The 57,671-nt window shown below is 67.3% G+C and carries 40 protein-coding genes, 2 tRNA genes and 1 pseudogene (1 of these 43 cut by a window edge); 21 read left to right on the forward strand and 22 right to left on the reverse strand.

Annotated elements, in window-relative coordinates; genetic code table 11:
- Nucleotides 1-88: 88 nt before the first annotated feature.
- The 5 genes from ACFCV3_RS01835 to ACFCV3_RS01855 all read right to left on the reverse strand — a co-directional run bounded on the left by ACFCV3_RS01835 (nucleotide 89) and on the right by ACFCV3_RS01855 (nucleotide 7,323).
- A complete protein-coding gene (locus ACFCV3_RS01835; protein WP_376025191.1) occupies nucleotides 89-622 on the reverse strand; it encodes a hypothetical protein in 534 nt (177 codons plus the stop codon).
- 1 nt (nucleotide 623) lies between these two features.
- Nucleotides 624-2,126 (reverse strand): Nramp family divalent metal transporter, encoded by a 1,503-nt coding sequence (locus ACFCV3_RS01840; protein WP_376025193.1) that lies wholly within the window; start codon nucleotides 2,124-2,126, stop codon nucleotides 624-626.
- Nucleotides 2,127-2,196: 70 nt separating this feature from the next.
- Nucleotides 2,197-4,341: an acetate--CoA ligase family protein gene (locus ACFCV3_RS01845; RefSeq protein WP_376025194.1), complete on the reverse strand. Its 2,145-nt coding sequence runs from the start codon at nucleotides 4,339-4,341 to the stop codon at nucleotides 2,197-2,199.
- Between the two features lie 33 nt (nucleotides 4,342-4,374).
- The gene (frc, locus tag ACFCV3_RS01850; protein ID WP_376025196.1) at nucleotides 4,375-5,601 is read right to left on the reverse strand and encodes a formyl-CoA transferase; all 1,227 of its coding nucleotides are present in this window, start codon (nucleotides 5,599-5,601) and stop codon (nucleotides 4,375-4,377) included.
- Nucleotides 5,602-5,613: 12 nt separating this feature from the next.
- Entirely contained in the window at nucleotides 5,614-7,323 is a 1,710-nt protein-coding gene (locus ACFCV3_RS01855; RefSeq protein WP_132401103.1) for a thiamine pyrophosphate-binding protein, read from the reverse strand.
- A gap of 121 nt (nucleotides 7,324-7,444) precedes the next feature.
- Between ACFCV3_RS01855 and ACFCV3_RS01860 the strand changes: the two genes are divergently transcribed.
- Nucleotides 7,445-7,729 carry a hypothetical protein gene (locus tag ACFCV3_RS01860; protein ID WP_132401100.1) on the forward strand — a complete coding sequence of 95 codons (285 nt, stop codon included), beginning with the start codon at nucleotides 7,445-7,447 and terminating at the stop codon, nucleotides 7,727-7,729.
- On the opposite strand, the gene ACFCV3_RS01865 is transcribed toward ACFCV3_RS01860, so the two are convergent.
- The gene (locus ACFCV3_RS01865) at nucleotides 7,690-8,211 is read right to left on the reverse strand and encodes a hypothetical protein (protein ID WP_376025198.1); all 522 of its coding nucleotides are present in this window, start codon (nucleotides 8,209-8,211) and stop codon (nucleotides 7,690-7,692) included. The two genes, ACFCV3_RS01860 and ACFCV3_RS01865, sit on opposite strands and share 40 nt — an antisense overlap.
- A gap of 38 nt (nucleotides 8,212-8,249) precedes the next feature.
- Nucleotides 8,250-9,620: an OFA family MFS transporter gene (locus tag ACFCV3_RS01870; RefSeq protein ID WP_376025200.1), complete on the reverse strand. Its 1,371-nt coding sequence runs from the start codon at nucleotides 9,618-9,620 to the stop codon at nucleotides 8,250-8,252.
- Nucleotides 9,621-9,776: 156 nt separating this feature from the next.
- Between ACFCV3_RS01870 and sucC the strand changes: the two genes are divergently transcribed.
- The 3 genes from sucC to ACFCV3_RS01885 are packed head-to-tail and all read left to right on the forward strand — an operon-like array spanning nucleotide 9,777 to nucleotide 12,707.
- The gene (gene sucC / locus ACFCV3_RS01875) at nucleotides 9,777-10,931 is read left to right on the forward strand and encodes an ADP-forming succinate--CoA ligase subunit beta (protein ID WP_376025201.1); all 1,155 of its coding nucleotides are present in this window, start codon (nucleotides 9,777-9,779) and stop codon (nucleotides 10,929-10,931) included.
- A gap of 13 nt (nucleotides 10,932-10,944) precedes the next feature.
- Nucleotides 10,945-11,826 carry a succinate--CoA ligase subunit alpha gene (gene sucD / locus ACFCV3_RS01880; RefSeq protein WP_376025203.1) on the forward strand — a complete coding sequence of 294 codons (882 nt, stop codon included), beginning with the start codon at nucleotides 10,945-10,947 and terminating at the stop codon, nucleotides 11,824-11,826.
- Entirely contained in the window at nucleotides 11,823-12,707 is an 885-nt protein-coding gene (locus ACFCV3_RS01885; RefSeq protein WP_376025205.1) for a 2-hydroxy-3-oxopropionate reductase, read from the forward strand. Before sucD ends, ACFCV3_RS01885 begins: the two co-directional genes overlap by 4 nt.
- On the opposite strand, the gene ACFCV3_RS01890 is transcribed toward ACFCV3_RS01885, so the two are convergent.
- The 5 genes from ACFCV3_RS01890 to ACFCV3_RS01910 all read right to left on the reverse strand — a co-directional run bounded on the left by ACFCV3_RS01890 (nucleotide 12,692) and on the right by ACFCV3_RS01910 (nucleotide 20,720).
- The gene (locus tag ACFCV3_RS01890; RefSeq protein ID WP_376025206.1) at nucleotides 12,692-15,883 is read right to left on the reverse strand and encodes a S8 family peptidase; all 3,192 of its coding nucleotides are present in this window, start codon (nucleotides 15,881-15,883) and stop codon (nucleotides 12,692-12,694) included. The two genes, ACFCV3_RS01885 and ACFCV3_RS01890, sit on opposite strands and share 16 nt — an antisense overlap.
- 61 nt (nucleotides 15,884-15,944) lie before the next feature.
- Nucleotides 15,945-16,922: a LacI family DNA-binding transcriptional regulator gene (locus tag ACFCV3_RS01895; RefSeq protein WP_376025207.1), complete on the reverse strand. Its 978-nt coding sequence runs from the start codon at nucleotides 16,920-16,922 to the stop codon at nucleotides 15,945-15,947.
- A 172-nt stretch (nucleotides 16,923-17,094) separates the two neighbouring features.
- A complete protein-coding gene (locus ACFCV3_RS01900; protein ID WP_376025209.1) occupies nucleotides 17,095-18,117 on the reverse strand; it encodes a 2-dehydropantoate 2-reductase in 1,023 nt (340 codons plus the stop codon).
- 5 nt (nucleotides 18,118-18,122) lie between these two features.
- A complete protein-coding gene (gene gcl, locus ACFCV3_RS01905; protein ID WP_376025211.1) occupies nucleotides 18,123-19,889 on the reverse strand; it encodes a glyoxylate carboligase in 1,767 nt (588 codons plus the stop codon).
- 39 nt (nucleotides 19,890-19,928) lie between these two features.
- Complete coding sequence (locus tag ACFCV3_RS01910) at nucleotides 19,929-20,720, reverse strand: hydroxypyruvate isomerase family protein (RefSeq protein WP_376025212.1); 792 nt, start codon at nucleotides 20,718-20,720, stop codon at nucleotides 19,929-19,931.
- A gap of 267 nt (nucleotides 20,721-20,987) precedes the next feature.
- Between ACFCV3_RS01910 and ACFCV3_RS01915 the strand changes: the two genes are divergently transcribed.
- Nucleotides 20,988-21,191 carry a cold-shock protein gene (locus ACFCV3_RS01915; RefSeq protein ID WP_132164162.1) on the forward strand — a complete coding sequence of 68 codons (204 nt, stop codon included), beginning with the start codon at nucleotides 20,988-20,990 and terminating at the stop codon, nucleotides 21,189-21,191.
- 58 nt (nucleotides 21,192-21,249) lie between these two features.
- On the opposite strand, the gene ACFCV3_RS01920 is transcribed toward ACFCV3_RS01915, so the two are convergent.
- Genes ACFCV3_RS01920 through ACFCV3_RS01930 form a run of 3 tightly spaced genes read right to left on the reverse strand, consistent with a single transcriptional unit; the run spans nucleotide 21,250 to nucleotide 25,370 of the window.
- The gene (locus ACFCV3_RS01920) at nucleotides 21,250-21,723 is read right to left on the reverse strand and encodes a GNAT family N-acetyltransferase (protein ID WP_376025214.1); all 474 of its coding nucleotides are present in this window, start codon (nucleotides 21,721-21,723) and stop codon (nucleotides 21,250-21,252) included.
- Nucleotides 21,720-22,133, reverse strand: a complete 414-nt coding sequence (locus tag ACFCV3_RS01925) for a peptidoglycan DD-metalloendopeptidase family protein (RefSeq protein WP_376025216.1) — start codon at nucleotides 22,131-22,133, stop codon at nucleotides 21,720-21,722. The genes ACFCV3_RS01920 and ACFCV3_RS01925 overlap by 4 nt, the downstream gene beginning before the upstream one ends.
- Nucleotides 22,134-22,166: 33 nt before the next feature.
- Nucleotides 22,167-25,370: a tetratricopeptide repeat protein gene (locus ACFCV3_RS01930; RefSeq protein WP_376025218.1), complete on the reverse strand. Its 3,204-nt coding sequence runs from the start codon at nucleotides 25,368-25,370 to the stop codon at nucleotides 22,167-22,169.
- Between the two features lie 182 nt (nucleotides 25,371-25,552).
- Between ACFCV3_RS01930 and orn the strand changes: the two genes are divergently transcribed.
- From orn to ACFCV3_RS01950, 4 genes are all read left to right on the forward strand, one after another.
- Nucleotides 25,553-26,149 carry an oligoribonuclease gene (gene orn / locus ACFCV3_RS01935; protein WP_376025219.1) on the forward strand — a complete coding sequence of 199 codons (597 nt, stop codon included), beginning with the start codon at nucleotides 25,553-25,555 and terminating at the stop codon, nucleotides 26,147-26,149.
- 68 nt (nucleotides 26,150-26,217) lie between these two features.
- Nucleotides 26,218-26,290 (forward strand) — tRNA-His (locus tag ACFCV3_RS01940).
- A 1,063-nt stretch (nucleotides 26,291-27,353) separates the two neighbouring features.
- Nucleotides 27,354-27,890, forward strand: coding sequence for a hypothetical protein (locus ACFCV3_RS01945; RefSeq protein WP_376025221.1), 537 nt, complete (start codon nucleotides 27,354-27,356; stop codon nucleotides 27,888-27,890).
- Nucleotides 27,891-27,937: 47 nt separating this feature from the next.
- Nucleotides 27,938-29,449, forward strand: coding sequence for a PQQ-binding-like beta-propeller repeat protein (locus ACFCV3_RS01950; protein WP_376025223.1), 1,512 nt, complete (start codon nucleotides 27,938-27,940; stop codon nucleotides 29,447-29,449).
- A gap of 67 nt (nucleotides 29,450-29,516) precedes the next feature.
- Here ACFCV3_RS01950 and ACFCV3_RS01955 read toward each other — a convergent pair whose 3' ends face one another.
- From ACFCV3_RS01955 to ACFCV3_RS01970, 4 genes are all read right to left on the reverse strand, one after another.
- On the reverse strand, nucleotides 29,517-31,448 hold the full coding sequence (locus ACFCV3_RS01955) for a PQQ-binding-like beta-propeller repeat protein (RefSeq protein ID WP_376025225.1): 1,932 nt from the start codon (nucleotides 31,446-31,448) through the stop codon (nucleotides 29,517-29,519).
- Between the two features lie 218 nt (nucleotides 31,449-31,666).
- A complete protein-coding gene (locus tag ACFCV3_RS01960) occupies nucleotides 31,667-32,296 on the reverse strand; it encodes a hypothetical protein (RefSeq protein ID WP_376025226.1) in 630 nt (209 codons plus the stop codon).
- 139 nt (nucleotides 32,297-32,435) lie between these two features.
- Nucleotides 32,436-33,920: a PQQ-binding-like beta-propeller repeat protein gene (locus ACFCV3_RS01965; RefSeq protein ID WP_376025228.1), complete on the reverse strand. Its 1,485-nt coding sequence runs from the start codon at nucleotides 33,918-33,920 to the stop codon at nucleotides 32,436-32,438.
- Entirely contained in the window at nucleotides 33,917-34,390 is a 474-nt protein-coding gene (locus tag ACFCV3_RS01970; RefSeq protein WP_376025230.1) for a hypothetical protein, read from the reverse strand. Before ACFCV3_RS01970 ends, ACFCV3_RS01965 begins: the two co-directional genes overlap by 4 nt.
- Before the next feature lie 1,598 nt (nucleotides 34,391-35,988).
- On the opposite strand from ACFCV3_RS01970, the gene ACFCV3_RS01975 reads away from it, so the two are divergent.
- Nucleotides 35,989-36,156: a hypothetical protein gene (locus ACFCV3_RS01975; RefSeq protein WP_376025231.1), complete on the forward strand. Its 168-nt coding sequence runs from the start codon at nucleotides 35,989-35,991 to the stop codon at nucleotides 36,154-36,156.
- Nucleotides 36,157-36,223: 67 nt separating this feature from the next.
- Here ACFCV3_RS01975 and ACFCV3_RS01980 read toward each other — a convergent pair whose 3' ends face one another.
- Entirely contained in the window at nucleotides 36,224-38,881 is a 2,658-nt protein-coding gene (locus tag ACFCV3_RS01980) for a tetratricopeptide repeat protein (RefSeq protein ID WP_376026460.1), read from the reverse strand.
- Between ACFCV3_RS01980 and ACFCV3_RS01985 the strand changes: the two are divergent.
- From ACFCV3_RS01985 to ACFCV3_RS02000, 4 genes and pseudogenes are all read left to right on the forward strand, one after another.
- Nucleotides 38,781-39,098: pseudogene (locus ACFCV3_RS01985) on the forward strand (helix-turn-helix domain-containing protein); the annotation flags it as partial. The gene ACFCV3_RS01980 and the pseudogene ACFCV3_RS01985 sit on opposite strands and share 101 nt — an antisense overlap.
- Nucleotides 39,099-39,333: 235 nt before the next feature.
- On the forward strand, nucleotides 39,334-39,498 hold the full coding sequence (locus ACFCV3_RS01990; protein WP_376026462.1) for a hypothetical protein: 165 nt from the start codon (nucleotides 39,334-39,336) through the stop codon (nucleotides 39,496-39,498).
- Nucleotides 39,499-39,895: 397 nt separating this feature from the next.
- Nucleotides 39,896-40,216 carry a hypothetical protein gene (locus tag ACFCV3_RS01995; protein WP_376025232.1) on the forward strand — a complete coding sequence of 107 codons (321 nt, stop codon included), beginning with the start codon at nucleotides 39,896-39,898 and terminating at the stop codon, nucleotides 40,214-40,216.
- A 35-nt stretch (nucleotides 40,217-40,251) separates the two neighbouring features.
- Nucleotides 40,252-40,590 (forward strand): hypothetical protein, encoded by a 339-nt coding sequence (locus tag ACFCV3_RS02000; protein ID WP_376025234.1) that lies wholly within the window; start codon nucleotides 40,252-40,254, stop codon nucleotides 40,588-40,590.
- Between the two features lie 160 nt (nucleotides 40,591-40,750).
- Here ACFCV3_RS02000 and ACFCV3_RS02005 read toward each other — a convergent pair whose 3' ends face one another.
- The gene (locus ACFCV3_RS02005; RefSeq protein ID WP_376025235.1) at nucleotides 40,751-47,011 is read right to left on the reverse strand and encodes an RHS repeat-associated core domain-containing protein; all 6,261 of its coding nucleotides are present in this window, start codon (nucleotides 47,009-47,011) and stop codon (nucleotides 40,751-40,753) included.
- Between the two features lie 183 nt (nucleotides 47,012-47,194).
- Here ACFCV3_RS02005 and ACFCV3_RS02010 point away from each other — a divergent pair, with 183 nt between their 5' ends.
- The 3 genes from ACFCV3_RS02010 to ACFCV3_RS02020 all read left to right on the forward strand — a co-directional run bounded on the left by ACFCV3_RS02010 (nucleotide 47,195) and on the right by ACFCV3_RS02020 (nucleotide 52,070).
- Nucleotides 47,195-50,629 carry an RICIN domain-containing protein gene (locus tag ACFCV3_RS02010; RefSeq protein WP_376025236.1) on the forward strand — a complete coding sequence of 1,145 codons (3,435 nt, stop codon included), beginning with the start codon at nucleotides 47,195-47,197 and terminating at the stop codon, nucleotides 50,627-50,629.
- Nucleotides 50,630-50,815: 186 nt separating this feature from the next.
- Complete coding sequence (locus ACFCV3_RS02015) at nucleotides 50,816-51,304, forward strand: SigE family RNA polymerase sigma factor (protein ID WP_376025238.1); 489 nt, start codon at nucleotides 50,816-50,818, stop codon at nucleotides 51,302-51,304.
- 10 nt (nucleotides 51,305-51,314) lie between these two features.
- A complete protein-coding gene (locus ACFCV3_RS02020; RefSeq protein ID WP_376025239.1) occupies nucleotides 51,315-52,070 on the forward strand; it encodes a hypothetical protein in 756 nt (251 codons plus the stop codon).
- Nucleotide 52,071: 1 nt separating this feature from the next.
- On the opposite strand, the gene ACFCV3_RS02025 is transcribed toward ACFCV3_RS02020, so the two are convergent.
- Entirely contained in the window at nucleotides 52,072-53,784 is a 1,713-nt protein-coding gene (locus ACFCV3_RS02025) for an aminotransferase class V-fold PLP-dependent enzyme (RefSeq protein WP_376025240.1), read from the reverse strand.
- A gap of 15 nt (nucleotides 53,785-53,799) precedes the next feature.
- Here ACFCV3_RS02025 and tenA point away from each other — a divergent pair, with 15 nt between their 5' ends.
- The 4 genes from tenA to ACFCV3_RS02045 form a co-directional block, all read left to right on the forward strand.
- Complete coding sequence (gene tenA / locus ACFCV3_RS02030; RefSeq protein WP_376025242.1) at nucleotides 53,800-54,459, forward strand: thiaminase II; 660 nt, start codon at nucleotides 53,800-53,802, stop codon at nucleotides 54,457-54,459.
- 3 nt (nucleotides 54,460-54,462) lie between these two features.
- Nucleotides 54,463-56,007 carry a phytoene desaturase family protein gene (locus ACFCV3_RS02035; RefSeq protein ID WP_376025244.1) on the forward strand — a complete coding sequence of 515 codons (1,545 nt, stop codon included), beginning with the start codon at nucleotides 54,463-54,465 and terminating at the stop codon, nucleotides 56,005-56,007.
- Between the two features lie 70 nt (nucleotides 56,008-56,077).
- Nucleotides 56,078-56,150 (forward strand) — tRNA-Lys (locus ACFCV3_RS02040).
- Nucleotides 56,151-56,381: 231 nt separating this feature from the next.
- Nucleotides 56,382-57,671 carry the 5' portion of a tyrosine-type recombinase/integrase gene (locus ACFCV3_RS02045; RefSeq protein ID WP_376025246.1) on the forward strand. The gene runs 285 nt beyond the window's last position, so 1,290 of the gene's 1,575 nt are visible here — the first part of the coding sequence; it begins with the start codon at nucleotides 56,382-56,384; the stop codon falls past the right edge of the window.

The raw sequence follows: 57,671 nt of genomic DNA on the forward strand, positions 1-57,671 counted from the left end.
CCCCGCGGTCGCCGACCCCACTGCTTACCCCGGCTATCGCCCGCGGGTGCGGGTGGTTGGGGGGGGCCCTCGGCAGGGGATGCGTCGGTCAGGCGACGCGCTTCTTGCGGCCTCGGCCGGTGGCGGCTTTGCGGGCCTCCATGGCGTTGGCGAGGTGGACGTACTGCTCGACGGTACGGCGGGCGTAGCGGTTGCGCTCGAGGATGTGTGGCCACCAGTGGCGGCCGATCTGCTCGTGCATCCAGAGGAAGCCGATCGCGAAGCCCATGCTGAGCAGTGCACGGAACGCCAGGAACTTCCAGGGTTCGGCGGGCAGGCCGGGTGAGCCGGCTACCACCCATTCGGTGGCGATCGCGTGCACCAGGAGTGAGAGCGGGAACGCGATCACCCAGTAGACCGCGGCCGGCGCGAACACGCCGGCCGGGACTTTGCCGGAGGCAACGAGTACGGCGTACCCGATGCCGAAGGCCATCAGTGGCAGGCCCAGGCCGAGGCCGGTGACGAGCGCCCAGCCGAAGGGCTGTCCGACGATCGCGCCGAGGATGCCGGCGACCAGCCCGGCCGCGGCACCCACCGCCGCGGCCGGCATCGAGAACTCTGCGAGTTCCTTCAGGTCGGTCATGTCAGCCCACTGCCACGCCGAAGCGGAACAGGCAGTAGAACAACATGCCCAGGTAGAACACCGCACCGAAACCGATGATCAGGTTCCGCACCGGGCCGGGCCTGATCGGTTTGGGCAGCAACTTGTTGTTCACCAGGAGCAACACGATGCAGTAGGCGCCCATCGCGAACGTGGACAGGAAGGCCAGCGTATCCAGGATCCCGGCCGGGCCGTCGGCCGGACCGAACAGCAGGATCAGGATGCCGAAGACGATCACGCCCCACAGGAAGCCGGCGTAGATCCGCGACATCGAGAACTTCTTGGCGCCCGGGATGAAGTAGTACGTCATGTCGGCCTGACCACGGGAGAACGAGTCGAACAGACCCAGGGTCGCGTTCAGCCCGATCAGTGCGATGAAGGCGAAGAACAACGAGCCCAGGATCGGCGAACCCGCGGAAGCGAACGCGTCCGACATCGCCTGGAGTGCCGCGGACCGCGAGTCGTCCTGCCGGATGATGTTCGAGAGATCCGGGTTCGTCCGGGCCGCCGACATGGCCAGCACGGTGAACGAGATCGTCACCAGCATCGTGATCCCCCAGAAGAGCAGCAGCGCGTCGAACGTCACCCACTTGCGCCAGCCCTTCCACTTCTCCATCTCGGCCGGGTCCTCGGTGTCGAACATGAAGCCCCGCGACGGCATCGCCTCGGCCTCGCCGGACGACCGCAGTCCGCGGATCTTCGGGATGTGCGCACCCATACCCGCGCCGCTGTCCCGCAGCTGCAGCGTGTACCACATCTGCTGCATACCGGACGGACCGGCGAACGCGATGGATCCGACCACCACCGGGAACCAGGCCTGCGTCAGTGCCTCGTCGGGGAAGTAGCCGAAGGCGAACATGCCGGACAGGGTCCGGGCGAGGTCGTCCCAGCTACCGACGAGCGCTGCGATCACCGACGTACCGACGACCAGGAAGCCGATCAGCAGGCCGAGCAGTTTCTCGAGGAAGTTGTAGATCACCGAGAGCATGCTGAACAGGACGCCGACGAACACCAGAGCCACGCACGCCGACACCTGCCAAGGTATTCCGCTCACTTCCTCGAACGCCGCGGCGCCGGCCGACAGGTGACCGGGCCACATGTAGATCAGGATCGCCGCGACGTAGAAGAACCACATCAACGGTTTGAAGATCCGGGCCGCGCCGAAGAAGATGCTCTCCCCGGTCGCCATCGCGTACCGGGCCATCTCCAGCAGGACGAACGCCTGCAGCGTGACACCGATCATGAACAACCACCGGATGTCCGGCCCGAACACCAGGACGAGCCGGGGCCACATGTACGACTCCCCCATCCCCACGCCCAGTGCGACCAGGAACACGGTCGGGCCGAGGATGTGCAGGGAGGGTGGTGCGTCCGGAAGCTTCCGGATCGGCATCGGTTCGAGCCGGCCCGCTTTCCAGACTCTCTCGGTGACGCCCGCCGCGACGGGCTCGTCTGGTACTTCTGAGGTCTTGCTTGTGACGTCCAAGGCGGACTCCTTAGATCGACGCCAGGCCACTGCTGACAGATTGCCCCCGCTGAGCAACCCCTCCCTTGCTCTACGAACCGAGTGGTCCCGCGTTGCGGGCCCAGCGGTACTTGGCGCCGAGCACCTGGACAGGTGTCTCGGTGGTGTACGGATAGGCGACCACGCCGTGCTCGAACAGGTACCGGCTGGCTTCCTCGACCTCGACGTCACCCGACAGCGAAGCGACGACGGGCTTGTCGATGCCCTTGGCGCGGTACTCCTCGACCACCTCGGCGACCAGCTGCGCGAACACCATCGGCGGTGTCACGATCGTGTGCCAGTAACCCAGGATCAGCGCATGGATCCGCTCGTCTTCCAGCCCGAGCGCGATCGTGTTCCGGTACGTCGCCGGCGGCTCACCACCGGTGATGTCGATCGGGTTGCCGGCGGCACCGAACGGCGGGATGAACTTCTTGAACGCCGCGTCCAGGTCGTCGGGAATCGTCATCAGCTGCAGGCCGTTGTCGACACAGGCGTCCGAAAGCAGGACACCGGAGCCCCCCGCGCCGGTGATGATGACGACGTTCTCACCCTTCGGAGTCGGCAGCAGCGGGATCCCGCGGGCGTACTGGAGCATCTCGTTCAGCCCCGGGGCCCGGACCACACCGCTCTGCCGCAGGATGTCGTCGTACACCTTGTCGTTACCCGCCAGCGCTCCGGTATGCGAGCTGGCCGCCTTGGCGCCCATGGCGGTGCGGCCGGCCTTCAGCACGACGACCGGCTTCTTCTTCGACACCCGGGCCGCCGTCTCGGCGAACGCCCGGCCGTCCTTCAGATCCTCCAGATGCATGGCAATTAACTTCGTGTTGTCGTCGTTCTCGAAGAACGTCAGGAGGTCATCCTCGTCGATGTCGGCCTTGTTGCCTACCCCAACAATCGCGGAGACACCCATCCGGCTGGACCGGCTGAAGCCCAGGATCGCCATCCCGATCCCGCCGGACTGTGACGACAACGCGACACTGCCCTGGACGTCGTACGGTGTGCAGAAGGTCGCGCAGAGCTTCTCCGGCAGGTAGTAGTAGCCGTAGATGTTCGGCCCAAGAATCCGGACGTTGTGCTTACGGGCGATCGCCACGATCTCGTCCTGGAGTTCCTGCTCACCGGTCTCGGCGAAGCCGGACGGGATCAGGATCGCCCCGGCCACGCCCTTCTCCCCGCACTGCTCGAGCGCTCCACCGACGAACTTGGCCGGTACGGCGAACACCGCCACGTCCACGTCACCCGGTACGTCGAGGATGCTGGGGAAGGCCTTGCGCCCGAGCACCTCGCCACCCTTGGGGTTGATCGGGTAGATGTCCCCCGCGTACCCGCCGTTGACCAGGTTCTTCATCACCGAGTTGCCGATCTTGCCGTCCTCGTTGGACGCCCCGATCACGGCCACCGCGCGCGGTTTCATGATCCGCGTCATCGCCGTCAGGATCTGCTCCTGGCTGTACCGCTCGACCGGCTTACCGGCCTCGGCGTCGACGATGATCCGGAAGTCCACCGCGGTGGCCCCGTCCGGCCCGGCCAGCACCGGGTTCAGGTCCACCTCGGCGAACTGCGGGAAGTCGGTGACCAGGTCGGACAGCCGCTTGACCAGCTCGCCCAGTGCGTCCTTGTCCACCGGCTTGGCACCGCGAACACCTTCGAGCATCTCGTGCGCGTTGATCCCGTCGATCATCTCCCGCGCCTCGGTGTCGTTCAGCGGCGCGAGCCGGAAGGTGACGTCCTTCAGCACCTCGACCAGGACACCGCCGAGACCGAAGGCGACGATCTTCCCGAAGGTCTGATCCGTCACCGCCCCGACGATGACCTCCTGCACGTCACCGCCGGTGACCAGCATCTTCTGCACCTGGACACCGCTGATCTGCGCATCCGCCTTGTAGGCCTTGGCATTCGCGATGATCTTCTCGTACGCCGCCTGCGCCGCCTCGGGACTGTCGACGCCGACCACCACGCCGCCGGCATCGGTCTTGTGCAGGATGTCCGGTGAGGAGATCTTGAGAACGACCGGGAACCCGATCTCGGCCGCGAGACCGGCGGCTCCCTCGGCAGTCGTAGCCAGCCCCTCACCCGGAGTCGGGATCCCGTACGCGTCCGCGACCAGCTTGGCCTCGGGCGCGCTCAGCGAGGTGCGGCCGTCCGCCAGAGCCTGGTCGAGGATGGTCTGGACTGCTGCCTTGTCATAGGTCATGCCATGCACTCCAATTCACAGGAAGGGGTTGCGTCAGACGACGCCGGCGGCCTTGAGTTCGGACAGTTCCGCGGTGTCGATACCGAGCGACCCGTAGACGGCCGAGTTGTGCTCACCGAGACCGGGTGAGGTCTCGATGTCGACCGGGGAGTCGGACAGCTTGATCGGGCAGCCGACGGTCTTGAAGCTGCCGCGTTGCGGGTGCTCGACCTCGACGACGGCGCCGAGCTCGGCCAGCGTCTCGTCCTCGATCAGTTCGCGGGTGGACATGATCGGCCCGCACGGCACGTTCAGGGCGTTGAGCTTGTCCATCACCTCGAACTTGGTGTGCTGCTCGGTCCACTGCTCGATCAGCGCGAACATCTTGTCCAGCTTGTCGAGGCGGGAAGCGGGCGTGGCCCAGTCCGGGTCCTCGGCCAGCTCGGGCTTGCCGATCAGGTTCGCGATCGGGGCCCAGCCGGGCGGCTGGACGATCACGTAGATGTAGTCGTTCGGCCCACCGGGCGCCGTCCGGACCGCCCAGCCGGGCTGGCCGCCGCCGGAGGCGTTCCCCGACCGCGGCACCTCGGTGCCGAAGTTGTCGTTCGGGTACTCCTTCAGCGGACCGTGCGCGAGCCGCTGCTGGTCGCGCAGCTTGACCCGGGTCAGGTTCAGCACGGCTTCCTGCATCGCCACCGAGACCCGCTGGCCCTTGCCGGTGTGCGTGCGCTGGTAGAGCGCGGCGAGGATGCCGGCGACCAGGTGGATCCCGGTCCCGGAGTCACCGATCTGAGCACCGGTGGCGGTCGGCGGACCTTCCTCGAAGCCCGTCGTACTCATCGCGCCGCCCATCGCCTGGGCGACCACCTCGTAGGCCTTGAAGTTCTCGTACCGGCCGGGGCCGAAGCCCTTGATCGAGGCGAAGACCAGCTCGGGGTTGATCTCCTGCAGGCGCTCCCAGGTGAAGCCCATCCGGTCGATCGCGCCGGGGGCGAAGTTCTCCACCAGGACGTCGGAGTTCTTCACCAGATCGACGAAGATCTCCTTGCCCCGCTCGGACTTCATGTTCAGCGTGATGCTGCGCTTGTTGCAGTTCAGCATCGTGAAGTAGAGGCTGTCGACGTCCGGTACGTCGCGCAGCTGCTGGCGGGTGATGTCACCGGTCGGCGCCTCGAGCTTGATCACATCGGCGCCGAGCCAGGCGAGAATCTGGGTGCAGGAAGGTCCGGACTGCACATGCGTCATGTCGAGTACGCGGACACCATCGAGGGCCTTAGACATGGCGGGGTCCTCTCACTTGTACATGGTCTGGTTCATGGTTCCGGGGGCGTACGCGTCCGGGTCGACCCAGACGTTGATCAGCGACGGCAGGCCGGACTCGCGGGCGCGCTGCATGGCCGGCCCGATGTCCTTGGGGTCGCGGACCTCCTCGCCGTACCCGCCGAGGCTGCGCGCGAACTCGTCGTACTTGACGTCGCCGAGGGTGTTGCCGACCCGGCCGCGGTCGTGGCCGTACTTGGCCTCCTGGCCGTACCGGATCTGGTTCATCGACGAGTTGTTGCCGATGACACCGACGAACGGGAGGTTGAAGCGGACCAGCGTCTCGAAGTCCCAGCCGGTCATCGAGAAGGCACCGTCACCGAAGAGCGCGACGACCTCCTTGTCCGGCCGCGCGTACTTCGCGGCGAGCACGAACGGGACGCCGACGCCGAGGGTGCCGAGCGGGCCCGGGTCCATCCAGTGCCCCGGCGACTTCGGCTGCACGACACCACCGGAGAAGGTGACGATGTCGCCGCCGTCGCCGATGTAGATCGAGTCCTCGGTGAGGAACTCGTTGATCTCGTGCGCGAGCCGCAGCGGGTGGATCGGGTTCGCGTCGGACAGCTGGCGGGGCAGCCGCTTCTGGTACGCCGCCTCCTCCTCCGCGCGCAGTTCCTTGAACCAGGCCTGGCGATCCGTCTTCCGTACCCGGCCCGTCGAGGCCTGCGTGACCGCGGCCAGGATCGCGCCCGGGTCGCCGACCAGACCGAGGTCGACGTCGCGGTTCTTGCCGACGGTCCGGTAGTCCATGTCGATCTGGACGACGGTCGCCGACTTCGGCAGCCGCCGGCCGTAGCCCATCCGGAAGTCGAACGGCGTGCCGACGATGATGATCAGGTCGGCGTTGTTGAACCCGTACCGCCGGGACAGGTGGAAGTGGTGCGGGTCGCCGGGGGCGAGCGTGCCGCGGGCGGCGCCGTTCATGAACGCCGGTACGTCGAGCGCCCGGACGAAGTCGGTGGCCGCGTCACTGCCGCGCGAGGTCCACACCTGACCACCGAGCAGTACGACGGGCTTCTCGGCGTGCGCGATGAGATCCGCGAGCGCCTCGATGGCGGCCGGGTCGCCGACGCTCTTGGTGGACGCGCGGTAGTGACCGGCCTCGGGGACCGTCGCGGACTCGATCGGGACCGAACCGTCCAGGATGTCCCGCGGGATCTCCAGGAACGACGGGCCGAGCGCGCCGTTGTAGCACTCGCGGAACGCCATCGAGACCATGTCGGCAGCACGTGCGGTGTGCGGCACGGTCGCGGCGAACTTGGTGATCGGCGTCATCATGTCGACGTGCGGCAGGTCCTGCAGGGACCCCATCTTGTGCTGGTTCAGCGCGCCCTGGCCGCCGATCAGCAGCATCGGGCTCTCCGCGCGGAACGCGTTCGCGACACCGGTCACGGCGTTCGTCGTACCGGGGCCGGCGGTGACGACCGCGCAGCCGGGCTTGCCGGTGATCCGCGCGTAGCCGTCGGCCGCGTGCGCGGCGACCTGCTCGTGCCGGACGTCGACGACCGCGATGCCCTCGTCGACGCAGCCGTCGTAGATGTCGATGATGTGGCCGCCACAGAGGGTGAAGATCACCTCGACCCCCTCGGCCTTCAGGGCCTTGGCGACCAGGTGACCGCCTGAGATCGTCTCCGGCTCCTTCACCTGCGCGACGGACTGGTTCTCCGACACTGTCTGCGCCATCTGCAGTCATCTCCTCGGAAAGAGCCGGGATTCGGCTTTTGGGGTCAATGTAGATTGCATACCGTATGTGGTAGTCGTAGTCTTATCCCACGCCACGGTGGTTGTCCAGAGGGAGGCTCGGATGACAATTCACGAGGAGCTGCACCGGACCCGTTCGGCGCTGCTGGCACTCGAGAAGTCCCTTATGTCCTTGAGGAATCACCTGGGTGAGCATCTCGACGTCCTCCGGCTGCTGGACGACCTGGAACGCTGTACGTCGGACCTGCGCCGGCTCGAGGACCAGGTGCACGTACCGGTCCGTGGCGAGCTGATGGTGATCCCCGACGACGACCGCGACCATGGGTTGTGGGGCGCCGGGGATGTCGATCACGAAGGTGTCGGAGCTCCGGGGCGTAGGGCTCCATGAGCCGCAAGGCACTGCTTCAGTAGCTGCCGGAGTCGTCGATCGCGGTCACTGTTCGCCTGGCGAGCGGTGACCGCGATCGCTTCTGCGACTTGTTCGGCGGCGACGAAGGTGCGGTAGAACGGCTCACTCCAGCCGAACCGGCCGAGCAGCGGCAGCCACCAGCGGGCCGCTCCTTCCGGCTCGGCCCGCCCGGTCAGTAGATGCAGCGCCGTCTGATGCGCGTTGTGCAGGCGTTGAGCCTCGTCCTGCGTCATGTCACCGCCGGCCAGCGCGGTCGACACACAGAGTGCGACCACCCGCGCCGACACCTCCAGCCCCGGCCGAGCGGTTTCGATGAACTTCGGCGCCAGCGGCAGCAGCTCTCGCCGTCCCGCCGAGCTGGAGTGGTCATGGACCGCCCGGGCCGCCGCACTCAGAGTCGGATGCACGCAAGACGGCCGATCCGTCCACGGCTCCCGGGCGAGCTTGGACACCAGCTCCATCACACAGGGGTCAGGCCGCACAACGCGCCCGTACTCACTCACTCGTTCGACCCGGCGACCGGCGTACCCAGTTGGGGCCGGACCGGTAGTGCAGGTCGCCCAGGCTGCTTCAGCAACCGCACACTCAGTGCAGCCAGTACGCCGAGCAGTCCCGCGCCGAGGAACAGTGGCCGATACCCGACCACCGCCATCACCGAAGCGGCCACGCCGACTCCGATGAGCCCGCCGACGGCCTTGGCGGAGTACAGGATCGCCTGGTTCTGGACCAGGCTGTTCTCGCCGAAGAACTCCAGCACGAGGTTGGCCATGATCGCGTAGAACGCGCCACCACCGAGGCCGGCGAACATGGCGCAGACGACGAACGCCCAGCCCACACCTGCCTCACCAGCGACAACCAGACCGACGTGGGTGAAGCTCTCGACCATCAGTACGGCGGCCAGTACGCGTCGCCGGCCAAATCGGTCGGAGAGTGTGCCGGCGAGTGAACGACCGAGACCGTTGACTGCGGCAAGCAATCCGGCCGCGAAGCCTGCGACCGCAACGCCGAGCCCAGTCGACACTGCGAAGCTCACGACGAAAGCGATGCCGAACAACGACAGTGCGGCACTGATCGCGAGCATGAGCCACATCAGCGGCAGCGCACCGGTCCGCATCGCTTCGGCCGGACGGTAGTGCCGCACGGCCGGTGCGTTGTGCGGGATGCTGCGGTTGAGCTTGCGGTCGATCGCCCAGGCCTGCGCGTCGATGGCAGCGGGCCACCAGTGTCGTGGCGGATCCTTCAGCAACCCACCGCCGATGGCAGTAGCCAGCACCGCGACGACCGCGGTCAGGTCGAAGACGAGCCTCCGGCTGCCGGCACTGTCGGCCAGCGTCAGCAACACAATGCTCGGTACGGCGCCGATCGCGAACCCGCCGGTGACGAAGCCGATCGTGGACGTCCGCCGGTCCGGGAACCAGCGGGCCGAGGTCGTGATGCACGCGGCGTACACGATACCGGCGCCGGTACCGCCGAGCAGGGCGTAGCCGATCACCACGACTGCATAGCTGTCCGCGTGCGCGAGAGTCGCGAGGCCGATGGCGGACAGCAGGCCGCCCAGAACCACGAGCTGGGTCGGGCTGGCCCGCCGTACTCGCTGGACCCAGGCGGCTGGAATGGCGACCAGGGCCTGGCAGGCGACGAAGATCGCGAGCAGCCACAGGGTTTGGACCGCACCCCAGCCACGGTCGGACTCGAGCCCGAGCGCCGCCGTACCGAACGAGTACTGCAACGGGCTGATGGCGATCATGCAGGCCCACGCGGCCCACAGCTGCCAGCGCCGCGAGTGCCCGGTCAGATCCCGGGCGTCCTCACCGACCCGGTACCTCCGGCCGTACACGTCACGCACGTCCCGGGCAGTCACGTGATTCATGTCGCGCCTCCTGACTACTGCATACCGTATGAGATCTGTGGTACCTCTCCTGGCTGTCCGTTGTCCAGACCTCACGCGTTGCAGCTGGCTCTTGTGACCGGATTGCATACCGCATACAGTCGGCACACGACCGTTCGGATCGGAAGGACTGCCCCTGTGGACCTGATGGAGTACCAAGCCAAAGAGCTGTTCGCACGGCACGGCGTCCCGGTGACGCTCGGCCGCGTGATCGAGGATCCGGCCGACGCGGCCGCAGCCGCCGCGGAACTCGGTGGCCGGGTCGTGGTGAAGGCCCAGGTGAAGACCGGCGGCCGCGGCAAGGCCGGTGGGGTCAAGCTCGCCGCCTCCCCCGACGAGGCCGTCGCCCGGGCCGGCGAGATCCTCGGGATGGAGATCAAGGGCCACACCGTGCACCGGGTGCTGCTCGCGCCGGCCGCCGCGATCGCCGAGGAGTACTACTTCTCCTTCCTGGTCGACCGGGCCAACCGCTCGTACCTCTGTATCGCCAGTACCGAAGGTGGTGTGGAGATCGAGGAGGTCGCGCACACGAACCCGGCCGCGATCGCTCAGATTGCGATTGACCCGGCAGTGGGCGTCGACGAGGCGAAGGCGGCCGAGATCGTGGCTGCGGCTGGGTTCCCGGCCGGCGCGGAGGACGTCGTACGGCGGCTGTGGGACGTGTTCATCGCCGAGGACGCCACGTTGGTCGAGGTGAACCCGTTGGTGAAGCTGGCCGACGGATCGCTGGAGGCACTGGACGGGAAGGTGACGCTCGACGACAGCGCGGCGTACCGGCATCCGGATCATGCCGCCTTCGAGGACCACGCCTCGGCGGATCCCCTCGAGGCGGCCGCGCACGACAAGGGCCTGAACTACGTCAAGCTCGACGGCTCGGTCGGCATCATCGGGAACGGCGCCGGCCTGGTCATGTCGACCCTGGACGTGGTCGCGTACGCGGGTTCGCAGTACGGCGTGAAACCCGCGAACTTCCTGGACATCGGCGGCGGCGCCTCGGCCGAGGTGATGGCGAACGGGCTCGGGATCATCCTGAGCGATGCGCAGGTGCGCAGCGTGTTCGTGAACGTCTTCGGCGGGATCACCGCCTGCGACGCGGTCTCGAACGGGATCGTGCAGGCACTCGAACTGCTCGGTGCTGCTGCTGACAAGCCACTGGTGGTCCGGCTCGACGGGAACAACGTCGCCGAGGGCCGCAAGATCCTTGCCCAGGCCAACCATCCGCTGGTGACCGTGGTGGACACGATGGACGGCGCCGCGGCCCGGGCCGCCGAGCTCGCCGCCGCTGCGAACTGAAGGGACTTATCTGATGGCAATCTTCCTGACGGAGAAGAGCCGGGTCATCATCCAAGGGATGACCGGCGCCGAGGGGCAGAAGCACACCAGCCGGATGCTTGCTGCCGGCACCGAAATCGTCGGTGGCGTCACGCCGGGCAAGGGCGGCCAGTCGGTCGACTTCGCGAAGCGGTCGATCCCGGTCTACGGGTCCTGCGCGGACGCAGTCGCGGCGACTGGTGCGGACGTGTCGGTGGTATTCGTTCCGCCGAAGTTCACCAAGGGTGCAGTGATCGAGGCGGTGGACGCGGGGATCCCGTTGGTGGTGGTGATCACCGAGGGCGTGCCGGTCCACGACACGGCCGCGTTCTTCGCGCATGCCACCGCCGCCGGGGTACGCGTGATCGGGCCGAACTGCCCGGGGATCATCAGTCCGGGACAGGCGAACGCAGGCATCATCCCGGCCGACATCGCCGGGCCCGGACGGATCGGGCTGGTCTCGAAGTCGGGGACCCTGACCTACCAGATGATGTACGAGCTGCGGGACTTCGGCTTCTCCACCGCCATCGGTATCGGCGGTGATCCGATCATCGGCACCACCCACATCGACGCCCTGCAAGCGTTCCAGGACGACCCGGACACCGACGCGATCGTGATGATCGGCGAGATCGGCGGCGACGCCGAGGAGCGGGCGGCGGCGTACATCGCAGCCCACGTCACGAAGCCGGTGGTCGGCTACGTCGCCGGCTTCACCGCACCAGAAGGCAAGACGATGGGCCACGCGGGTGCGATCGTCTCCGGCTCATCCGGTACGGCGGCCGCCAAACAGGAGGCTTTGGAGGCAGCAGGTGTTCGCGTCGGCAAGACCCCGACCGAGACCGCTGAACTACTCCGCTCAGTGCTGGTCGCCGTATGACCGCCATCGGCTTCATCGGACTCGGGATCATGGGCTCGCACATGGCGGCGAACCTGATCAGCGCGGGACATGCGGTGACCGGGTACGACGTCGTAGCGGCGTCGGTGGATCGGCTGGCGCAGGCCGGCGGTAAGCCGGCCGCCGACATCGCCTCGGCCGTCGCCGGGGCCGAGGTCGTGATCACGATGCTGCCGGATTCACCGCAGGTCGCCGAGGTCGTGCTCGGCCCGGGCGGCGTGCTGTCGGCGATCGAGCCCGGCGTACTGCTGATCGACATGAGCTCGATCGCGCCGGAGACATCGATCGCGGTGGCCGCGGCCGGTGCCGAGCGCGGCGTCCATGTCCTGGATGCACCGGTCAGCGGCGGCGAGCAAGGAGCCATCAAGGCATCCCTGTCCATCATGGTCGGCGGTTCGGCCGAGGACTTCGAAGCTGCTCGCCCGATCTTCGAATCCCTCGGCCGCACCATCGTCCACGTCGGCCCGCACGGTTCAGGTCAGACGGTGAAGGCCGCCAACCAGCTCATGGTCGCCGGCATCATCTCGCTGGTCTCCGAAGCCATCGTCCTGCTCGAAGCCTCGGGCGTAGACAGCACCCGAGGCCTCGAAGTCCTCGCCGGCGGCCTGGCCGGCAATCGCATCCTCGATCTCAAGGCCGGCTCCATGCTCGCCCGCGAGTTCACGCCGGGCTTCCGGATCGACCTTCACCACAAGGACATGGGCATCGCTCTGGCCTCGGCCCGAGCCGCCGGCGTAGCCCTGCCCGTCACCGGCATCGTCGCCCAGCTCGTGGCGGCGACCCGGGCCCAGGGACACGGCTCCCTGGACCACTCGGCCATTCTCAGCACCATCGAGTCGCTCTCCGCTCAGCCGAGCGGATAGGCGTCGATCACCGTCTGCTCGATCGTGTTGCCGTCGGCATCGATCAGCGAAGACCGCAGCGAGATCCTCGCGGCGCCGTCCGGCGTCGCGAAGGTCGCCTGATACGCGCCTCCGCCGGTAGCGGCGACCGAGGCGGGGTGCCAGGTCGTGCCACCGTCGCCGGACACCTGGATCGCCAGCTTCTTGACCCCGAGCACGGTCGCACCCGGCTGAGCGTCGATCACGAGCGGGACCACGCTCACCGGCTTCCGCTGCACCACGTTGTGGCTGTTGACCTTCGGCCGGTACCGAACGCCGAGAAGCGGCAGCGTGGCCGGCTCGGCTGTCCCGGCCGAGCGGAACGTCCAGACCAGATCCGTCCGCGTGCTGAAGCTCGCGGAGGACGGCCGGGTGTGCGACGACTCGAACCGGTACGACGCTTTGTCCGCGGGCAGCCCGGACACATCGACGTACCCGAAGCGCGGTGTCTCCGCGATCTTGACGCCGTCCCGGAAAAGGACGCTGGTGGCCGACGCCGTCTCGCTCCGCCCGCGGTTGCCATCGGCATCACCAGTCGGTCCGATATTCACCCGCAGCCGGCCCTGGAACCGCTGCGCGAGACTCGGCAAAGGCACGAACGGTGCCGCGTTGTACCGCTCCGAGTACGACGCACCGGCCCGGTAGGTCTTCCGCCCGGATCCGACTCCCGCGATGACCCCGAACTGCTCCGGATCAATGACGGAGGTGGACCATGACAGCCCCGGTTCCAGAAATGCTCTCGTCCGGACGGGAGCGTCGAACGGCACTCCCGGGATGACGAATCCGGTACCGTCCGGCTTCCCGGGGGACAGTAGGCGCTCGACCGGCCGGTCGGACGTCGCATTGACAGTGTGATCGACGACCGCCAGCTCGGTGTTCCGCACCGTGCGATCGAGACCGGTCGGGAAGACGCCGGGCGTAAGGTCCACGAGGCCGTACAGGTACGGCGTGTTCCGGAACCCGCCGTCCGGAGCCGGTTTGCCCCACTGGGACATGATGTGTCCCGTCATCGATGCAACCGCCGGGCCGACCTGGGCCACGTGGACTCGGGCCAAGTCGAAGGTCATCCCGTTCACCGCCATCCGGCGGGCCGGGTCGGAGGCGGTCCGAACGTAGCCGACATCCGCGACGATGAGCTCGGCCTCCGGTTGCGGGAGCGTGAGGTTGACAGTCTTGGTGGTCCGGGAGTCGAGGACGACTGTGCTGTCCTTCGTCAGTTGCAAGCTCGGCTGCACCATCCAGTAGTGGTCGTCGCCGAGCTGCTGACGGCTGTCGATCAGGTATTCGCCACGCGGCAGTCGCACCGTCGCCGTCGCCCCCGGCAGGTACCGATCGACGTCTTGGTTCAGGCCCCACACCCTCGCGCCCGGGTCCTCGCCAGGGCCGAGGTGCTTAATGGTGAGGTTGTACACCTCCGCTTCCTTCTCGACGCCGACGGCCGAGGTGAGGTGCTGCCCGCCGCCGCTCGCCGTGAGGCGGCCGGAGTACGCGCCGACCGGTCCACCGTGCTTGGTGTTCGAGGTCGCCTGCACCGCGGCGGTGCCGCGCGCGGGAACTGTCACCGTGCTTGCACTCAGCACGAGTGCGCCGGCAGGAGCCGGGCTGCCGGTCGGGTCGTTCAGCGATGCGGCCAGGTCGAGCGTGACCGGCTGGTCGCCGAGGTTCCGGTACGTCACCGTCTTGGTGACCGGTGTGTCGTCGTCGTGCGGCCAGGAGGCGGTGCCGAACGAGAGGTTGCCGGGCTCGGCGATCACGGTCTGTTTGATGCCCTGGGCAACATCTACTCGACCGGCGCCCTGCTCGAACGCCGTCTGGTCGGCGGCCGGCCGGGCCGACCCCACCAGTGCGCCCTTGAGCTCGGTGGCCTTCCAGTCCGGGTGCTGCTGAGCGAGCAGGGCGGCCGACCCGGCCACATGCGGCGTGGCCATCGACGTACCGTCGAGGCGGAGATAGTCGTCGCCGACCGGCTCGCCGATGATCGAGTCCTTCGCCTTCGCGGCGACGATCGAGACCCCGGGTGCGGTGAGGTCAGGTTTCACGGCGCCAGCACTCGGACCGCGACTCGAGAACTCGGCCAGCTGGTCCTGCTTGTCCACGGCCCCGACGGTGAGCGCGGCCTCCGCGCTGCCCGGTGATGCGACGGTGTGCGCATCCGGGCCTTCGTTGCCCGCAGCGATCACGAACAGGGCGCCGGTCTGCGTGCTGAGCCGGTTCACGGCTTCCTCGAGCGGGTCGACCTCTGGGGTGTCCCTACCTCCCAGGCTGAGGTTGACGATCTTCGCCTTCACCTCGGTCGCGGCCCACTCCATCCCGGCGAGGACGGCGGACTCCTGGCAGCCGCCGTTGTCATCGCAGACCTTGCCGTCGTAGAGCTTCGCCTTCGGCGCGACCCCCTGGTACCGGCCGCTCGACGCGGCCCCGGTGCCTGCAATGGTCGAGGCGACATGAGTGCCGTGGCCGTTGTGATCACCGTCCGGCGTGTCGGTGAAGTTCTTCGCTCCGGCCACCTGGGTGGCAAGGTCGGGATGCGAGGTGTCGATCCCGCTGTCCAGCACTGCCACCGAAACGCCGTCACCCGTGAATCCGGCCTGCCACGCCGCCGGTGCACCGATCTGCGGGACGGACTGGTCCAGCGTCAGCTTCCGTTTGCCGTCGAGCCAGATCTTGTCCATCCCAGCCGCCCGGGACAGAAAGCCCGCGGCTGCGGTCTTGTCGACCTTGATCGCCGCACCGCTGACCGACCGCAGTTCGCGGGTCACCGTCGCTCCCGGCACGGCCGCGCGCTTGCCGCGGGCGGTGATCAGCAGCGGGATGGACGAGCTCGTCCGGTCGTCGTCCAGCGCCGCTACATCGAACAGCCGCCGATCGAGCCTCCCGCCGTCGACCGCGGTCCGGACGTCGGAGGGAACGACGTACAGGTGCTCTTTCGATCGGTGCGCGCTGAACATCACCCCACGGCGCCCAGGCCCTGGTTGGATCGAGACGCGGCCCAGCGCACCGGCCTCCAGCGTCACTGTGTCCCCAGTGATCAACGTGATCTTCCGGGCTCCGCCGACCGCCGGCGCCGGCGCCCCGGACGAGGCTTCGGCCGGGCCTGAGAGCCCCGCACCGACGAGTGCAAGGGCGACGACAGCCCACGAGCGTGATCGAAGTACCACCACAGAACCTTCCGTTCGGTTGCCCAGACACCCTGTACATGTCCAGGACACCGACGGCGTCTCACCCGATCTGGGCAGTGCTCTTCCGGATCACCAACTCCGTCGGTACGGCGATCGGCTGCGGCCGGCCGGAGGCCAAGGTGGTGAGGAGGGACTCGACCGCATGCCGACCGAGGTCGGCGAAGGACTGGCGGACAGTGGTGAGCGGCGGCCAGAAGTGCGCGGATTCTTCCATGTCGTCGAAGCCCACCACGCTCACCTGAGCCGGCACCGGACGGCCGTGTTCGTGGAGCGCCCGCAGCACACCGAGCGCCATCTGGTCGTTCGCGGCGAAGATCGCGGTGACCGAAGGATCCTTGGCCAGCAGGCAGCCGGCTTCGTAGCCTGACTGCGCGGTCCAGTCGCCGAAGTGAACAGGTGGGAGGTCGCGGCTGTGGTTGAGCAAGGTCTGCTCCCACCCGCGGCGACGATGAGCAGCCGGGTACGACGTTCGCGGGCCACCGACATGATGCACAGTCCGGTGGCCGAGCTCCAGCAAGTGAGTCACAGCCTGCCGAGCACCATCGAACTGATCGGTGTCGACAACCGGATAGTCGTAATGCGCACTGGAGTCGACGATCACCACCGGCAGCCCATGCGGCAACTGCACGCCGGCCTCGTCGAGCAGGTACGCCTCGATCAGGATGATGACGCCGTCGACGGCCTGCGCGCTGAGCCGGTCGAAGGTCTCGTTCACAGCGCGCTGGTTGATATCCAGCACCGGCATCAGGTTGACCGCATAACCGCGCTCGGTGGCCGCTGTCGCGATCGCGTCCAGAGCCCGCGTCGTACCGAACGTCGACAGCTCGAAGACGATCACCCCGATCCCCCGGAACTCCCCGTTCCGCAGCGCCCGGGCCGCCCCGTTCGGCCGATAGCCGAGCTCACGCATCGCAGCCCGCACCCGGGCCCGCGTGGTCGCGTCCACGTTCGTCCGGTTGTTCGCCACCCGGGACACGGTCTGCCCCGAGACCCCTGCCAGAGCGGCGACATCAGCCATCGAAGGCCCGCGCCGAGGCCGTCCCGTCGTACCCAAATTTCCCCCCATCCAGCCGTGTTTACGTGAACACTACGACCGGACAAGGGAGCGTGGAAACAGGTGGGTCCGAGCTCCATAAAATCGGACCCACCCCACCGCCCCGGTCTGGGCTGTAGACCGGACCCACCTGGGTCTAGGGGCGCGCCGGAGCCGGCGCGGCGGTGGGGGCGTGGGCGAGGGCCGGGCCGGTGCCGATCTTGCGGGAGAGCAGGTCGGCGACCGCGTGGACGGCGCGGAGGGTCGGGGCCGGCGTACCGGTGAGGTCGGCGAGCTCGACCACGGCGGCCAGGATCACGTCGAGTTCGAGCGGCTTGTCCTTCTCGAGGTCCTGCAGCATCGACGTCTTGTGCTCGCCGACCCGTTCGGCGCCGTCGATCCGCTTGTCCACCGAGATCTCCGGCCGGCAACCGACCGCGGCCGCGATCTCCAGCGTCTCCTCCATCATCAGCCGGATCATCGCCCGGGTGCCCTGATGGGTCGCGATCTCGACCATGGTCGCCCGGGCCAGCGCGCTGATCGGGTTGAAGGCCGCGTTGCCGAGCAGCTTGATCCAGATGTCCTTGCGGATGTCGTCCTCGACCGGGCACTTCAGCCCGCCCGCGATCATCGCGTCGCTGAACGCGACGCACCGCTCGGACACTCCCCCGCCCGGTTCACCGATCGAGAAGCGGGTGCCCTCCAGGTGCCGGACCAGACCCGGCCCTTCCAGCTCGGTCGAGCAGTAGACGACGCACCCGACAGCACGATCCAGATCCAGCACCCGCGTGACTGAGCCACCCGGGTCGACGGACTCGACGCGGCGACCCTCGTACGGACCCTTCAGTCCGTGGAAGTACCACCACGGGATCCCGTTCTGCGCCGCGATCACGACGGTCTTGTCGTGCAGCAACGGCTCGATCAGCGGTCCGGCCGACGCGTACGAGTTGGCCTTCAGTCCCAGGAAGACATAGTCGGCCGGGCCGACCTCGGCCGGGTCGTCGGTGGCCGGGGTCCGCGCCTCGAAGTCGCCACGCGGGCTGAGCACCCGGACGCCATCACGCCGGATCGCCTCCAGATGCGCACCTCGCGCGATCAGGTGCACCTCGGTCCCACCACGGTGCAACGCGGCACCGACGTACGCACCGATCGCCCCGGCGCCGAGAACCGCAACCTTCATCGTCATCACTCCCTCGGCCCGGACGCCGTCGGCACCGGGTGCCGGACGTCGGTCAACTCGTCGAACTCGACCACCTTGTCGATCTCGGTGCCCATGGCAACGTTCGTGATGCGCTCGAGGATCACCTCGACGATCACCGGCACCCGGTACTCGGCCAGCAGCTTCTTCGCCTCGTCCAGCGCGGGCTGGATCCCGTCGGGTTCGAACACCCGCACCGCCTTGCAGCCAAGGCCTTCGGCCACCTTCACGTGGTCGACGCCGTACCCGGCGAGTTCCGGCGTGTTGATGTTGTCGAAGGCGAGCTGCACACAGAAGTCCATGTCGAAGTTCCGCTGCGCCTGCCGGATCAGCCCGAGATAGGCGTTGTTCACCACCACGTGGATGTACGGGATGTTGAACTGGGCACCGACCGCCAGCTCCTCGATCAGGAACTGGAAGTCGTAGTCCCCCGACAGCGCGACCACCGGCGTCTCCGGGTCCGCCACCGCGACCCCGAGCGCGGCCGGCCCGGTCCACCCCAGCGGACCGGCCTGGCCGGCGTTGATCCAGTGCCGCGGCCGGTAGACGTGCAGCATCTGCGCGGCCTGGATCTGCGACAACCCGATCGTCGACACGTACCGCGTCTCCGGCCCGAAGGCGTTGTTCATCTCCTGGTACACACGCTGCGGCTTGATCGGCACGTCGTCGAAGTCGGTACGGCGTCGCATCCGCGCCTTACGGTCCCGGCAGGCGGCCGCCCATTCGGAGCGATCGTCCAGCGGCGCCTGTTGCCGCGCGACATGCACCAGCACCTCCAACGCGGCCTTCGCATCGGACACGATGCCCAGATCCGGTGCGAACACCCGCCCGATCTGCGTGGGCTCGATATCGATGTGCACGAACTTCCGCCCGGCCCGATATGTGTCGAGCCCACCGGTGTGCCGGTTGGCCCAGCGGTTCCCGATGCCGATCACGAGGTCGGCCTCCAGCATCGTCTGGTTCCCGTAGCGATGCGACGTCTGCAGACCGACCATCCCGGCCATCAGCCGATGGTCGTCCGGAATCGTCCCCCAGCCCATCAACGTCGGTACGACGGGAACGTTCGCCAGCTCGGCGAATTCGACCAGCAGGTCGGCGGCGTCCGCGTTGACGATCCCGCCACCGGCCACGATCAACGGGCGTTCGGCCTGCGCCAGCAACTGCAGAACCGCCTTCGCCTGAGCAACCGACGCCCGTGGTGTTGCCACCGGCAACGGTGTGTACAGCTCCGGGTCGAAGTCGATCTCGGTGAGCTGAACATCCAGCGGCAGATCGACGAGCACCGGCCCTGGCCGGCCAGAACGCATGAGCTGGAAGGCTTTCTGGAACGTCCCCGGGACCTGCGCGGCCTCCATCACCGTGACCGCCCACTTCGCGACCGGGGCGGCGATCGACGAGATGTCGACGGCCTGGAAGTCCTCCTTGTGCAGCTTCGCCACGGGTGCCTGGCCAGTGATACAGAGGATCGGGATCGAGTCGGCGCTGGCGGAGTACAGGCCGGTGATCATGTCGGTCCCGGCCGGTCCCGACGTACCGACGCAGACGCCGATGTTGCCGGCCCGTGCTCGGGTATATCCCTCCGCCATGTGCGAGGCGCCTTCAACGTGCCGGGCGAGCACGTGGCGCAACTCGCCCTGGTCGCGGACGGCGGAGTAGAACGGGTTGATGGCCGCTCCGGGCAGGCCGAACAGGTGGGTGATGCCTTCGCGGCGGAGGATCTCCACGGCAGCGCGGGCAGCGGTCATTCGGGGCATACCAGCTCCAATCGAGCGGAAGACGAACGGCGATCCGGCTCAGCGGATCCAGTCGAAGCTCTCGGCGGTCGAGCCGGACGGCTTGTACTCCAGGGCGATCCAGCCGTCGTAGCCCGCGGTGGCGAGCTCGGCGAAGTGCTGGCCGACCGGGATCTTTCCGGTGCCGGGTTCGTTCCGGCCGGGTGCATCGGCGATCTGTACGTGCGCGATCCGGTCCGCGTACCTGGTGATCGCCGTACTCACGTCGTCCCCGTTGACAGTCAGGTGGTAGATGTCGAGCAGCAGACCGATCGCGCCGGACTGCTCCCGGACCCGATCGACCACAGCGACCGCGTCGGCGGCGGTCTTCAGCGGGTAGCGATCGACGCCACTGACAGGCTCGATCAGTACGACGCCACTCAGTGCGCCGGCGGCGGTTGCGGCCAGCGCGAGGTTCTCAGCGGCGAGCTCGTCCTGCTCCTCGGCCCGCAGGCCGTCGACGCGGTTGCCGTAGAGCGCGTTGAACGCGCGGCAGCCGAGCCGCTCCCCGATCCCGAGGGCGACCGGGATGTTGTCGCGGAACTCGCGGGTGGTGGACGGCGACGAGAGCAGACCACGGTCACCGGCCGGCAGATCACCGGCTGCGAAGTTCAGTCCGATCAGCTGGACACCGGCGTCGGTGATCGCACGTTCGAACGCGTCGACCTCGGCATCGCCGGGCAGGTGGGTGTCGAACGGCCACCAGAACTCGACCGCCCCGAACCCGGCCGCCTTGGCCGCCGCCGGGCGCTCCAGCAGCGGCAGTTCGGTGAACAGGATCGAACAGTTGACGGCGAACCGGGCAGTGTTCATCGATCCCACCTTCCCGCAGGGCGTTGTATACCGGATACAGTAGGCCGCCGCTGCAGTGCGGTCAAGATCACACTCGACGACAGATGTTCACGCCGTTTGCCGGTTGTGGACCGGCGCCGTGTGCTACTGTCGTTACTGGTTGCAGTTCTTGCAGTTCCTCGATCGTTCATTTACGCCCGCGGATTTGTGATCCGCTGGGCGTTTTTTCTGTCCCGGGCCGGATGACCGCAACCACGTCATTACAACCTTTTTAGAAAGCGGTACATCATGGCCAGCGGTACAGTGAAGTGGTTCAACGGCGAAAAGGGCTTCGGCTTCATCTCCCCGGACGGCGGCGGCGCCGACGTGTTCGTGCACTACTCGGCGATCGCGACCGACGGCTTCCGTAGCCTCGACGAGAACCAGAAGGTCGAGTTCGACCTGACCCAGGGCCAGAAGGGCCCGCAGGCGGAGAACGTTCGCCCGGTCTGAATGACTTAAGGAAGGCCCGGTCACTTCGGTGACCGGGCCTTTTCTTATGTGTAGAGCCTTATGTCCAGAGGTATTCGCCGTCGTCCAGCTGATCGGTGCGGCTGAGTCCGACGGCCGCTGCGACCGCGGCCGAGGCGGAGTGATCAGGGTGGATGTGCGCGACGATCCGCAGGTCCTGAGCCTTCAGCCGGTCGGCCAGCCCTCTGGCGGCCTCCTTGGCGTAGCCGTGGCCCTGCCAGGCAGAGCCGATCACCCAGGCGACCTCCGCCGTACTGCCGGTCACCGTGCTCTGCACGAACCCGATGAGCTCGTCACCGGCCCGGACCACCCAGTTGAGCCAGTGCTCGTCCGCGCGGCCTGATCCGGCGACCTGACGCTCGTACCGGGCCCTGAGCGCGTCCACAGTCGGCGGCTCACCGCCGGTGAAGGCATACAGAGCGGGATCGGACAGTACGCCGGCCATCTCCTCGGCGTACTGGGGTGCCAGCGGGAGCAGGGTCAGGCGAGAGGTGCTGAAGGCGGTCGCGATCACGTGGTCACGGTAGCGCCGGGTGGCTCGGCGGCTCCCTCCACGGCCGACTCACCCGGCGCCACCACCCGCATCCTTGCGTTGGTGTGCAGATCGAACTGGGGCTTGCGATGGTCACCGGCCTGGTACGGCGCGACCCGCTCCTCGTAATGCAGATAGGAGTCGGCGGCGGACCCGAGCAGTTCGCCTGTTTCCACGGTCTCCCCCTGGTTGACCGTGGGTTCGGACAGTCGCCGGTAGAGGTGCCAGATCGTGTTCGACTCGACCACGACCTGGTCACCGTCCACGTGCACCACCACACCAGCCAAAGTCGCCCGGACCGTTCCTCCGGGCAGGGTGTGGTAGTCACGACCTGAGTGCTCCGCGGACTCGAACTCGCGGACCACCACTGGTTTGTGCACCGGCGCTGCCATGAGCAGATCGTGCGCGCGGACCTTCAGCCAGTCTTAAAGCCGAGCCGGTACGGCGGGATAGGCAGCCGGCTCGACCTCCAGCTCACCCATCCGCTGCACGTAGGTCCGGTATGCCCGGCGCGCCTCACCGTGCGCACCACTCGCCTGGAACGCGGAAACCAGGCCCAGATGCGCGCGCTCGTCGTACTGGTCCCGCTGGAGGATGCGGAGCAGGTACCCGGCCGTGGCGTCCGGGTCACGCCGTCCCCGCTCGGCCAGGACACGCGCCACCCGGACATAGAGCGCACGGGCCTCCTCACGCATGCCGGCGGCCCAGTCGGCGTACACGTCCTCTTCCAGGAAGTCACCGCTGTACGCCGCCTCTGCTGCCCGCAGCAACCGCAGATCGCCGGCGTTGAGCCCCTCACGCGCCTCCCGCAGGAACTGCTCCACGTCGACGGCTGTCTGGTCACCGTCGAGCCAGATGGTCGCCCGGTCGGCGCCGATGAAGCGGTCCGGCGGGTACTTCTTCTCTGGGTCGAGTACCGAGCGCACGGTCGACAGGGCGACCGACAGCCGCGGGGATGCCACCGACTCGTCCTGGTCCGGCCAGAGCAGGTCCAGCAACTGCACCCGCGCGACCGGTCGGCAGCGGCGGGCCACCAGGATCTTCAGCAGGTCCCTGGCCTTCTTGGACGGCCACTCCCCCAGCTGGACCGCCTTGCCGCCACGCAGCACGCGGAAGCCGCCCAGACACTCCACCTTCACCGCAGCAGGACCGGTCTGGTCACTGGTAGCCAGTGCTGCCGCCGCATAGCGGGTCGCACCGGCCGCCAGGAAGCGCTGGTGAGCTCGCATGGCGAGCTCACGTCCCTCTGCACCACTGGTGCGCTTGGCGAGCATCAGCTCGGCGCGGGCCTCGCCCAGCTGGTCACCCAGCTCGCTGCGGATGTTCAGGACCTCGTGGAGGACCGATGCGCCACCAGCCTCGGCGTACAGCTCTAGGGCGTCGGCCAGACCGGCACGGTCGCGCCGCTTGCGGCAGAGAGCAGCAGCCTCCTCGGCACTCGCCGCGGCCTCAGCACGGTTGCCTGCGTGCAGCGTGACCCAGCCGAGAGCGACCAGCGCGCCGGAGAGTCCCAGGACCGGGCCATAGGCAACGGCCTGCCTGGCTAGCTCTGCCAGCTCAGCTGCGCGCTGCGGCTCCTCTACTGCCAGCACCCGCGCCAGACCTGCCAGTGACGGGACCAGAGACTGCATGTCCTTGGTCGCCTCGCCGATCGCGATGGCCTCCTCGAAACACGCCCTGGCCATCGCACGGTCGCCACGCTGCCGGTAGACCTCGCCAAGCACCGAGAGCGGTTGGGCGACCCGCTTGGAGTCCAGCTTCTGGTAGAGCGCCCGGGACGCCTCCAGCTCACCGATGGCCTCATCCAGCCGGCCAAGACGCAGCAGCGCCTCGCCACGGTTGTTCAGGGCCAGTGCACGGAACACTGCGAAGCCTGCGCGATCCGCGAGCTCCAATGCGAGGTCGAGCTCCTTGAGGCCAAGCTCGTAGTCGCCCTCGGCGATGTGGTGCGACGAGCGGTTCACCCGGATCCGGATCGACTGCAGGAGATCACCTGCGCGCTCCGCATGCTCCAGCGCCCGCAGGTAGTGCGAAGAGTTGCCACTGGGGTCGCTGTCGACCGCAGCGAGCATCGCGAGCACGGTGTGCGAGATCGCCAGCGCCCTGTCGTCACCAGCAACCCTGGCCGTCTTGTACGCCGAGTTGACCAGCGCCCGGCACTCCTCGAACTCACCACGGAGCCAGTGCGCACCCGCCCACCACGCCTGCAGTAGGGCCTCGTCAGACGGCTGCTGGCCGTCGATGCGACCACGCTGGTACGTCGCGATCGCCACATCGGTATGACCGCGCAGATGGTGAATGAGCCCCAGCCGCCAGGCCACACCCACCGGGATCTCGCCGTCCGGCTCGATGATGCGGTCGAAACACTCAACCGCACCTTGCCAGTCCCCCAGCACCTGTCGCGCTTCCCCTTCGAGCTGGTCCAGGGCCGCACCGCGCAGGTCGGCAGGCAGCGCGGCGACCGCTGCGACCACTACCTCGGCCAAGCCGCCGGCGACCATGGAGTGGCCGGTCTCGGCGAGCATGCGGGCCACTCTGGCCGGGTCGACCGACTGATAGCAGGCGAGCGCGTCACGGTGTTCTCCCACCGATTCGAACCACTTCCCTGCCTTCAGAGTCAGCTCGGCAAGCTCCGGCTCGTCCACGACCAGCCTGTCGTTGGCGAAGTTCTTGACCAGTGGGTTGAGCTCGTAGCCATCCGCCTCGCCTGCTGAAACCAGCAGTCCCCGCGTCCGCAGTTGGTGCAGCGTGTCCGCGTTATCGGTGAGGCCGATCGCCTGACACAGCTCAGATCCGAACCTGGGCAGTACAGCAACGCCCGCCACCAGACGCCGTACCGCTGGAGGCTCTGCGGCGAAGACCTCCTCAGCCAGGTAGTCGTACAGCGGACCGTCGGACCGCAGCGCCCGCCGCAGCCGACCAGCCCGCTCCGCCGCCGGTGCGGTCCGCAGGGCCTCAACAGCCAGCCGTACGGCGGCCGGCCAGCCCTGCACCGCCGCCTGCAACGGTTCCGCGAGGTCCGCCGTACCGTCACCGAGCACGTTCTCCAGTACGGCGAGGGTCTCGGCGACCGTGAACGCCAGCGCGGTCGCGTCGATCTCCAGCACCTGGCCACGGCCCCGCAACCTGTCGATCCCGAACGGCATCGAGGTGCGCGACGCGACAACCAGGTGGACCTTCGCAGGGGCTATCCGCACCAGGCCCTCGATCAACCTGGTCGCCGGCGCATCCGGGCCCAGCTCGTGCAGATCGTCCAGCACCAGGACCAGATCCTCGTCGAGGTTGTGCTCAAGGGCGTCTGCCAGCAGAGCGGCGTACGCGAGCGCTCTGGTCTCCTGCTCCGCGTCCGCGTCCGGTCCGCGTGGGCTCTGCAGCTCAGCCGGGATCGAAGCGAGCGCAGGGACCTGACTGCGCAGGGCGGCCACCAGGCGCGCGACCATGCCGGCCAGCGACGCGTCCTCGGCTCGCACGGTGTGCCAGGCACAGGTGCGTCCAGCAGCCCAGGCCGACAGCAAAGTCGACTTGCCGAAACCTGCGTCGGCCACCACGGTCAGCAACCGCCGCTGCACGCCTTCGTCCAGCAACGCCGTCAGCCGCGGCCGGCCCACTGTCCCCGTCCCAGGCTCCATCAGCCCCAACCTTCTCCCCAGGTTCCCGAACAGGACAGCATCAGCAGCCTCCGGAGCGCAACCAAGTTGTCACGGAACCGTGGTGAATAGTCTCGGATTGTTGCCGCCGCGGCAACGGGAACGGCGGCCCGGCGGCCAGCCGGTCACGGGACTGTCCATGGTCAGCCGTAAGGTGGGTGCCCATGAATGACCGGCTGGTGTGGATCGACTGCGAGATGACCGGCCTCGACCTGGCGGCAGACGCCCTGATCGAGGTTGCGGTGCTCGTCACCGACTACGAACTGAACGTGCTCGGAGACGGGATCGACCTGGTGATCAAGCCACCCGCCGCCGCCCTCGAGCAGATGGGCGACTTCGTCCGCGACATGCACACCGGGTCCGGCCTGCTCGCCGAGCTCGACCAAGGCATCGAGCTCGCCGACGCCGAGCAGCAGGTGCTCGACTTCGTCGCCGGCTACGTCAAAGAACCCCGCAAGGCCGCCCTGGCCGGCAACTCCGTCGGCACCGACCGCACCTTCCTGGTCCGCGACATGCCGCGCGTCGAGTCCCACCTGCACTACCGCAACGTCGACGTCAGCTCCATCAAGGAGCTCGTCCGCCGCTGGTACCCACGCGTCTACTACGCCACCCCCGCCAAGACCGGCAACCACCGCGCCCTGGCCGACATCCGCGAAAGCATCTCCGAACTGCGCTACTACCGGCAGACCGTTTTCGTCGGTCAGCCCGGCCCGGATTCGGACACCGCCCGGGCCGCCGCAGCCGCCGTCTCGGAGTCCTGAACCCCCGATTTTTAGTACCAGCACATCATCGCTATGATTACCCAGCCGCCGCAGTACTAGCGGCAATGGTGGGTGTAGCTCAGCTGGTAGAGCACCTGGTTGTGGTCCAGGTGGTCGCGGGTTCAAGTCCCGTCACTCACCCTCAATGGGAGCAGCCCCAGATCGGAGCCCGAAAGGTCTCTGACCTGGGGCTTCTTCGTTTTCGGGGATGCGCCCCGAGGGCGCTTCCGATCGCCGTACTGAGGACGGAATGAGCGGCGCGTCTCACAGTCATCTCACAGACCGTTTCGCAGGGGCCTGCCGAGCCTCGTACCGGCCTCACGCAGCGCCTCCTGGAAGGCATGCAGGTACTGCTCCGTGATCGAAATCTGAGACTGTCCCAGCCATGCTGCCGCGACCACGATGTCGACCCCCAGGTGCCCGAACAAGGATGCCGCGAAGTGCCGTGCAGCGTGAGCGGCGGCAGCCCAGCTGCGGCCACCTGCTGCTCGAGCAGACACCAAGGTGCGCTCAACGGACCTACCGCTGAAACTCGCAGCAGGCGGCACTGAACCTGGCAGGCTGCATCCGAGGGCCCGGGCACAGCACGATGCCGCCAGAGTCCAAGGAAGGGTCCAGAATGGTGCAGCGGCTCACCGATGTGGACCCGGAGGAGGTCGGCCGCTACCGGCTCATCGCCCGGCTAGGGCAAGGCGGCATGGGCGTTGTCTATCTCGTCGAATCGGACGGTGGCCAGAACGTCGCCGTGAAAGTACTGCGCCCCGATCTGGCACGGGGAGCTCGGTCAGCGCCGGCTCGATCGCGCGCTGGTCGACCAGGCCGGCGGCCACGAGCAGACCGAGACAAAACTACCGCGTTCAGCCGCGGACGACCGGCAGGCCGAGGCCGGTGACCGAGTTCTGATCGGCGTAGGCCTTGCTAAGTTCCAGTCTGACGGCTTTTGCGCTGGCGCTTCGATTGCTTGGCTGTCTGAATCTTGGCCCGCTCAATCGCCCGGTCCCGACCTCAGCGGCTCGGCCTCAGTCAGTTTCCGCCAGGCGGCGCCCTCAGTTGCCGACAGCAAGCTGATTGCAGGAAGGTGCAACTGACTCTGTCGGTGGCCTTCTTCGGCTCGCTGGCGTCTTAACATGGCGCCCATGCACCGGCAACTCGCAGTGACGATTGAGGCGTTCGCGCCGCTGCCTGTCAGCGTTTGGACGATCCGATGAGGATGCCGGGACGCAGGGTCGTGGTCGCGGCGGGGATCGTGGTCGGGCTGGTTGCTGCGTCGGTGAGCGCGGTCGTCGCGCGTTCTTCGCAGACCGGTGAGGCGACCTGGACCTACGCTGGGCCCGATCGTTCTGGGTGGATCGTCAACGTGATTGGAGTGCGGGGTGACACCGCCGTGGTGGTGGCGCGCCGTATGAAGGCCGCGCCACTCGGCAGTCCGAAGGACGAGGCCCTCAACCAGAGCTGGCTGATCGGTCTCGACCGAACCGGCAAGGAACGCTGGCGCCACGACATGGGCAGCGCTTTGAACTACGACCTGGCGTTCGGCACAAAAGTCGCCGACGACACCGTCATCACCAGGAACACTCCGCCCGGCGGAGGACCCGGACTGTGGGCCCTCGACCTTGCCACCGGAAACCCGCAGCAGGTCCTCACCAAAGGCTTCGTGGAAAGCATCGTCAGTGACGGCAAGTCGATCACCTTCGTCGCGAACGGCCTGGTTGTCACCCTCGACCACGGCCAACCGCGGTAGCCGGCGCGCATGGACAGTACAACAGTGACTGTAGAGAGGTCTGGATCGTGAGTATCCGCAGATGGCAGAAGGTCCTCTTGATCGGCGTGCCGCTGGTGTTGGTGGTTGCCGGTGGTGTCGCGATCCGGGTGCTTCCGGATCGCTGGGCCGCTCGCTGCTCGGCGGTCAACGCACGGGTGTCGGGCAAGGACCTGCCTGAGGTGCGGTTCCAATCGCCTGAGCAGTTCCAGCTCGGGACGCCGGCTTGGAGCAAGCAATGGTGGACCGATGCGCTGGCTGCCGCCGGCCAGAATCCCGCACCTTTCGGAACTTTCCGCGGCGCGGTCCGCATCGATGCCGACGGACTCAACGGCAGAGCGGCCGAGATCTACTACCGCGAACTCGCCGGGATGAGGGACTCGTGGCGTGGGAACGTCCTGCTCACGATGTACCCGGAAGGCCACCATCAAGGCGTTTCGGTCCGGGCCAAGCAATCGACAGACGCGAAAACCTGGGCAATCCCGGACCACAGCAGCTCCGTAGACATTCCGGCCGGGAGCGACCAGATGATCCTGGCGGACACACCGGACGGACGGGCACGTCTGACCTCGATCAGCCGCGACAGCGGCAAGACGACCTGGTGCCAGGAGCTCGGCAACTTGGGCGACCTCGACCGGTACGGCCCGGCAATCGCTTCCGTCCCCAGCTCCAACAGTCTGTTCCTCGCTGAGCCCACCGCGAATCCGTACCGGCACGAGGAAGACGAGGCGACCGTCATGATCAGCCGACGGAACCTGGCTGATGGAAAGCTGCTGTGGCGGGTGCCGGCCGATGGCTTTCACCGGGTCGCGACGATCGAGCCGTTCCAGGATCTGGCCCTGGTCGCCAGGACCGGTCCTGCGCTGAGCGGCAACGACCGCTACCGGCAGTTCGGCGATGCTCCGAAACCAGCAGGCAACGTCGTCCAGGCCCGGGCGGCGGCCGACGGCAGTCTGCGCTGGACCTACCGCGGCCCGGACAAGAGCGGCTGGATGAATTCCATCGTCGGCATCGACGGCGACACGGCAGTCGTACTGTCCCAGCGTGACCGGGGAGGTTCGGGCAGAGTCGAAGACGAGCTCAACCGTCCGCAAGCAGCACTTCAGACGACGAGCTGGCTCATCGGCCTAGGGGCCGACGGCAAGGAACGCTGGCGCCACAACCTCACCAACAGGCTGTACTCATGGCGAGGATTCGGTACGACGATCGCCAGCGGCGTCGCACTCAGCGTCGAGGGCGACCTCCGGCACCCGTTCGAGAAGCAGGTCGTCGTCGCCAGAGACATCACCACCGGAGCTATCCGGTGGCGCACCCCGGTCGCGGAATACACCCTGGCCCCCGACTTCTATGGTGCGAAGGTCGTCGGCGATGTCCTCGTGACCAGCTCCCAGGCCGAGAAGCTGATCGCGATCGACCTGCGCACCGGCGCCATCACTCAGCCCCTGGGCAAGAACACCCGGTTCAGCGGCATGGTCGCAGACGACCAGTCGATCACGATCAACGCCTCCGGTCTACTGCTGACCTTCGACCGGCACAGCTGAGCAGCTAGTGCGGCCTGCGCCAGGCCGCGTGCGTTCGGGCTCGTCGCCGCACTGGAACCGTTGTGGGTCAGTTGTGGTCGAGTGTGATGACGAGGCTCTCAGTGGTGAAGGTGATCGACTTGTCGTCGCCGACGATGGAGCCGACGCGGCCTTCGGGCAGCACCGTTGCTTCCTTGCCGGTTCGGAGGTCGAGGGACCGGATCCCGTAGTTGGGTCCGTAGGCGGCGGCCACCAGGTGGTGGTCGACGATGGCGGACTCTTCGAGATGCAGGTTCGGTGCCTGGGCGGTGCCGCCCAGCCGGGTCCAGAGCACCTTGCCGGTGGCGGTGTCACGGGCCACCAGACGGATCGGATCCCGTTCCGCGGCGCGCTGTTCGGTGAGAACGACGTCTCCGGCAACCTTCGCCTCATCGGTGAGGTCGAACGCCAAGGCGCTACCCAGGTCCTGTCGCCAGCGTTCCTTGCCTGTGGGGTCGAGGGCAATCAGCCAGCTCTGTACGTGCTCCGCGCCGTTGGCTGGAGTCTTGTTCGACTGCCGAGCCGCCACGATCACAGTGTTCCCGCTGATCCCGATCACATTGACTGCCCAGCTCGAGTCGTCGGGACCGGCGAATGTCCAGGCCGGGTCACCGGTTGCTGCCGAACGGGCAACGAGTATTCCGGCGTCCGGCGTCCTGGGGCGGGTCTGGCTGTTCCAGTCGGCAGCGTAGTTCTCCGGTGGCACTTGGCTGAACAGGACCTGGTCTCCGAAGGTATCGATCGAGCTCACGTGGCGGATGCCCTGGACCGACCGTTCCCAGCTGATCTTGCCGGACGTGGCGTCGACCTTCGTCAGCCGAACGCTCTCGCTGTCGGCCTCGTCGGCCTGCCCGCGGACGACGTACAGTTGCTTGTCCTGCTCGGTGGTATCGGTTTTGAAGATGGCGCGGCTGTCGTAGATCGGGTCCTTGCCGAGCGAGGTGCACCACTGCCGCCCGCCGTCGGTCATGGTGAACGCTGCTGCCATCGGGCGGGGAGTGAGTTTCAGCATCATCATCTGGCCGGGGAGCTGGCTTGCGTGGACGCCGTTGCCGGAGTACTCGCGACCCCATCGGACCAGGCCGGTCGTCCGGTCAAGTGCGACAAGTGATCCGTTCAGGTCTGCCCCCAGCCAGGAGGGCGCGCCGACGGCGAGGATCGGATCCCCATTGACGGTGCCGATGGGATTGACCGAGTCGGGCGCTCGGCCGGCGGCGGCAGTAACGATGACGCGAGTGGCCGGCCGGAACCCACCGCCGGGTTTGCCGACAGCAGTCAGCATGGCGCGGGCTCGCTCCGAGCGGTAGGTGGTCTGCCGGTCTTCGTCTGCTGGGCTGAGGTCGATGCCGGCCACCGGGTCGGCGTGGATCGTTCGGAGTACCTCGGCCGGTGTCGCTTCGAACTGTGCGGAGCAGCGCTCTGCCCAGCGGTTCCAGCCGGCGTACGCGACCGGTACGGCGGATGTCAGCGCGATCGCGATGACGGTGGCGAGGGCGACCCGACGTCTCGACGTGCGTGGAACGGCGTTACGACGGCGCAGTACGAACCTGCCGATGGCGGTGACCACAGCGTTCGTGAGCCATAGCGCGACCGCGATTTTCGGGCCGAGCAGCCATCCGCTGTCTGAGTAGTCGTCGGGTGAATCGTTCCACAGGTTCAGCGGGTAGGCGACAGCTGTCACAACGCCTGCGAGGCTGCCGACGACTGCGACGCGGGTGCCAGGTAGGAGCAGGCAAAGCCCGGCCAGGAACAAGCTGATCATTGCCCACACAGTGGCGCCTCGCACGGACAACGGCTGGTCTGCGCCGAGAAGCTGGAACCCGCGGAAGAACTGCTCCCGTCCGTAGTCGCTTCCCTGCCCGACCACGAGCCAAGGAAGAAAGGCCAGCGTCAGGATCACCAGCAACGGGAGCAAGCGAGCCGCGATCCTGGCGCCGAGTGGCAAACGCGCCGTTCCTTCGTCGATGTCGAGCTTGCTCATTCCCGCCTCTCGTTTGGTTGCGTCATCAGCCTTCTTGCCGGCTTCCGATCAGCCCGTCTCAGCCATATCGATGGCCACCAGTCACAGGGCAACTGCGATGACCTGCCTGCGCCCGCGACTCGCAACGGTCCGAAGGTTGTCGGAGACGTCCTCGCGACCGGCTCCCAGAGCGAGCAGCTGATCTCGATCGGCGCAGCTGAGCCACGACTGGAGCACTCTTAGTGCGGCCACTCCCCGCCGGCGCAGAAGTTCGAAATTCTTGACATTCCTCCATCTCCAAAGCTCTCGACCCGCCATTCTCCAGATTCGCGAGTGAGGTCGGGCAGCAGGTCGACCTCAGGCTTCTTCACCACCTCCGGATCAGGGTGCAGCGTCTCGTTGGCATGAACGATCCGCAGGCCGGACTGATCCATGCATCCGGACAGCGACGTACCGTCCTCGGAGTACCTGGGTCTGACGGTGATCTCCAGCTCGCCGCCCACACGATCCTGGCTCGCTTTGCGGTCGGCGAAGTAGTCGCGAAGCTGCTTGAACTCGTCGTCGGTCGCGACCTTTGCCAGCTCAGGATCCACCACATACGTTGCGAGCGCGTTGTAGTAGGCGCGGGTGTAGGTGACCCAGGCCCGGATCGCCAGCTCGCCGTCGTTGTCGGAGCGTCGTTCCGGCCGATGCAGCGTGAGCTTGAGCTTGCCGAACTGGTCGACTGTCTCCGTCGGCACCTTCGCCGGGACCAACGGCGTCTGAGGCCCGGCCGGCGCCGACTCGGACGCCTGGCTGCGCGGCGGCGACTCGTAGCCATCAGCACCGCCGCCTGATGTACACCCGGCCAGCACCACTACCCCAGCCACAACCGCAGCCAGTAGTCGCCAATCCGTCAGCCGAGGACCCGATGGCCTCAACTTGTCGACCGCCGGCACCTCGGCGCCATGCCGCACGCTGCTACGGCCAGGCTGACTCACCATGGGCCCATTCCCCTATCGGTTGCGTTCATCTCGGCCTGCGGTCGAAGGTGAGGATCAGCCCTGCTGCTTGGGCCACGATGGCTCGACCGTCCACCTTGACGTCCAAATCGGCAGCCACGCCTGCGTCGATTAGGAGCGTCTGGACCGCACCAGAGGTCAGGTTGATGGAGATCAGGTCGTGGGCGCGTGCGATCAGCAGGCTGCCGTCGACAACAGCGAGGCGAGCGGGGCGGACAGATCGCTGGTAGTGGTCGAAGTCCTTCACCCAACGCGTCTTTCCGGTGGACATCTCACGTGCGACGACGGTCTGGGTGTCCACAGAGGTGTCCTTGTACTCGAATGTGAGCACCGCGTCTCCGGCAAGGCTCACCCCGGAGCGAGCGCCGGCATTGATCCTGTTGGCCAGGTCCTGCCGCCAGCGTTCTCTGCCGTCCGGTCCCAGCCCAATCAGCCAGTTCTGGCTGTCCCGACCGCTGAACACATAGCGCTCTCCGCCCTTGCCTGCTGCGTCAGGGCGGGTCCGAGTGGCGACGACCACCGCCGAGGAATCGCGGGCTCCCACCACCGACAGAAGCCAGCCGCTGCCGCCCGGTCCCCCGTACTCCCACGCGGGTTCACCATCGTCGGCCCGAAAGGCACGAAGAGCACCACCGTCAGTTTTCACATGACCATTGCGGTCCAGCATCGGATGCCAAGGACGATCCGCCGTCTTGTCGCCCCACTGGGTGACCAGAACCTTGTCACCGAAGGCATCCACCGTGCCGCGGTCGTCGAATCCGTCGATCTGCTTCTTCCAGCGGGTCTTCCCGGTGAGCGGATTCAGCGCGATCAGTGTCGGCGGTTGGTCATCCTCGTAGTAGTCCGAATCGCTCAAGGCAAACAGACCGCTGTCGCCGGATGCGAGCACAGCCGTTGCGTGTTCACCACCGACGGAGACGCACCACTGCAGCTCGCCACTACGAGGGTCCACGGAAGCGACCTGAGGAACCTTGCCGGATGGCAGTTGTGTCAGGGCCAGGCCTTGTGGAGTCTGGGCCGCCTCCAGTTCGTGGTTGTTGTACCAGCGGGCCCAGCTCTTCCCGCCTGTGTTGCTGTCGAGCCGGGTGAGGGCTCCCGCGGACACCCGCTGCTTGCCTTCAAGCTCTATCTGCTTGAACAGAAGCAGCGGCTCACCGTCCGCGACTCCTACAACCTGCCGGGCTTCCCTCGGTGCCAGGGTCTTCTCGTCAGCGGCAACCGCGACACTGCGCAGTGTTCCCAGACTGGGGGTGCGCTGTGCCTGGGCGAGCACGTTCCGTGCAAAGACACGCTGCGACTGCACCAGCGGCTCGAGGTTGACGTCGGCGGGCTTGACTGCGCGGATGTTCGACGGCAGCTTCTGGGTCGTCGGCACCGCTCCGACCATCGCGTCGCAGCGCCCGTTCCACCACCGCACACCCATGACAGTTCCCAAGGACCCGATCAGCACAACGATGACGGCGGCGATCGTCACGGGCTTCCGGCGGCTCACTCGACATCCCCGGCAGGTGAGTCAGGCCGAGTTGACCAGCCGGCCACGGAGACACACGCGGCCACCAGCCAGATGCCGGCCGCGACAGTTGGCGCCCCGCTCCAGTTGACATGCTCGATACTCGATCCCGGCAACGCCGGACCCGACTCCGGCTTGACGATGATGATCCAGACAGTGACCGCAACCCCTGCGCAACTGCCTGCCACGGCAGCAATCGTTGCCGGCCGCACCAGACAGACCAGAGCGAGCAGGAGGTAGGCACGAAACAGCCACGTGGCCAGGCCGCCCAGCGGTGAGTCGGCGGCGGAGAGAAGGTCGATCAGGTTGACACCGCTGTAGATCTGCGGCGGGTACACGAGGCCGTCGTTCCAGATTGTCAGCCACGGCGTAGCGAGGAGGACCAACAGGGCAAGGGCTGAGGCGAAGCACATCAGCCGGAAGTCTCGCCGTTTCTCGTCCGCAGCACGCATCGAATCCCCGTCCCAAGGTCCCTTGTCGCAGACATCCTTGCAGCATTGAGGCCGAGTGGCGGCCAGAAAATCGTTGATTGCAGCAACATGCAACAGCCTGACGAGTCCTTGCCGCCGCCACAGCCTTGTCATCTGCGGCCAGTCTGCGAGCCGGGCTCAGGATCCGAGGTCGGACTCTCCAGATCTGCGGTGCAGGCATCGTTTGACGTGCCCCATCGAGGCACGCGCTTCTTGGTCGCTTGACACACTCACCGCTGCAGCTCAGCGGCAAGTTCAGGCTTCTCCATCGGTACGAGGCCGTGCCGCGTTCCACTCGATGAACCCGCCGTCGATCACGCTCACACGAACCGTCCCGCCACTGCGCAGAATCGCGCCCTGATCCAGCTGTACAGCGCCGCCCTTCGCAGAGGCCACGCTTCGGACCACCTCGGGCCACGCAGTGCGCCGACTAGCCTGATCGCACACGGCCGGTTGCCGACGAGGCCTTCTCAGCCACGATGATGGCCACCACCCACAGGAAGCGCGATGACCGGTGCTCCGGTCCAGTGCGCCTCAGATCCTGACGGCTCCGGTTTCACGAACAGCATGGCCCCCGTGGCGACAAGCCCCAAGGGTGCGCGGACGGCCGCAAGGCCTGTCGGCGGCGAGGGGACCAAAGCGGTCAGGACGAGTATCACGTACACGAACTGCAAGAACACTCGCAGAGCGACCACCGGCCCGTCCGTCCACTGACCCACAACCCAGCCAATCCCGCTGTACACGTCGAGGTGCCCCCCCGTCGCGAACAGTCAGCCAAGTAGGCGCAAGTACGACGAGCTACGCGACCGCGACGGCAAAGCCCATCAGCCGGAAGTCCGGCGGCCCGGAACCGTCGCCAGCAGCTCCCTCGACGCTATCCGCAGCGTCACCATCTCCGCTGTGACTCACCATCAGTCCTTCCCAAAATCAGTTGCGCCAAAGGACGCTAGTCCCAGACATCTTTGCAGCCTCAGGACCGGCCGACGGCCCAAAGATCGTGATTGCAGCAGCGCGCAACAGACTGGCCAACCCCAGTCGCCTGATCACCTACGCCCGCGGCCCGTGCGTGGAAGCCGAAGAACTGTGGCAGGTGCGTCCGTGCATCTACCGACGCGGACGACGCGGAGTGGGTTGGAGGTGAGTCGCTCTAGTAGCGGCTCGGTACTGAAGCTGGGTACCGGTGTTGGAGGCAACTTTCTGAACCGGAAGGAAAGGCGTGGTCTACGCACGTGATCGCAGCGGGCGAAGCGTAGAGTGACGAGGACGTTTCAGACGTTGCGGGAGAGAGTCGGCGGGAACCCCGGTCGGGCTGATCGCCCACGGGCTCGGACGCTCCGAGGATGCGATCTACGCCAAGGCCGAGGCGGAGGGGAGCTCTCTGCAGCCTCCGAACCGGGCCCAATACGGGCGACTCGCCTGACCTTTCGGCGCATCCTGGTCTCATGACCACCGGCCCAGCGCGGGACCGAGGCGAGTACGGCGGGATCCACGTCTCGCCGCAAATGCCGGCTCGCGCCGGGCCCCTACAGCGTGCCGGCAGCCCAGTTGAGCCGAGGCTGCCGATCCGACGGAGACAGATCGTGCCGCGGGCACGGCGTACTGACGACGCGGCCGCGGTCCGGATCCCCGCAGGGTTGACCGGGCCAATCGACCTCGAGCCCACCGAGCCGGTCGACGAGATCCCCGGCCCGAAGGCGCTGGCCTGCGGTACGACGTACCAGCCGAAACTCGACGACTACCTTCACTGACTCGTCAACAGCTGTGACCCTGATGGATGACGAGCGGGGTCTGGATGGGCCTGCCTGATGGTCCTGATCAGAGGTGTTCGCCTCGGTCCGTCTGCTCGAACGAGTCGGCTGGCTCACCGTTGTCTGTGAGCCCGAACCGCAGTAGCTGTTCGGCGGCGGCGTGGTCGCCGACCTGGTCTCGACGGTCGGCCAGCATTCGCAGAGCGTAGCCGTCGCCGCGGTCGATCGCCTCTTGCAGTAGCTGTTCGGCGGCGGCGTGGTCGCCGGCCTGGTCTCGACGGTGGGCCAGGTCCAGCAACGCGCTGGTGTCGCCGCGATCGAGCGCTTCTTGCAGTAATTGTTCGGCTGCGGCGTGGTCGCCGGCCTGGTCTCGACGGTGGGCCAGGTCCAGCAACGCGCTGGTGTCGCCGCGACCGGCCGCTTCTTGCAGTAATTGTTCGGCGGCGGCATGCTCACCGGCCCGCTCCCGCCGGTGGACAAGGTGCACCCGCGCGATGCCGCTGCCGCGGTCGGCCGCCTCTTGCAGCAGCTGCTCGGCAGCGGCGTAGTCGCCGGCCCCATCTCGACGGTCGGCCAGCTCCACCAGCGCGCGGGTGTCGCCGAGGTCGGCCGCGTTTCGCAGTAGCCTCTCAGCGGCGTCGTGGTGGCCCGCCTCGTCACGCCAGCGAACCAGGGCCCACACAGTGCCCGTTTGACCACGGTCGGCGGCCTTGCGCAGCAACTGCTCAACGGCGTCGTGATCGCCGGCGATCTCGCGACGCCAGGCCAGGCTCTGCAGCGCATCGGCGTCTCCGCGGTCGACGGCCTCTTGCCGCAGCTGCTCGGCAGCGGCGTAGTCGCCGGTCTTCTCCCGACGGTCGGCCAGCATCCGCAGAGCGCCGAGGTCGCCGAGGTCGATCGTCTCTTGCAGCAGCTGCTCGGCAGCGTCATGGTCACCGGCTTGGTCCCGACGCCAGACCTCTGTCCACACCCAGTCGGTGTCGCCGCGCTCACTCGCCTGTCGTAGCAGCTGGTCGGCAGCGGCGTCATCACCGGCCTCCCGGCACCGGTGAGCAAGACGCCTCAGCGCGAAGGTCTCCCCGCGGTCGGCGGCCTTTCGCAGCAACTGATCGGCAGCGGCGTCATCACCGGCATCCTTCAGAAGTCGGAACAGGTCCCACGAATCGTCGATGTCGCCGCGGCTGGCGGCCTCTCGCAGCAACCGCTTGGCAGCGTCGTGGTCACCAACCCACTCCCGACGACGGGACAGGATCAGCAGCGCGTTGGTGTCGCCGCGGTCGCCTGCCTCTCGCAGCAACTGCTCGGCGGCGTCGTGGTCGCCCGCCTCGACCCACCGGTCGGCCAGCTTATGCAGCGCCTTGGTGTCGCCGTGGTTGGCTGCGAGCCTGTAGAGCTGGACGGCTCGGTGGTATCGGCAGCGGCGCTCGGCTTGAGTGGCGAGGGCGGTGAGCAAGGCGGGATCGGTGATGGTGGCGGCGGCGTTCCAGAATGAGCCGGGTGGGTAGATCGCGACCCGAGCAGTGGCTCCAGTTTGCTCGACGGCATCGGCCAGCCGTAGGGCAGCAGCATCGTTGATGCTGACTCGGGTGAGTGGACCGGGGATGCCATGTTGGGGCTGATCGAGGTCGTCGACAACCTGGTCGAACCAGGCTTGGCCGTATTGGCGGTCGAGGGCAGTTTGGTCGGCCTGGGACAGGTATCCGAGTGCGGCGCGGCGCAGGAACGCGGGCGGCAGGTGGACGGGATGCCCTAGCCGGCGGGCGTCGATTGCGGCGTCGAGCACGGCCCGCGCAACGGGCGAGGCGGTGCGGTAGCGGCGCAGCAGCCCGGGTACTCCGGCCAGGTACTGGGTGATACGGCCGGCTTCGGCCTGGTCCACTGCGACGGCCAGTCGCGGGTCGTGGGCGGCGGCGGCGCGTGCCGCCGCAAGGTCAGCGCCCGCGAACGCTGTTGGGACAGCGATGTCGGTGCCGGTCAGCAGTGCCCGGGCCTGGGCGTGCGGGTCGGGCCGTCCGTCGGGCGGAATCGTGGTGAGTTGGCGCCAGAATTGCGGCCACAGCGTGGCTACGACCAGGACCGGCGCGCGATGGGAGTCGGCGAGCAGGGTCCGCAGTGCGGCCGCCACCTGTTCACCGGCCGCGGGGTCCGCGGTGGCCAGGTAGTGGTGCGCGTCGTTGATCCACACCACCGTGTGCGACTTGGCCTCGGCCACGCAGCCCAGAACGGCCTCCGGACGGGAGGGGGCGATGGGGTGCCACAGCCGCCACCGTTTCGGCAGCGCCTGGACGGCTTCGTGGCAGGCGCGGGTCTTGCCGGTTGAGGAGTCTCCCACCAGCGTGACCATCCGGCTCGTGCCGCCGAGCGCCTGTTGTATTGCTGCGGCCAGCCGATCATCGTGGGCGCGGCGTACATAGGCTGTCTGCTCCGGCAGTCGCTGACCTGGCACCTCGACTGGATCGTGAACTTCCAGCTCCGCAGCGCTGAGGTCCCGCATCCGGCGGCCCAGCTGGCGCCGCCGGGCACGCGCTGGCACGGCCGCGGCCAGTTCAACGACTGCCGCGATCACGACTAGCCCGCCGAGAACCGCCCAGACCAGCTTCTCGCGACCATCGACAGCCGGCAGCATGTCGCCGGCCATCTCGGTGGCCAACCCGATCGCGGCAAACACCAGCACCGCCGCGACCACCAGCAGCCGACGGCGTTGGTCACTGCGATCGGGCGACATACGTCAATGCTGTCAGGTATCAGCTGCACACCGACAGCACACGCCGCTCCTCGGTGGAGTGACTGGCCTGAGCGGCGGGTACGGCGATTACGGCACGCTGCTGAAACTGGCACGCACGGCACGGGGCCTGACCCAGGCCCAGGCCGGGGCGATGGCCGGCTGGTCCGGCACGACCATCTCTCGGTACGAGACCGGCACCCAGCGCTTGACCGATGTGGCGGTGCTGCGGCACATGGCGCTGCCGCGCCGGATATCGCGTGCCAGAGGACCTTCGCTGATCTGGACCTGCCTGCCGTGCGAGTCAACAAGGGTCTCGAGTCAGGCGACGATCTCGCTTACACGCACTGCTCGCCGATCGGGCTTCAGTTGCAATACGGGCAGTACTTCGGCAACGCCACCAAGCCCGCCCGGCAACAGCGGAACAGTGTGCACAGCTCGCCCGGGTGGGCGCGGTGTCCGGCAGCATCGAGCCATCCGACCTGAAACTCGACCAGTCCTTTTGCCTGGTCACCGACGAGGAGAACGTGGCCTGGCTCCGGCTGATCAAAAAGGAGAAGGCATCCGAAAGCCCCGAACCCAACCTGGTGTTTCAGTTCGCAGTCTGGAAGCGTGCCTAGAGTGCTGGCCCTACGCCGGAACCGGGTTTTTCCGGTGCCGGCGAGCCTGAGACGACGGCGCTCTCCTTGAGGGCCTGGCTGTCGTGGTGGAAGGACCAACTGGCGCACCCCTCGGATGGCCGCATACCCAAGTCTGCTGCTGACAGTGTTGACCATTCGGCCGAGTGGCCGGCCTTCACCATCTGGTCCAGTCCCGCAGCAGCCCACAGCAGGGACAACGCCAAGGCGAGAGGCTAGCGACGGCACCTGTGCCCCTAGAGTTTCGCCGAGCTGACCCCCTTTGGCCACTTGTCGGCGCCTGCATGGCCGCTCCCGTTGGTGATCATCCTGCCGTATGGTCGACCGCACATCGTTGGATTCACCCAGGGACAGGTCATATCACGTGACTATCAAACGGATGGCACTGACGGCCACCGCCGTCTTGGGAATGGGGATGGTCAGCATGATGGCGGCCCCGACGGCTGGCGCGGCCGAGGCGGGCGTGACGGCCACGTGCGGCTATCGAGTTGTCTGGGATTCGTCCGCCGTGAAGGAGAACCCTTGGCCGACCGCGGAAATCCTCAAATGGAAGCACGAGGGTGACTTGGTGACGGGCCCGTGCAAGACCGTGTTCAACGAGGTGTCCGGCACCACGTGGACCGCGGTGCATTGCACCTGTGCGGACGACGACGAAGGCTGGATGAGGGAGGTGTCGCTTCGCCAGACGTGGCGCGAGTAGACGGCTCACACTCAGATCGGGAAGGAAACAAGCTCATGAGCATCAAACGAATGGGGTTGACGGCCGTCGCCGTTCTGGGGCTGGGTACGGCCGGCATTGTGGTTGCGCCGATGGCCGCGGCGACCGAAACGGGCGTAGCCAGTACCTGTGGCTACCGTGTCCTGTGGGGGTCCTCCGCTGTCAAGGAAGAAGCGAGCCCGTCCGCGACGATCCGCAAGTGGAAGCACCAGGGTGACCTGGTGACCGGGCCGTGCTTCGAGCTGCGCCACCCACCGTCAGGCACCAAATGGACCGCGGTGTTCTGTACCTGTGCGGAGGACGGCATCGGGTGGATGAACAGCGTTTCAATCGATTACCGCTGGCAAGAGGGCTAGTGTCCCGTGATCCTGCTCCCGTTACCGTGGTCGCCCTGACCTGGCTCGAACGGCGAAGGCCCTCCGACCAAACTGGTCAGAGGGCCTCCGTGGAAGTAGCGGGGGCACCGAGCCCCAGGCCGAGTCTCGGCCTGGGGCTCGGTCCGTTTCAGGGTGGGCCCTAGCGGGTGCAGATGTTCGCGCCCATCGCGTAGTGGCACGTGCCCGGTGGGTAACGCCGCTTCGCTTCCTCCACTGCGGCGGGACGGTTTCGCTGCTTGCGTTCCTCGTCGAACATGGCCTGGTCGGCGAGCCAGTCTCCGATTCCGGCACCGGCCGCGGCGCAGAGGGCCACGGCGATGGAGCCCACTCCGGTGGCTACGCAGCCGGCGCCGAGGATAGCACCGGCGGTCACCTTGATCGCGATCTTGCTGTTCGACTCGTCCACCTTCTTCCTCATGTCCTCTTCGAACTTCTTGTCGTCGGTTTCCTTCTGCTTGACGTCGTCGGCCGCCTTCTTCGCCTCCTCCAGCTCCCTGAGTTTGGTGTCGACGTCGGCGCCGGCCTTGGCCATCGTCTTCCAGATGCCGCCGCCCGTTAGCGCGTCCATCTCGATCTGCTGGAGCTCGCGCAGCGTGTTGTTCACCGTCTGGCGCATGTCGTCCGGGACTTCCTCCTGGATCGCCTGGATCTCGGTGATCACCTTCCGGATCCGTTCGGTGATGGTTCGCACCGTTTCGATCTGGACGGCCTTCCAGATCGTGTACTCCTGCTGCAGTTGCCTGAGGCGCGAGACGTCGCCGGTGAGCGCCGCCGCCACGAAGTCGGTGACGAACTGGATGACGCGGACGGTGATCGCGACGTACAACGTCTGGATCTCCGTCACCTGGCGCTGGATGGTCTCCCACTTCTCCTTGAAAATGGTCTGGTAGCGCGTGACCGTACGGCGACCGTCGGAGTCGCTGAAGGTGACCGGGCTGTTGTTCGCGTAGGCGTACCCGTTCAGCTGCTGCGGGTCATCGAAGTCCGTGATCGGGTCGACCGAGATGAACCGCCCGATGGTCGGGTCGTACTCGCGCGCACCCATGTGGACGAGATCGGTCGACGCGTCCTCGGTACCGCCGTGGAAACCCTGTTCCCCCGGCCAGGCGGTCGGTTTGGCGCCCCGCGCCTCGCCGTACGGCGTCATCCGCCGCTTCTGCACGGCTTGCGTGGTCGCGTTGATCTGGATGTTGCTGGTGCCGCGCGCGTCACCGTTGACCCAGGACAGCTCGTTACCGACCCGGACCGCGACGGTCCGGTCGCCCTGACCGTAGTACCGGGTGCCGGTCAGAGTGCCGTCCGGCTTGCGGGTGAGCTCGGTCTGCGCGAACGTCAACGTGTTGCCGGTGGGTGCCTTGCGGAGCAACCTGTTGCCGTCGGCATCGTAGATGTACGTCGTCTTGCCGGCCTTCGTGGTCGCCGATTCCAGGTGTCCCTCGGCATCCCAGGTGAAGGTCTCGTCGGTTCCGGTGAGGTTCCGCTTGGTCATGCTCCCGGTGACGTCGTACGCGTAGGTGCTGGTCTTGTTCACCCCGGTGCCGACCGTGGTGACCTTCGACAGCGCGTGCGGCTGGACGCCGTTGGCCGGGTAGTCGTAGGTGCTGGTGACCGATCCGGTCGCGGTGGTCCGGGTCTCGGTCTTGCGGTTACCGGTCTTGTCGAACGTCCAGCTGTGCCAGTACGGCGCCGGCCCGCCGAGGTTCTCCTTCGTCGGAGTCGCGGTGCAGTCCTCGTCGGCCGGGGTCCAGGCCTTGGTCAGCCGCCGGAACTGGTCGTAGCCGAAGCACTGGGTGTCGGTCTCCTCCGCACTGCCGGCTCCCGGCAGGTCGGTGAGTTTCACCAGGTTGCCGGAGTGGTCGTACTCGTAGCTGAGATCGCCGACGTTGCGCACGTTCTCCAGATCCATGGTGCGCGTCACCGACCGGGTCAGTGCCTGCGTCCGGGTGTCGTACTCGAACCCGCGCTCAACCTTGTTGTCACCTCGGCTCGACGTGATCGAGGTGGTTTGGCCGTAGCTGTTGAACAGCGTGGCACTGACGTACTTGTCGGCTCCGGTCAGGGTCTCCGGCAGGTTCTGCCGGTTGAAGCCCACCGTGAGGGTCTCGGCCGGCAGGCCACCGACTGCGGGCAGTTCGGTGCGGGCGAGCTGTCCGTCGAGGTTGTAGTCCGTCTTCACCTGATAGGTGCCGGCGAGTCCTGCCTCGACGGCCGGAATGACGACCTCTGTCCCCCGGGAGTTGCCGGACGTGTCGAGACCAAGGCTCCGGGTGGTGTACGGATGGCCGTTCACGTAGCGGGTGGAACTGCTGAACGCGCCGCCCGGACCGTCGTACTTCCACTCCGCGAGCAGCGTCTTCTCCTTACCCGGCAGGGTGACGTGGGTGGAGATCTTCTGCCCGGCCTTGTTGTAGGCGTACGTGAGCACCCGCTTGCTCGCGTCCTCAGCCGTCTCGATCTGGTCGAGTTCGGTGTAGGTGTACTTGGTGATGCCCTTGTCCGGGTCGGTGTCCTGGATCTTCCGGCCGCGCAGGTCGTAGTCGAACTTCCAGATGTTCCCCGCCGGATCGGTCACCGTGGCCAGCTGGCCGGCCGGGTGATACGTGTACGTCGTCTTGTCGTACGCACCGGTCGCGGTACGGCCGCCGTACTGACGAAGCTCGACGAGCCGGCCCTTCGCGTCGGTCAGTTTGCTGGTGGCCTGGCTACCAGCCGGCGGCTCGATGGTCTCCTGCCCGGCCGTGTTGGTGTGCGTCGTGCGCCACTGCTCGACCTGCTGGGAGACGAAGATCTCCGCCTTCGGCAGTTCGAGCGCGTCGAACTGGGTGACCTGCTGGGCCGGTAGTTCGGCCTCGTTCGGCTGGAAGACCTTGGCGTTCAGCGGGTCCGGCAGGGGGTCGTTGTTGTAGAACGGACCGTCCTCGCGGACCTGGATGCCGCGCGAGTCGTAGACATAGTTCGTGATCACCCGGCCGATGCCGTCGGCACCGGGACGCTGGACCTGGCGCTTGCGGTTCAGGCCGTCGTACAGCTCGATGCTGACGTTCTGGGTGCCGTCGGCCTTCAGGGTCTTCGCGGTCACCGTGCCGGCGCCGTTGGACCGCACCTGGTACTCGTACTCGGCGTTCGGCGTACTGCGTCCGTCCTGTCCGGGCAGCCAGATCTTCTGCTCCCGGCCCAGCGGGTCGAGCTCGGTGCGGCCCTTGCGGCCCGCCGGGTCGACCACCGCGATCGCCGTACCGAAGGCAGGCTCGAACGTGGTCGTCGTCGCCTTGCCGTCGGCCTGGGTGACCGTGCTCTCCTTCACCGGCGCCGCGCCGGCGGGGGTGTAGCTGATCGAGGTGCTGTCCTGGTCGATGTTGGTCGACTTGGTCAGCCGCCCGATCGCGTCGTACGCGGCGGTCTGAACGGCCTCGTACTGCGGTTTGCCGAGGGCATCGAACCCGGTCAGGCGCTCGACCCGCGTTCGGTCACCCTTGGTCGGGACCGCGTTGATCTCGGTGTTGTTGTCGTAGAACGCGCGCTCGTCGGCCAGCACGTCGGCGTTGGTGTAGGTCTTGTCGCAGGCGACCTTGACGACCGTACGACGCGTATTCAGCTCGGCGATGCCCTTGGCCGGGTTGCCGGTGTACGCGAAGTGGGTGCAGGTGTCGTCGGCCGGCGTGTTCGGATCACCGAGATCGCCCTGCTTCTGCAGCAGGCCGTTCGGCAGGAAGGTGTTGGTGGAGGCGATCTTCCGGGTGCCGGTGCTGGTCACCTGGTCCTGGCGCACGCCGGCCGGAGCCGTCCGGAAGGCCTTGGTGGTACCCCAGTCCCGGACCCGGGTGGCAGTCGCTCCGGAGACCCACTGGTCGTTGATCGTCCGGTCGAGGATGGTGGTTCCCTGGTACCTGGACTGCTCCCGCAGGTCACCGGCCAGGGCGCGATCGTCCGGCACACTGCCGCCGGCCGAGTCGGTCACGTCGACGTCCTTGATCCGGCCGTCCTTGTACTTGTCGCCGTCCATGCCACGGTAGAAGGTGTTGACGGTAACGCTCTGCTGCTGACCGGTCACGCCCTTGGTGACCCGGACCTTGCCGAAGCCCCGGAACTGCGACCAGGTCTTGCGGTCGATCTCGACCAGGCCGTCCTCCTCGTCGAAGGCCCAGGCCGGCGGCGTGAGGTACTCGACCTTGGTGACGACGGGCGCGAGCCCGGTGGTCAGGTCCGATTCGGTCACCTCGTTGACGACGTACTTGCCGAACCAGTCCTCCCGTTCCTGCTGACCGGTCGGCGTCCACTTCACCTGGTGGCAGCGCTTCTGGTTGTCGTCGACGGCCGGAAGGTCGCCGGGCACGGTGCAGTCCGGATCGAGGTAGTTCACGGCGAGCTCACCGCCGTTGCCGTATTTGACGACGTTCACCCGCGGCCAGTCCATCGGCGACAGACCCGTGCCGGGAATGCGGTTGTTCTTCATCACCGCGGCAAAGGTGACCGCCGGCGGCGACAGGGTGCCGTTCACGTGCCCAGTACTGGCGATGCCGTTCAGCCACAGGCCGGCGCGGTCGTCGCGGCCCTTCAGGTAGGTCTGTTGCATGGTCCAGGTGCTGACCGCCTGGTACGCCGTTCCGTTGGCGACCTCGGTCTTCACCTGCGCGAGACGCTTGGTGGTCCAGAAGGTCGGCGTGAACTTCTCGTTGCAGTTCGTGTCGCTGGTGCACTCCAGGTCGAACGGCGTGTCGGGGTAGTTCGCCTGGCTGCAGTCGCTCACGCAGCGGTTCGCGGTGACGAAGTGGATCTTGCCGACCGCAGGCTTGGTGAAGACCTCACCGTCGAGCTGGCCGTACTCGATCCGCTTGACGTTACCGGCCCGGACGTACTTGCTGACGCTGGTCGCGGTGCTGGCGCGTGCGTACCGGTTGATCTCGGTGTCGTAGAACAGGCTCATCGTGTTGCCGTGGGCGTCGACGGCGTAGTCGAGGTTCCAGCGGTAGGCCTGGTCGCAGGACGAGTCCTTGAAGGCAGTCTGCTTGCAGGGCTCGTTGACGTGGTTGCCGAACACGGGCACGGTCCAGGCCGAGTTGGTCCGGTGTTCGTCAGCTGTTGCGCCAGGCAACTTGTTGAGCCCGAAGTAGTACTTCGTGCCGTCCTTGGTGGTCACCAGCCAGTACTCACCGGCCGCGCCGGCCTCGGTGCCGCCGGGACCCTTGTCGCCGTTGTCCGCGCCGAACAGACGCTCGACGGTGATACCGCTGTCGTTGCGCGGGTGCCACTTCTTGGTGTCGTCGTCCTGCACCAGTTCGCCGCCCTGGCCGTTCAGGCTGAAGGTGGCGTTGTCGGTGGCCCAGCAGAGGTCGCCGGTGGGGCTGGTCCCGTTGTTACCGGACTGCTCCTTCTTCGAACCGCACGACGCGTACTTGCGCTCGATCGAGCCGCCGGGGTTCAGATCGAAGCCGGCACCGACCCAGGAGGCCTGATTGTTCGAGGTCGTGGTGCGGCCGTCGACACTGCCGGAGTTGTACCCCAGCGCGAGCTCCGGCTTCGGTCCGCCGAGGCTCGGCGGAACGTTCATCGGGTAGGACCAGTTGAAGTCACCGGACGAACCACCGACCTGCCAGGTCGCGGTCGGGTTCAGGGTGGTCGCGCCCGCGTCGCCCTTCTCGCCCGCGGCCGCCGCAGTGACGGCGAACAGGTTGTTCGAGGAGCCCGCCGGTACGTCGGCGGACAGTTCTCCCAGGCCCGGGTTCGACGTGGCCAGCGGGACGCCCGCGCACTCCGTCTTCTCCGGGGTGGTCAGTGCGCACTCCGGTAGTCGCACGACTCGCAGCCGGCTGGCCCAGTCGCCGCCGTACGTGAACTTGAAGGCCTTGTAGTCGACCCTCAGCGACACCGCACCCGCCTTGGCGACGCCGTCGGCCCGGGACACGCGCAGCACCAGCGAGTCCTTCTTCCGGCCGAGCAGGTCGACCTGAACGCTTTGCGGCGTCGAGGCCGCGGCAGCCTTGTCGGCGGCGCTCGCCCGGCTGCCGGCGGCACTGGCGCGGTTCGCGGCCGTGGCGGCTCCGATCTTGATCGGCAACAGCCCGGCCTTGACCGCCTCGCCGAGCAGCGGGGTTGGCGCCGCCCCGGTCGGGGCCTTCGGTCGCGGTACGGCGACCTTCGCGGTGCCGGCCTGTGGCCAGACGGCCGTCGGCACCTTCGAGAACGCGTACTGGTCGTCGCGATCCGGCGTACCGGGTTTGGCCTCGATGTCGCGCCCCGACACGGAGACAGGTTCGACCGCGCTCCACTTGTCGTTGACCGGCATGGGCGGAGCCGCCCCGGCCGGGTCGTGGGTGGTGATGATCAGGGTCAGTCCAAGCAGGCCGACACCGGCCGCCCGAACTGCTCGCGAACGACGGGGTCGCCGGCGATGACTGGACATGCTTCCTCCGGTCTGAGGGGGAACCCCGAATGTCGGCTCCCGTCCCGACATCACCAACCCTTTCGGCGGGCGTCGAAGCGATCGGGCCATTTCGCCGCACAGCTTCGACCGACATCGAAACCTGAGCCCGAACCGCCGTCGGCATGTCACCGTGATCCGAACTCGGCCCGACGGAGGACCACGGTGACGAAGACTCCCCTGCGCACGAAGCGGCGCCTGCTGGTGTTCCTGGCGGCGGCAATCGCCGTACCCGCCTCGCTGCAGACCGCCGCCCCGGCCGCCGCGACCGACCCGGGCCGCGGTACGGCGCCTGTCGTGGCGCCGGCGGCCGTCGTACCGGACAGTCCCGCGGCTCGGGCCAAGACGACCGGGCAACGGGTGGAACTGGTCGATCGGCGGACCGCGACCTCGCAGCTCTTCGTCGAGCCGTCCGGGCTGATGACGCTCGAGCAGTCCGCCGTGCAGCCCGCCGCAGTCGACAAGATCTGGACCCACGTGAACCGGAAGTTCCCGGATGACGAGTACTGGGACAAGGACCGCGGGGAGGGGGCCAAGGTCGGTTACGCCTACGACCAGTCCGGCAACGTCTACCGATCCTTCTTCCAGATCCCCACCGACCAGATCAACGGCAGCAGGATCGTGTCGGCCTCGTTCAGCATCGTGCTGCACTGGAGCCCGAGCGGTGAGGCCACGCCGGTGAACCTCTTCGAGACCAAGCCTGTCAACGGTCCGGGGAAGGAGTCCTGGAACGACACCGCCGGGCACTGGACCACCTACCTGGCGACCCAGAGCGCGACCGCCTGGAACCGGCCCGCGGTCGAGATGGGCTTCGAGAACGACAACGTCAAGGCCATGGCGCAGCGGGCCGCCGACGACAAGCCCGGGTACGTCACGGTCGGTCTGGCCGCGCCGAACGAGAACGGTACGTGGGAGTCCCGCATCCAGTGGAAGAAGTTCCATCCCGACACCGCCAAGATGATCATCACCTTCAACAACGCGCCCCGGCAGCCGATCAAGCTGAACCTGACCCGGCCGCGACCCTGCGGAACCGCGGAGAAGCCGACCCTGCTCAACACCACGCAGCCGACCTTCGCCGCCGTGGCGAGCGACCCCGACGGTCACAACATCAACAACCGTCTGCTGATCCGCAACGCCGCCGACAACTCGCTGGTGTACGAGCAGGACTCCGGCACCACCTCGTCCGGCGCCGCGTTCTCCTGGCCCGCGGTGGCCGCCGAGAAGCTGGTTCACGGCGGCACCTACAGCGTTTCGGCGCGCAGTGACGACGGGGTGGCCGGCGACGGCCTCGAGCACGGCCCGGAAAGCGGCCGGTGTTACTACACGATCGACACGACCCGGCCGAAGACCGCCGTGATCCAGTCGACCGACTACCCCAACGGGTCGTCGACGATCCCCGCGCGCACGGTGGGCATCCTGAACCTCCGTCCCGCGACGGGCGACACCGACATCGTCGAGTATCTGTACGGATTCGCGCCGGAGCGGATCCTGCAACGGATCAAGGCCGATGGGACCGGGCTCGCCAAACTCCCGCTGACGGTGTGGCAGTCGGGCGGCAGCTTCCCATCCGCGACCGTCTACATCCTGGCCGTCGACCGGGCCGGCAACGTCAGCCCCACGCCCCGGCGTTGGGATGCGCTCGCCAAGAGCAACTCCGCCGAGCAGCCCCGCAAGCGCGGTGACGTCAACGGCGACGGGCGGGCCGACATCAGCGCCGTACTGGACCAGGGCTTCGGCCGGACGGCGATCTGGAACGTTCTGTCCGGCCCGAACGGGCTGCACACCGGCGAGATGGCCTACGACACCAGGGAGAACGGCGGCTTCCCGTTGTTCCGGACCCGTCCGGCGCAGGGCGATTTCGACGGCGACGGCCGCACGGACACCGCGATGTTCCGGGAGGAGGCCGGCCGCCGGATCGCCTTGTACAGCCTCAAGTCGGACGGTAACAAGTACGACCCGGACTCCCTGCCGGTCTGGCGGAGCCCGGCCAACGCCTGGGCGCTCAGCAGCGCGCACATCATCGCCGGCAATGTCGACAACGACACCAAGAGCGACATCGCCGTACAGCTGAACAACGGCAACGGGACCTGGCGGGTCGAGATGTTCCTGGGCAGCGATCTGACCAAACCCGTGACGTGGCTCGCGTCGGCCCCCGGCCAGTGGGCCGAGAGTGCGCCGCTCCTGGCCGACATCGACGGCGACGGTGACGACGACCTGGTCAGCATGCGCAACGCCGGGTCCTGCCGCACCGTCACCGAGGTGTACAAGTCCACCGGTATCGGCTTCGCGACGACCCCGGTGACCTTGCTGGACAGCGGCGCGGGCGCCTTCTGCTGGGAGCGCAGCCGTCCGGCCGTCGGCGATGTCGACGGTGACGGCAAGGACGACCTGGTCACCCTGTACGAGAACCAGCCGGGCCAGCCGGACCTGTCGCTGAAGGTCTTACGTTCCACCGGCACGAGTCTGGTCCAGACCGAGTGGTGGCGGGACACGAGCCGGTTCGATCCGGCCAAGGTCGCGCTCAGCGTCGGCGACTTCGACAACGACCTCAAGGACGACGTGGGTCTGTTCGTCGCGCTGGACGACGGCGGCCGGGAGGCCCTCACCCTCAAGTCGACCGGGACGTCCTTCGCGGCCCCGGTCAGCGGCTGGACCGAGACCGCGGTCGGGGCGAGCACCGGGCCGAAGTTCGACATCGAGCACCGGACGTACGAGCTGGTCGCGCGGCACAGCGGCCGCTGCCTGGACGTGTGGAACGCGAGCTTGACCGATCCCGCGCCGCTGGTCCAGCACGACTGCCTGAACGGGCTCAACCAGCGGTTCCGGTTGCACCAGATCGCCGGCACCGAGCAGTTCGAGTTGCACATGGTGCATGTCGACGGCACGAAGGAGGACGGCCGGCCACGGTGCCTGGACGTCGGCAACCAGTCGACCGACGACGGGGTAGCGCTGGTGCAGTGGCAGTGCGCTGGGCAGGCGAACCAGCAGATGGCGGTGGAGTACGTCGAGGGGTCCAGCTACGACACCGTCGTCCGGCTGAAATTCGCGCACAGCGGCAAATGCGCGGGGGTGGAGAACGGCACGGTCGAGAACGCCAAACCTGTCGTCCAGCAGACCTGCGCCGCCGTCGCCAGCCAGCAGTGGGTGCTGCGTCCCGCGCTGAACCTGCAGCAACTCGACAACCGCTACGGGATCTCGGCGATCAAGGGTGGCCGGTACCTCGACATCGAGGACTGTGTGATGGACGAGGGTGCCAACCTGCGGACCTGGGGCTGGGTCGAGGACAGCCGGTGCGAGCGGTGGCGGATCATTCCGCTCGGTGACGACATCTACCAGGTCGCCGCCTTCACCGGCCAGCTCATGCAGGTCGAAGGCTGTTCACAGCTCAACGAGACCAAGATCGAGATCGGCGCGGCCGATTCGTCCGACTGCCAGCGCTGGCGCATCGAACCGGCAGCGGACGGCAGCTGGAGCATCCACGAGCCGCGCACCGGCAAGGCCGTCGACGTCGCCGGATGCTGGGGCGGGGACGACGCCGCGCTCATCTTGTGGGACTACTGGAACGGTCCCTGCCAGCGCTACCGGCTCGAGGTGAAGTAACCGCTTCAGAACACCAGGCTGAGGACCCACGTGGTGAAGGCGATGAGGCCGACGACGAAGGTGACTGCGACGACCACGGCGTAGGCGAACCACGAACTTCCATTCACGAGGTTCATCTTGCCAGGGGTGTGACCTTCTTCCGCGGTTGGTGCGTCTAGTGGGGTGTAGGCGACGGCGGGAGGCCGGATGAAGGGGATTGCGGAGTTCGAGGAGTTCGCTCGGGCTCGGGTGGGGCCGTTGTACCGGACCGCGTGGTTGCTCTGCGGGGACCGGCATCACGCGGAGGACCTGGTGCAGGACACGCTCGCGAACATGGTGAAGGCGTGGGGGCGGATCGAGGCGCCGGAGGCTTACGCGCGGACGGCCCTCGTCCGGACCTTCGTCTCGCAACGGCGCCGCCGGAGCTGGACGGAGCGGCCGACCGCCGAGCTGCCGGAGCGCGTGGCGGCCGCGGGCGACCCCGATCTGCGGATGGCGCTACAGGGTGCCCTCGGCGAGCTGGCGCCGCTGGATCGCGCCGTACTGGTGCTGCGGTACTTCGAAGATCGCAGCGTCGAGCAGGTGGCGCTGGATCTGGGGAAGAAGCCGAGCGCGATCACGACCCGGACGGCGCGGGCCCTGGAGCGGTTGCGCACGGTGCTCGGGGACGACGCACGGCAGTTGATCGCCCAGTGAAGGAGAAGTCGTGAAGGACATTGATACTCAGCTGCCGGAGCTGATGACCCGTGCCACCGAAGGCCTCGAGCCGGAGTCGGTGGATCTGGTCGAACGCAGCGTCGCGCAGGGTCTCCGCGCCCGGCAGCGGCGTGCTGCCGGCGGTGGGGTGGCCGCGGGTGTGGCGGTGCTGGCCACTGCGGCGGTGGTTGTAGGCGCCTTTCAGCACTTCGATCGGCGAGGGCAGGTCGCGCCGGCCGGGCCGCTGGTGGTGGGGCCGACGGTGACGCCGCTCCCGACCCGGCCTATGACCAGCACATCGCCCCCGACGGCGAATCCCAAGGACCCGACGTTGCTGACCTTGCGATCGTTGCTCAAGGCGCCTGGGCGGACGCTCTCGGCACCTGAGTCGTGGGGTGGTGAGGACGACGGGTTCCTCGGAGCCGCCTGGGTTGTCGACGACGGCAAGGGTCGTTCGCAGGTGACCGCGTTGCTGCAGCGGATGCCGCGGCCGGTGAGCTGCAAGAACATCCCCGGATGCACGGTGCGGCCGGACGGATCGACGATCCGGTCCCAGAGCATGGGGCCGGAGGGCGCCAAGGTCGTCTCGAACTTCGTCGAGATCACCCGGAAGGACGGCCGCTTCGTCTCGCTGACCAGTTACAACGCGCCCTCGGAGAAGGACAGCAAGCCCACCCGTGCCGCTCCGCTCCTGACCGTGGCGCAACTGACCAGGCTGGCCGACAGCCAGGCCTGGAAGTTCCGCACCACGCTGACGGAGAAGTAGCTCAGATCAGGCAGCGCGACGGCAGGTCGAACCAGCGCAGGTGGTCGAAGTCGGAGTTGACGCTGCCTTCGGTGTCGGCGTTGCGGTCCTGGCAGGTCGAGAGCAGCTCGCGGGCCTCGGCCAGGTAGTCCTGGAGCGCCGACTCCGGAGCGGTGTGGTCGTGTCGCGGATACCGCAGCTTGCCGTCCGCGTCGTACCCGACCGCGGACAGGCGCATCGGCGGCTCCACCGGTCCACGGTGGTGCCGCCACAGGCCGGTCGCCGGGTCGAACCGGTAGTCGCCCAGCAACCGCGCGCCGCCCTCCGCCACCAGCTTCACCGCCTCCACGACGTACTCGAAGACCGCCTCGGAGATGAAGTAGTTGAAGTTGACCCGCACCCAGCCGGGCTTGATGCCCTCGCAGCCGTGCAGGATCTCCTCGGCGAACTCGGCCGAACGCGCCAGGTCGATCCCCAGCAGCGAATGCCCGTACGGTCCCGCGCACGAACAGCCACCGCGGGACTGGATCCCGAACAGGTCGTTCAGCAGCGCGACCACGTAGTTGTGGTGCAGGTAGCGCCCGGACGGCGCCTTGAGCACGAACGACACGATCGACAGCCGCTCGGCGTCCAGGTTGCCGAGGATCTCGATGTTCGGGACGCTCCGCCACGCCTCGACCGCACGCCGCAGGTACGAGTCCTCGTGCGCCCGGATCACGTCGATCCCGACCGCCTGCTTGAGCTGGAAGGCGAGGCCGGCCCGGATCGACCCGATGATGTCCGGCGTCCCGCCCTCCTCGCGGTGGACCGGGTCGTCCAGGTAGCGGTGCGCGGTCGGGTTCACGAACGCGACCGTGCCACCACCCGGTACGTCGGGCACCCGGTTCCGCAGGAGCTCCCGCCGGGCCACCAGCACGCCCGGGGTCCCCGGACCGCCGATCAGCTTGTGCGGGCTGAGGAAGATCGCGTCCTTGTACGACAACGGGTCGGCGTCGCGACCGCCGTACATGTCGATCTCGATGTACGGCGCGGCCGCGGCGAAGTCCCAGAACGACAACGCACCGTGGCGATGCAGCAGCGCGGAGACGCGATGCGTGTTGCTGACGATGCCGGTGACGTTGCTCGCGGCCGAGAACGACCCGATCTTCAGCGGGCGATCGGCGTACTCGATCAGCCGCGCCTCGAGCTGCGGGATGTCGATGTGCCCGTCGGCGTCCTGACTGATCGTCACCACATCGGCGATCGACTCCCGCCAGGGCAGCTCGTTCGAGTGGTGCTCGTACGGCCCGATGAAGACCACCGGCCGCTGATCGGCCGGGATGTGGTCGCTCAGCTGATGCTCGTCGTCCAGCTGAGCCGGCACCCGCAATCCCAGGACACCGACCAGTTTGTCGATCGCACCCGTCGCACCCGACCCGCAGAAGATCAACGCGGTCTCGGCGTCCCCACCCACACTCTCGTGAATGATCCGCCGCGCATCCTCCCGCAACCGAGTCGTCTGCAGCCCCGTCCCACTCGACTCCGTGTGCGTGTTCGCGTACCGAGGCAGCACCTCCTCGCGAATGAAGTCCTCCAGGAACCCGAGCGCCCGCCCCGACGCGGTGTAGTCCGCATAGGTGACCCGCCGCGGCCCGTACGGCCCCGGCATCACCTGGTCGTCACCAATCACCGAAGCACGAATCCGCCGCAGCAACGGCGACTCCACCGGCGACTGCACTGCACCGTCGAGCTTCATGGTAAGGATCATGGCATGACCTTTTCCGGTGAGCTATGGAACCGCAGCGGAGCAGCTGTCTATGACCAGGTTGTCCGACATCCGTTCATCACCGGGCTGACCGACGGGACGCTCGACCACGATGCGTTCCGTTACTTCATCATCCAGGACAGTCACTACCTGCGAGCGTATTCGCGGGCGCTCAGTCTGGTTGCGGGGCGCGCGACCGATGAGGATGCGGTCAGCATGTTCGCGCTGCACGCCGCCAACGCCATTGCGGTCGAGCGCGAACTCCACAGCTCACTCCTCGGCTCTTTGGGGCTGACCACGGCCGACGTAGAGGCTGCTGGGTCCAAGCCGACCACTACGGCGTACATGTCCTACCTGACCGCCGTCTGCGCCACTGGCACGTACGCCGAGGCCGTGGCCGCCGTACTGCCCTGCTACTGGATCTACCGGGACGTCGGGCGCGAGCTGCTGAAGCGGTCGTCACCTGACCCGGTCTACAGCCAGTGGATCGAGACCTACGGCTCGGACGAGTTCGATGCGGTGGTCGAGTCGGTTCTGGCAGTCACCGACGTACTGGACGTGGGAGCGTCCGAGCGGGAACGTTGTCACCAGCACTTCGCGACCACATGTCGCTACGAATGGATGTTCTGGGACGCCGCGTACACCAAGCTCGATTGGCCGGTCTGAACAATGGACTTCTACGACGTCGTGATCGTCGGTGGCGGGCACAACGGCCTCGTCGCCGCCACCTACCTGGCCCAGGCGGGCATGTCCACGCTCGTACTCGAGCAGCAGCCCCACACCGGCGGCGCTGCGGTCAGCCAGCAGGTGTTCCCCGGAGTCGACGCCCGCCTGTCGCGCTACTCGTACCTGGTCAGCCTGCTCCCCGACAAGATCGTGGCCGACCTGGGCCTGTCCCTGGACCTCCGCTCACGCGCAGTGGCGTCGTACACACCAGTACGTCGTTCCGGCCGCGACCTCGGCCTCATGGTGGAGCGCCCGGAGGGTGCGGCGACCCGGGAGTCGTTCGCGCGGCTCACTGGCAGCGACGCCGAGTACGACGCGTGGACCGCCTTCTACGGTGCAGTCGGCGAACTGGCCTCGGTCATCGCGCCTACTCTGCTCGAACCACTGCAGTCCGCCGCCACACTGCGCTCCCGAATCGACCCTGCACTCTGGGACGAACTGATCGAGCACCCCTTCGGTGAATCCGTCGAACGCCGCTTCACCGACGACACCGTCCGCGGCGTCGTCGCAACCGACGCCGTCATCGGCACCTTCGCCGGACTGCACGATCCATCCCTGATCCAGAACCGCTGCTTCCTCTACCACCTGATCGGCAACGGCACCGGCGAGTGGCGCGTACCCGTCGGCGGCATGGGCGCCGTCACCGACGCCCTGGCCGACGCAGCCCGTCGAGCCGGCGCCTCACTCATCACCAACGCCTCAGTCACCTCTATCGAGGTCGACGGCGTGCGTGGCTCGGTCACCTGGCTGGGCGGCGACGGCGAGCGCTCCGTGGACTGCTCCTACGTGCTGGCCAACGTCGCCCCGGCCACTCTGGACACGCTGCGTGGCCGTGAGGTCTCCACGAAGCCCGAGGGTTCCCAGCTCAAGATCAACCTCCTCCTCTCCCGCCTCCCCGCACTCCGCTCCGGCGACGACCCCACCCGCGCCTTCGCCGGCACCTTCCACATCGACGAGGACTACACCCAACTCGAGACCGCCTACCGCACCGCCGCCGGCGGCACCCTCCCCGCCGTACCGCCCTCAGAGGTCTACTGCCACTCGCTCACCGATCCGTCGATCCTCTCCCCCGAGCTGATTGCCTCCGGCCACCACACCCTGACCGTCTTCGGCGTCCACTTCCCCGCCCGTTTGTTTGCCTCCGACAACGATTCCACCCGCGCCGAAGCCACCCGCCGTACCCTCGCCGGCCTCGACTCCTACCTCGCCGAACCTCTCGCCGGCTGTATCGCCACCGACGCCGACGGCAACCCGTGCATCGAGGCCAGAACGCCGTACGACATCGAGGAATCCATCGGCATGCCCGGCGGCCACATCTTCCACGGCGACCTCCAGTGGCCCTGGTCCACCGACGACACCACCATCGGCCGCTGGGGCACCGAAACCGACACCGCCAACCTCCTCATCTGCGGCTCCGGCGCCCGCCGCGGCGGCGCCGTCTCCGGCCTCGGCGGCCACAACGCCGCCATGACGATCCTGACCCGATAACCGATTTCGCATCTCCCCAAATCCCCTGCTAAGCTCCTCTTCGTTCGCAAGCAAGACCACAAAAGAACATGCGCCGCTAGCTCAATTGGCAGAGCAGCTGACTCTTAATCAGCGGGTTCGGGGTTCGAGTCCCTGGCGGCGCACAACATGCAGGCCCGGGCACACATCGCAATGTGCACCGGGCCTTCGTGTTGCCCGCACACACTCAAAACGCACTCATTTGATCCGGCGGCGTCAACCTGGGCCATCTGCCCGTCTTGATCTGATCGTGACTGTGCGTCATGTCACAGCGATGCTCGTCGTTGGCCACGTTCCAAATTCTCGACCTCCAAGACCGTTGAGCACCCCAACCATCACCCGGTTGGAGGCATGACATGGCACGACCGACCATCCCACGCGGCTCCTGGGGAACCATCTCCACCTGGCCGACCAAGACCGATGCCAAGGGCAAGGCCGTCCAGCACAAAGCACAGGCGAAGTTCCGCGACATGGACGGCCACATCCGTCCCGTCAGCGCCTACGGTCCCACCAAGACCGCCGCCGAGCGCTCGCTCCTGAAGAAGCTCCAGGACCGCACCAGAACCGGCCACTCGAATGACCTGACCGCGATGCACAAGATCGACGCCCTGATCGATCTGTGGGAGCAGAAGTTCAAACAGCTCATCGAGCTCGGCAAGCGCTCCCCCACCTCCTACGACACCTACGAACGCGTCATCCGCAACCACATCCGCCCAGCCATCGCCGAACTCCGCATCGGCGAAGCCACCACCCAACGCCTCGACAAAGTCATCTCCACCATCAGCGACCGATCCGGCACCTCAACCGCCAAAACCGCCCGCGCGATCGTCTCCGGCATGATGAGCCTCGCCGTCCGCTACGGCGCCATCACCACGAACCCGATGCGCGAGATCGAAGCCATCGAAGGTGCGCCCAAGAACCCACCCCGCGCCCTCACCGCCGAGGAAGTCACCCTTCTCCGCCGGAGCCTCGCTGCCGACCCACGCGCCGTCGACGCAGACCTCCCCGACCTCGTCGCCTTCATGCTCGGCACCGGCGTCCGCATCGGCGAAGCCCTCGCCGTCACCTGGTCCCAAGTAGACCTCGAAGCCGGCACCGTCGAAATCACCCACACCATCGCCCGCGTCCGCAGCCAAGGCCTCCTCCGTCCAAAGCTGGTTTGCCCGAGCCCACGTCCACCTTCTCGATTCCCGGCCACCCTCACAGCAGAGAACAGCAGTGGCTCGTTACAGCGCAACCGGCGGCACTACCCATTAGTACACCGGTCCCGGTCGACACCAGGACGATGTCGGTGCACCGGAGCCAACTCTCGGATGACCACGGAGCGAGTCCACTCGACACGGACTCTCTCAGCACCGGCGGCGCTATGTGTCGTATTCCAGGCCGTCCCATGGTTCGTAGTACGCGATGAAGTCCCCGGGCTCGATGTTGATCGAGTAGACCCCGTCGAACTCCTGGCCCACCCAGCCGAAGGTGACTCCGTCGATCTTCTCGGCGAACGGCTCGACCTCGATCGGCTCCAGCAGGTATTCGCCGAGCTCGGCCAGCCGGGCAGCGACGAGCCCCTCCGCATCGGCCGGACCAGCCTGACCTGGCGGAAGCCCTTCAGGACGACCAACCTTGTCGACCCTCACCTCGTCGAACGT

This window comes from Kribbella sp. NPDC056345, assembly GCF_042262745.1.
Taxonomy (GTDB): domain Bacteria; phylum Actinomycetota; class Actinomycetes; order Propionibacteriales; family Kribbellaceae; genus Kribbella.

What these genes read in the sequence shown, in the direction of transcription:
- ACFCV3_RS01930 (WP_376025218.1), bottom strand. Translation starts at nt 25,370, where the DNA reads ATGGAGCCTGGGACGGGGACAGTGGGCCGGCCGCGGCTGACGGCGTTG.
- frc (WP_376025196.1), bottom strand. Translation starts at nt 5,601, where the DNA reads ATGTCTAAGGCCCTCGATGGTGTCCGCGTACTCGACATGACGCATGTG.
- ACFCV3_RS02015 (WP_376025238.1), top strand. Translation starts at nt 50,816, where the DNA reads ATGAAGGGGATTGCGGAGTTCGAGGAGTTCGCTCGGGCTCGGGTGGGG.
- sucD (WP_376025203.1), top strand. Translation starts at nt 10,945, where the DNA reads ATGGCAATCTTCCTGACGGAGAAGAGCCGGGTCATCATCCAAGGGATG.
- ACFCV3_RS01995 (WP_376025232.1), top strand. Translation starts at nt 39,896, where the DNA reads ATGGCACTGACGGCCACCGCCGTCTTGGGAATGGGGATGGTCAGCATG.
- ACFCV3_RS01835 (WP_376025191.1), bottom strand. Translation starts at nt 622, where the DNA reads ATGACCGACCTGAAGGAACTCGCAGAGTTCTCGATGCCGGCCGCGGCG.
- ACFCV3_RS01910 (WP_376025212.1), bottom strand. Translation starts at nt 20,720, where the DNA reads ATGAACACTGCCCGGTTCGCCGTCAACTGTTCGATCCTGTTCACCGAA.
- ACFCV3_RS01845 (WP_376025194.1), bottom strand. Translation starts at nt 4,341, where the DNA reads ATGACCTATGACAAGGCAGCAGTCCAGACCATCCTCGACCAGGCTCTG.
- gcl (WP_376025211.1), bottom strand. Translation starts at nt 19,889, where the DNA reads ATGCCCCGAATGACCGCTGCCCGCGCTGCCGTGGAGATCCTCCGCCGC.
- orn (WP_376025219.1), top strand. Translation starts at nt 25,553, where the DNA reads ATGAATGACCGGCTGGTGTGGATCGACTGCGAGATGACCGGCCTCGAC.
- ACFCV3_RS01955 (WP_376025225.1), bottom strand. Translation starts at nt 31,448, where the DNA reads ATGAGCAAGCTCGACATCGACGAAGGAACGGCGCGTTTGCCACTCGGC.
- ACFCV3_RS02005 (WP_376025235.1), bottom strand. Translation starts at nt 47,011, where the DNA reads ATGTCCAGTCATCGCCGGCGACCCCGTCGTTCGCGAGCAGTTCGGGCG.
- ACFCV3_RS01925 (WP_376025216.1), bottom strand. Translation starts at nt 22,133, where the DNA reads ATGGCAGCGCCGGTGCACAAACCAGTGGTGGTCCGCGAGTTCGAGTCC.
- tenA (WP_376025242.1), top strand. Translation starts at nt 53,800, where the DNA reads ATGACCTTTTCCGGTGAGCTATGGAACCGCAGCGGAGCAGCTGTCTAT.
- ACFCV3_RS01970 (WP_376025230.1), bottom strand. Translation starts at nt 34,390, where the DNA reads ATGCGTGCTGCGGACGAGAAACGGCGAGACTTCCGGCTGATGTGCTTC.
- ACFCV3_RS01900 (WP_376025209.1), bottom strand. Translation starts at nt 18,117, where the DNA reads ATGAAGGTTGCGGTTCTCGGCGCCGGGGCGATCGGTGCGTACGTCGGT.
- ACFCV3_RS02000 (WP_376025234.1), top strand. Translation starts at nt 40,252, where the DNA reads ATGAGCATCAAACGAATGGGGTTGACGGCCGTCGCCGTTCTGGGGCTG.
- ACFCV3_RS02025 (WP_376025240.1), bottom strand. Translation starts at nt 53,784, where the DNA reads ATGAAGCTCGACGGTGCAGTGCAGTCGCCGGTGGAGTCGCCGTTGCTG.
- ACFCV3_RS01915 (WP_132164162.1), top strand. Translation starts at nt 20,988, where the DNA reads ATGGCCAGCGGTACAGTGAAGTGGTTCAACGGCGAAAAGGGCTTCGGC.
- ACFCV3_RS01885 (WP_376025205.1), top strand. Translation starts at nt 11,823, where the DNA reads ATGACCGCCATCGGCTTCATCGGACTCGGGATCATGGGCTCGCACATG.
- ACFCV3_RS01870 (WP_376025200.1), bottom strand. Translation starts at nt 9,620, where the DNA reads ATGAATCACGTGACTGCCCGGGACGTGCGTGACGTGTACGGCCGGAGG.
- ACFCV3_RS01860 (WP_132401100.1), top strand. Translation starts at nt 7,445, where the DNA reads ATGACAATTCACGAGGAGCTGCACCGGACCCGTTCGGCGCTGCTGGCA.
- ACFCV3_RS01945 (WP_376025221.1), top strand. Translation starts at nt 27,354, where the DNA reads ATGAGGATGCCGGGACGCAGGGTCGTGGTCGCGGCGGGGATCGTGGTC.
- ACFCV3_RS01855 (WP_132401103.1), bottom strand. Translation starts at nt 7,323, where the DNA reads ATGGCGCAGACAGTGTCGGAGAACCAGTCCGTCGCGCAGGTGAAGGAG.
- ACFCV3_RS01980 (WP_376026460.1), bottom strand. Translation starts at nt 38,881, where the DNA reads ATGTCGCCCGATCGCAGTGACCAACGCCGTCGGCTGCTGGTGGTCGCG.
- ACFCV3_RS02035 (WP_376025244.1), top strand. Translation starts at nt 54,463, where the DNA reads ATGGACTTCTACGACGTCGTGATCGTCGGTGGCGGGCACAACGGCCTC.
- ACFCV3_RS01865 (WP_376025198.1), bottom strand. Translation starts at nt 8,211, where the DNA reads ATGGAGCTGGTGTCCAAGCTCGCCCGGGAGCCGTGGACGGATCGGCCG.
- ACFCV3_RS01895 (WP_376025207.1), bottom strand. Translation starts at nt 16,922, where the DNA reads ATGGCTGATGTCGCCGCTCTGGCAGGGGTCTCGGGGCAGACCGTGTCC.